Annotated in this window: 47 protein-coding genes and 2 riboswitches (1 of these 49 cut by a window edge); of the genes, 29 read left to right on the top strand and 18 right to left on the bottom strand. The window is 74.3% G+C overall.

The window, feature by feature from the left end:
- The first annotated feature begins 11 nt into the window (after nucleotides 1–11).
- The 13 genes from L3X23_RS13275 (at nucleotide 12) to L3X23_RS13215 (ending at nucleotide 12,531) form a co-directional block, all read left to right on the top strand.
- Complete coding sequence (locus L3X23_RS13275; protein WP_237192514.1) at nucleotides 12–1,130, top strand: sugar ABC transporter substrate-binding protein; 1,119 nt, start codon at nucleotides 12–14, stop codon at nucleotides 1,128–1,130.
- A gap of 60 nt (nucleotides 1,131–1,190) precedes the next feature.
- Nucleotides 1,191–1,964, top strand: a complete 774-nt coding sequence (locus L3X23_RS13270; RefSeq protein ID WP_093088735.1) for an ATP-binding cassette domain-containing protein — start codon at nucleotides 1,191–1,193, stop codon at nucleotides 1,962–1,964.
- A 34-nt stretch (nucleotides 1,965–1,998) separates the two neighbouring features.
- Nucleotides 1,999–3,432 (top strand): sugar ABC transporter permease, encoded by a 1,434-nt coding sequence (locus tag L3X23_RS13265; RefSeq protein WP_237192513.1) that lies wholly within the window; start codon nucleotides 1,999–2,001, stop codon nucleotides 3,430–3,432.
- A gap of 2 nt (nucleotides 3,433–3,434) precedes the next feature.
- A complete protein-coding gene (locus L3X23_RS13260; protein WP_237198014.1) occupies nucleotides 3,435–4,592 on the top strand; it encodes an ROK family protein in 1,158 nt (385 codons plus the stop codon).
- 34 nt (nucleotides 4,593–4,626) lie between these two features.
- Nucleotides 4,627–5,616, top strand: coding sequence for an Ldh family oxidoreductase (locus tag L3X23_RS13255; protein ID WP_237192512.1), 990 nt, complete (start codon nucleotides 4,627–4,629; stop codon nucleotides 5,614–5,616).
- Nucleotides 5,617–5,747: 131 nt separating this feature from the next.
- Complete coding sequence (locus L3X23_RS13250) at nucleotides 5,748–6,791, top strand: GAF and ANTAR domain-containing protein (RefSeq protein WP_237192511.1); 1,044 nt, start codon at nucleotides 5,748–5,750, stop codon at nucleotides 6,789–6,791.
- Between the two features lie 53 nt (nucleotides 6,792–6,844).
- Nucleotides 6,845–6,936, top strand: a riboswitch (TPP riboswitch).
- Between the two features lie 35 nt (nucleotides 6,937–6,971).
- Nucleotides 6,972–7,955 (top strand): ABC transporter substrate-binding protein, encoded by a 984-nt coding sequence (locus L3X23_RS13245; RefSeq protein WP_237192510.1) that lies wholly within the window; start codon nucleotides 6,972–6,974, stop codon nucleotides 7,953–7,955.
- Entirely contained in the window at nucleotides 7,952–8,746 is a 795-nt protein-coding gene (locus L3X23_RS13240; protein WP_237192509.1) for an ABC transporter permease, read from the top strand. Before L3X23_RS13245 ends, L3X23_RS13240 begins: the two co-directional genes overlap by 4 nt.
- Complete coding sequence (locus L3X23_RS13235; RefSeq protein WP_237192508.1) at nucleotides 8,743–9,435, top strand: ABC transporter ATP-binding protein; 693 nt, start codon at nucleotides 8,743–8,745, stop codon at nucleotides 9,433–9,435. The genes L3X23_RS13240 and L3X23_RS13235 overlap by 4 nt, the downstream gene beginning before the upstream one ends.
- Nucleotides 9,432–9,665, top strand: coding sequence for a hypothetical protein (locus L3X23_RS13230; RefSeq protein WP_237192507.1), 234 nt, complete (start codon nucleotides 9,432–9,434; stop codon nucleotides 9,663–9,665). Before L3X23_RS13235 ends, L3X23_RS13230 begins: the two co-directional genes overlap by 4 nt.
- A 162-nt stretch (nucleotides 9,666–9,827) precedes the next feature.
- On the top strand, nucleotides 9,828–11,099 hold the full coding sequence (gene cbiE / locus L3X23_RS13225) for a precorrin-6y C5,15-methyltransferase (decarboxylating) subunit CbiE (protein WP_237192506.1): 1,272 nt from the start codon (nucleotides 9,828–9,830) through the stop codon (nucleotides 11,097–11,099).
- Entirely contained in the window at nucleotides 11,096–11,830 is a 735-nt protein-coding gene (gene cobM, locus L3X23_RS13220) for a precorrin-4 C(11)-methyltransferase (RefSeq protein WP_237192505.1), read from the top strand. Before cbiE ends, cobM begins: the two co-directional genes overlap by 4 nt.
- Complete coding sequence (locus tag L3X23_RS13215) at nucleotides 11,818–12,531, top strand: cobalt-precorrin-6A reductase (protein WP_237192504.1); 714 nt, start codon at nucleotides 11,818–11,820, stop codon at nucleotides 12,529–12,531. Before cobM ends, L3X23_RS13215 begins: the two co-directional genes overlap by 13 nt.
- A 45-nt stretch (nucleotides 12,532–12,576) precedes the next feature.
- On the opposite strand, the gene L3X23_RS13210 is transcribed toward L3X23_RS13215, so the two are convergent.
- From L3X23_RS13210 to L3X23_RS13200, 3 genes are read right to left on the bottom strand one after another with little or no spacing between them, the layout of a single operon-like run.
- The gene (locus L3X23_RS13210; RefSeq protein ID WP_237192503.1) at nucleotides 12,577–14,103 is read right to left on the bottom strand and encodes a precorrin-2 C(20)-methyltransferase; all 1,527 of its coding nucleotides are present in this window, start codon (nucleotides 14,101–14,103) and stop codon (nucleotides 12,577–12,579) included.
- A gap of 3 nt (nucleotides 14,104–14,106) precedes the next feature.
- Nucleotides 14,107–14,736 carry a precorrin-8X methylmutase gene (locus L3X23_RS13205; RefSeq protein ID WP_237192502.1) on the bottom strand — a complete coding sequence of 210 codons (630 nt, stop codon included), beginning with the start codon at nucleotides 14,734–14,736 and terminating at the stop codon, nucleotides 14,107–14,109.
- A complete protein-coding gene (locus L3X23_RS13200; RefSeq protein WP_237192501.1) occupies nucleotides 14,733–15,938 on the bottom strand; it encodes a nitrite/sulfite reductase in 1,206 nt (401 codons plus the stop codon). Before L3X23_RS13200 ends, L3X23_RS13205 begins: the two co-directional genes overlap by 4 nt.
- 85 nt (nucleotides 15,939–16,023) lie before the next feature.
- Nucleotides 16,024–16,146: riboswitch (cobalamin riboswitch) on the top strand.
- A 62-nt stretch (nucleotides 16,147–16,208) separates the two neighbouring features.
- Between L3X23_RS13200 and cobN the strand changes: the two genes are divergently transcribed.
- Nucleotides 16,209–19,886, top strand: a complete 3,678-nt coding sequence (gene cobN, locus L3X23_RS13195; protein ID WP_237192500.1) for a cobaltochelatase subunit CobN — start codon at nucleotides 16,209–16,211, stop codon at nucleotides 19,884–19,886.
- A 58-nt stretch (nucleotides 19,887–19,944) separates the two neighbouring features.
- On the top strand, nucleotides 19,945–20,535 hold the full coding sequence (locus L3X23_RS13190) for a DUF4232 domain-containing protein (protein ID WP_237192499.1): 591 nt from the start codon (nucleotides 19,945–19,947) through the stop codon (nucleotides 20,533–20,535).
- A gap of 30 nt (nucleotides 20,536–20,565) precedes the next feature.
- Here the strand turns inward: L3X23_RS13190 and L3X23_RS13185 are convergent, their stop codons facing one another.
- From L3X23_RS13185 to L3X23_RS13170, 4 genes are all read right to left on the bottom strand, one after another.
- Complete coding sequence (locus L3X23_RS13185) at nucleotides 20,566–21,468, bottom strand: DMT family transporter (protein WP_237192498.1); 903 nt, start codon at nucleotides 21,466–21,468, stop codon at nucleotides 20,566–20,568.
- A gap of 22 nt (nucleotides 21,469–21,490) precedes the next feature.
- The gene (locus L3X23_RS13180; RefSeq protein ID WP_237192497.1) at nucleotides 21,491–22,813 is read right to left on the bottom strand and encodes an MFS transporter; all 1,323 of its coding nucleotides are present in this window, start codon (nucleotides 22,811–22,813) and stop codon (nucleotides 21,491–21,493) included.
- A gap of 33 nt (nucleotides 22,814–22,846) precedes the next feature.
- Nucleotides 22,847–23,908, bottom strand: a complete 1,062-nt coding sequence (locus L3X23_RS13175) for a tartrate dehydrogenase (RefSeq protein ID WP_237192496.1) — start codon at nucleotides 23,906–23,908, stop codon at nucleotides 22,847–22,849.
- 81 nt (nucleotides 23,909–23,989) lie between these two features.
- Nucleotides 23,990–25,432 (bottom strand): ketol-acid reductoisomerase, encoded by a 1,443-nt coding sequence (locus L3X23_RS13170; protein ID WP_237192495.1) that lies wholly within the window; start codon nucleotides 25,430–25,432, stop codon nucleotides 23,990–23,992.
- A 58-nt stretch (nucleotides 25,433–25,490) separates the two neighbouring features.
- Between L3X23_RS13170 and L3X23_RS13165 the strand changes: the two genes are divergently transcribed.
- Nucleotides 25,491–26,312 carry a LysR substrate-binding domain-containing protein gene (locus L3X23_RS13165; RefSeq protein ID WP_237192494.1) on the top strand — a complete coding sequence of 274 codons (822 nt, stop codon included), beginning with the start codon at nucleotides 25,491–25,493 and terminating at the stop codon, nucleotides 26,310–26,312.
- Between the two features lie 26 nt (nucleotides 26,313–26,338).
- On the opposite strand, the gene L3X23_RS13160 is transcribed toward L3X23_RS13165, so the two are convergent.
- From L3X23_RS13160 to L3X23_RS13150, 3 genes are all read right to left on the bottom strand, one after another.
- Nucleotides 26,339–27,517, bottom strand: a complete 1,179-nt coding sequence (locus tag L3X23_RS13160; protein ID WP_237192493.1) for an MFS transporter — start codon at nucleotides 27,515–27,517, stop codon at nucleotides 26,339–26,341.
- A gap of 35 nt (nucleotides 27,518–27,552) precedes the next feature.
- A complete protein-coding gene (locus L3X23_RS13155) occupies nucleotides 27,553–31,086 on the bottom strand; it encodes an ABC transporter ATP-binding protein (RefSeq protein ID WP_237192492.1) in 3,534 nt (1,177 codons plus the stop codon).
- Between the two features lie 211 nt (nucleotides 31,087–31,297).
- Entirely contained in the window at nucleotides 31,298–32,677 is a 1,380-nt protein-coding gene (locus tag L3X23_RS13150) for an RNA polymerase sigma factor (protein WP_308116894.1), read from the bottom strand.
- A gap of 320 nt (nucleotides 32,678–32,997) precedes the next feature.
- Here L3X23_RS13150 and L3X23_RS13145 point away from each other — a divergent pair, with 320 nt between their 5' ends.
- On the top strand, nucleotides 32,998–33,861 hold the full coding sequence (locus tag L3X23_RS13145) for an inositol monophosphatase family protein (protein ID WP_305080928.1): 864 nt from the start codon (nucleotides 32,998–33,000) through the stop codon (nucleotides 33,859–33,861).
- Nucleotides 33,862–33,871: 10 nt separating this feature from the next.
- On the opposite strand, the gene cei is transcribed toward L3X23_RS13145, so the two are convergent.
- Nucleotides 33,872–34,510: an envelope integrity protein Cei gene (cei, locus tag L3X23_RS13140; RefSeq protein WP_255733944.1), complete on the bottom strand. Its 639-nt coding sequence runs from the start codon at nucleotides 34,508–34,510 to the stop codon at nucleotides 33,872–33,874.
- A gap of 272 nt (nucleotides 34,511–34,782) precedes the next feature.
- On the opposite strand from cei, the gene L3X23_RS13135 reads away from it, so the two are divergent.
- Nucleotides 34,783–35,085 carry a DUF4193 domain-containing protein gene (locus tag L3X23_RS13135; RefSeq protein WP_093088785.1) on the top strand — a complete coding sequence of 101 codons (303 nt, stop codon included), beginning with the start codon at nucleotides 34,783–34,785 and terminating at the stop codon, nucleotides 35,083–35,085.
- Nucleotides 35,086–35,169: 84 nt separating this feature from the next.
- On the opposite strand, the gene L3X23_RS13130 is transcribed toward L3X23_RS13135, so the two are convergent.
- Nucleotides 35,170–35,643: a DUF3093 domain-containing protein gene (locus L3X23_RS13130; RefSeq protein ID WP_237192490.1), complete on the bottom strand. Its 474-nt coding sequence runs from the start codon at nucleotides 35,641–35,643 to the stop codon at nucleotides 35,170–35,172.
- Between the two features lie 62 nt (nucleotides 35,644–35,705).
- Here L3X23_RS13130 and dut point away from each other — a divergent pair, with 62 nt between their 5' ends.
- The 4 genes from dut (at nucleotide 35,706) to L3X23_RS13110 (ending at nucleotide 41,291) form a co-directional block, all read left to right on the top strand.
- On the top strand, nucleotides 35,706–36,194 hold the full coding sequence (dut, locus tag L3X23_RS13125; protein WP_237198011.1) for a dUTP diphosphatase: 489 nt from the start codon (nucleotides 35,706–35,708) through the stop codon (nucleotides 36,192–36,194).
- Nucleotides 36,191–39,841, top strand: coding sequence for a DUF3710 domain-containing protein (locus tag L3X23_RS13120; protein ID WP_237192489.1), 3,651 nt, complete (start codon nucleotides 36,191–36,193; stop codon nucleotides 39,839–39,841). Before dut ends, L3X23_RS13120 begins: the two co-directional genes overlap by 4 nt.
- A 269-nt stretch (nucleotides 39,842–40,110) precedes the next feature.
- Nucleotides 40,111–40,491, top strand: coding sequence for an OB-fold nucleic acid binding domain-containing protein (locus L3X23_RS13115; protein ID WP_093088795.1), 381 nt, complete (start codon nucleotides 40,111–40,113; stop codon nucleotides 40,489–40,491).
- Nucleotides 40,488–41,291, top strand: coding sequence for a DUF3159 domain-containing protein (locus L3X23_RS13110; protein ID WP_237192488.1), 804 nt, complete (start codon nucleotides 40,488–40,490; stop codon nucleotides 41,289–41,291). The genes L3X23_RS13115 and L3X23_RS13110 overlap by 4 nt, the downstream gene beginning before the upstream one ends.
- A gap of 39 nt (nucleotides 41,292–41,330) precedes the next feature.
- Here the strand turns inward: L3X23_RS13110 and L3X23_RS13105 are convergent, their stop codons facing one another.
- Nucleotides 41,331–41,990, bottom strand: a complete 660-nt coding sequence (locus L3X23_RS13105; protein ID WP_093088800.1) for a TrkA family potassium uptake protein — start codon at nucleotides 41,988–41,990, stop codon at nucleotides 41,331–41,333.
- A gap of 1 nt (nucleotide 41,991) precedes the next feature.
- A complete protein-coding gene (locus L3X23_RS13100) occupies nucleotides 41,992–42,654 on the bottom strand; it encodes a TrkA family potassium uptake protein (RefSeq protein WP_093088802.1) in 663 nt (220 codons plus the stop codon).
- An 81-nt stretch (nucleotides 42,655–42,735) separates the two neighbouring features.
- Here L3X23_RS13100 and L3X23_RS13095 point away from each other — a divergent pair, with 81 nt between their 5' ends.
- Genes L3X23_RS13095 through L3X23_RS13085 form a run of 3 tightly spaced genes read left to right on the top strand, consistent with a single transcriptional unit; the run spans nucleotide 42,736 to nucleotide 46,807 of the window.
- Nucleotides 42,736–44,775 carry an APC family permease gene (locus L3X23_RS13095; RefSeq protein WP_093088805.1) on the top strand — a complete coding sequence of 680 codons (2,040 nt, stop codon included), beginning with the start codon at nucleotides 42,736–42,738 and terminating at the stop codon, nucleotides 44,773–44,775.
- Nucleotides 44,772–45,935 carry a class I SAM-dependent RNA methyltransferase gene (locus L3X23_RS13090; protein WP_237192487.1) on the top strand — a complete coding sequence of 388 codons (1,164 nt, stop codon included), beginning with the start codon at nucleotides 44,772–44,774 and terminating at the stop codon, nucleotides 45,933–45,935. The genes L3X23_RS13095 and L3X23_RS13090 overlap by 4 nt, the downstream gene beginning before the upstream one ends.
- Before the next feature lie 56 nt (nucleotides 45,936–45,991).
- Nucleotides 45,992–46,807 (top strand): MaoC family dehydratase N-terminal domain-containing protein, encoded by an 816-nt coding sequence (locus tag L3X23_RS13085; RefSeq protein WP_237192486.1) that lies wholly within the window; start codon nucleotides 45,992–45,994, stop codon nucleotides 46,805–46,807.
- Between the two features lie 265 nt (nucleotides 46,808–47,072).
- Here L3X23_RS13085 and L3X23_RS13080 read toward each other — a convergent pair whose 3' ends face one another.
- Together L3X23_RS13080 and L3X23_RS13075 are read right to left on the bottom strand one after the other, a co-directional pair.
- Complete coding sequence (locus tag L3X23_RS13080; RefSeq protein ID WP_237192485.1) at nucleotides 47,073–48,992, bottom strand: primary-amine oxidase; 1,920 nt, start codon at nucleotides 48,990–48,992, stop codon at nucleotides 47,073–47,075.
- On the bottom strand, nucleotides 48,989–50,500 hold the full coding sequence (locus L3X23_RS13075) for an APC family permease (RefSeq protein ID WP_237192484.1): 1,512 nt from the start codon (nucleotides 50,498–50,500) through the stop codon (nucleotides 48,989–48,991). Before L3X23_RS13075 ends, L3X23_RS13080 begins: the two co-directional genes overlap by 4 nt.
- A 144-nt stretch (nucleotides 50,501–50,644) precedes the next feature.
- Between L3X23_RS13075 and L3X23_RS13070 the strand changes: the two genes are divergently transcribed.
- Nucleotides 50,645–53,095 (top strand): Tex family protein, encoded by a 2,451-nt coding sequence (locus tag L3X23_RS13070; protein WP_237192483.1) that lies wholly within the window; start codon nucleotides 50,645–50,647, stop codon nucleotides 53,093–53,095.
- Between the two features lie 70 nt (nucleotides 53,096–53,165).
- Here the strand turns inward: L3X23_RS13070 and L3X23_RS13065 are convergent, their stop codons facing one another.
- Nucleotides 53,166–53,873 carry a tyrosine-protein phosphatase gene (locus L3X23_RS13065; protein ID WP_237192482.1) on the bottom strand — a complete coding sequence of 236 codons (708 nt, stop codon included), beginning with the start codon at nucleotides 53,871–53,873 and terminating at the stop codon, nucleotides 53,166–53,168.
- A 293-nt stretch (nucleotides 53,874–54,166) separates the two neighbouring features.
- Here L3X23_RS13065 and L3X23_RS13060 point away from each other — a divergent pair, with 293 nt between their 5' ends.
- Nucleotides 54,167–55,909 (top strand): DEAD/DEAH box helicase, encoded by a 1,743-nt coding sequence (locus L3X23_RS13060; RefSeq protein WP_255734836.1) that lies wholly within the window; start codon nucleotides 54,167–54,169, stop codon nucleotides 55,907–55,909.
- A gap of 116 nt (nucleotides 55,910–56,025) precedes the next feature.
- On the opposite strand, the gene L3X23_RS13055 is transcribed toward L3X23_RS13060, so the two are convergent.
- The gene (locus tag L3X23_RS13055; RefSeq protein WP_237192480.1) at nucleotides 56,026–56,397 is read right to left on the bottom strand and encodes a VOC family protein; all 372 of its coding nucleotides are present in this window, start codon (nucleotides 56,395–56,397) and stop codon (nucleotides 56,026–56,028) included.
- A 55-nt stretch (nucleotides 56,398–56,452) separates the two neighbouring features.
- On the opposite strand from L3X23_RS13055, the gene L3X23_RS13050 reads away from it, so the two are divergent.
- Nucleotides 56,453–57,196: an AraC family transcriptional regulator gene (locus tag L3X23_RS13050; RefSeq protein ID WP_237192479.1), complete on the top strand. Its 744-nt coding sequence runs from the start codon at nucleotides 56,453–56,455 to the stop codon at nucleotides 57,194–57,196.
- 103 nt (nucleotides 57,197–57,299) lie between these two features.
- On the top strand, nucleotides 57,300–57,671 hold the beginning of the coding sequence (ilvD, locus tag L3X23_RS13045; RefSeq protein WP_237192478.1) for a dihydroxy-acid dehydratase. The gene runs 1,302 nt beyond the window's last position; 372 of the gene's 1,674 nt are visible here — the first part of the coding sequence; it begins with the start codon at nucleotides 57,300–57,302; its stop codon lies beyond the right edge, outside the window.

The raw sequence follows: 57,671 nt of genomic DNA, 5'->3' as shown, positions 1-57,671 counted from the left end.
GGGAGTGCGGGATGCGTTTACGGAAGACAGCGGTCGCGCTGGGTCTGGGCCTCGCCCTGAGCCTCACCGCGTGTGGGGCGAACAGCGCGGGCGGCTCGGGCTCGGGCGGGGAGAGCGCCGCGCCCAGCAGCGGCGGGGTCAAGGTGGGGGTCATCCTCCCCGAGACCGACAGCTCGGCGCGCTGGGAGGGCTTCGACAAGCCCATGCTCGACAAGGCGATGCGCGCGGCCGGGCTCGACCCGGACATCCAGAACGCGCAGGGCGACGAGCAGAAGTTCTCCACCCTGGCCGACGGGATGATCTCGTCCGGGGTGAAGGTGCTGGTCATCGCGTCGATCAGCTCCGACGGCGGCTCGGCCGTCGCGGCGAAGGCGAAGGCCCAGGGCATCCCGGTCATCGACTACGACCGGCTCAACCTCGGCGGCACCAGCGACTACTACGTCAGCTTCGACAACGAGAAGGTCGGCGCGCTGCAGGGCCAGGGCCTGGCCCAGGCGCTGCAGGGCCAGCAGGGCGCGCAGGTCATCGAGATCGAGGGCGCCCCGACCGACAACAACGCCACGCTGTTCTACAACGGCCAGCAGACCGTGCTGAAGCCGATGTACGACTCGGGTGCGCTCAAGCTCGTGCGGAGCCAGCCGATCGACAAGTGGGACAACCAGGTGGGCGGCACCACCTTCGAGCAGATCCTGACCTCCAACGGCGGCCAGGTGAACGGCGTCGTCGCGGCGAACGACGGGCTCGCGGGCGCCGTCGTCACGGTGCTGACGAAGTACGGCCTCAACGGCAAGGTCGCGGTCACCGGCCAGGACGCCACGGCGGACGGCCTGCAGGCCATCCTGCGCGGCGACCAGTACATGACGGTGTTCAAGCCGATCCAGGAGGAGGCGGACGCCACGGCGAAGCTCGCCGCGGCGCTGGCCAAGGGCGACACCGCCACGGCGGACGCCACGGCGACCCAGACGGTGGCCGACCCGAAGGGCAACCGTGAGGTCAAGTCCGTGCTGCTCACCCCGCAGCTGATCACCAAGGACAACGTGAAGGTGGTCACGGACGCGGGCTACGTCAAGGCGAGCGAGATCTGCGTCGCCGAGACGCAGGCCGCCTGCACCGCCGCCGGCATCAAGTAACCAGACTCGGACGCACGGCCGGCGCTCTCCTGCGGCCGTGCGTCCGCCCGTGGAGGGCCCATGTCCGAACCCATCCTCCAGCTCCGCGGCGTGTCGAAGAGCTTCGGCGCGGTGCAGGTGCTGCACGACGTCGACCTCACCGTGCGCGCGGGTGAGGTCACCGCGCTCGTCGGCGACAACGGCGCGGGCAAGTCGACGCTGGTCAAGTGCGTCGCCGGTATCCACCCGATCGACGGCGGCGAGATCGTCTTCGACGGCACCCCCGCCACGCTCGGCTCGCCCGCGGACGCGTCGAAGCTCGGGATCGAGGTCGTCTACCAGGACCTCGCGCTGGCCGACAACCTCGACATCGTCCAGAACATGTTCCTCGGCCGGGAGCGCGGCAAGCCGTGGCTGCTCGACGAGGCGGACATGGAGCAGGCGGCCCGCCGCACGCTGGCCTCGCTCAGCGTCCGGACCGTCACGAGCGTCCGCACCCCGGTCGCCTCGCTGTCCGGCGGTCAGCGGCAGACCGTCGCGATCGCCAAGGCGGTGCTCTGGGACTCCCGGGTCGTCCTGCTCGACGAGCCCACCGCGGCCCTGGGCGTGGCGCAGACCCGGCAGGTGCTCGACCTCGTCCGCAGGCTCGCCGAGCAGGGCATCGGCGTGGTCCTGATCAGCCACAACATGGCGGACGTGTTCGAGGTCGCCGACCGCATCGCCACGCTCTACCTCGGCCGGATGGTGGCCGAGGTGCCGACCCGCGACGTCACGCACGGCCAGGTCGTCGAGCTCATCACCGCGGGCCGGTCCGGCGACCTCGGGCTCGCGCGTCCGGAGAAGGTGGTCCAGTGACCGCCGAGGCACTCCCCACCGCGGAGGCGGCATCATGACAGCACCGGAGAAGTCCGCCGCCGAGAGGGCGAACCCGGGCAACCGGTCCGCCGACTTCGGCATCGACACCACGGCCCGGACCACGTCCGAGGCGCTGCGCGGCTACGTGCAGGGGCTGCGCAGCGGCGAGCTCGGCGTGCTGCCCGCGCTGCTGGGACTGGCGGCGCTGTTCGTCCTGTTCACCGCCCTGGACCAGGGCGGGACGTTCCCGAGCCTGCTCAACCTGGCGAACCTGCTCCAGCAGGGTGCCGGGCGGACCATCATCGCGATGGGCCTGGTGTTCGTGCTGCTCACCGGCGAGATCGACCTCGCCGCGGGCACGGCGTCCGGCCTCGCGGCCGCGCTGATGGCGCTGCAGATGGTCAGCCAGGGCAACCTGCTCGGCGCCATGGGCGGGTTCGTCTTCGTGATCTTCATCGTGGGCCTGCTGATCTGTGCGGCGCTGGCCGCCTGGGTCCGGGTCTGGCCGGGGGCGGCGGGCGCCGCGCTGGGCGCGGTGCTGCTGTTGGTCGGGGCGCCACCCAACCCCTGGGTGGCCATGCTGCTGGCGGTGACCACCGGCGTCGCCGTCGGCTGCCTCACCGGGTTCCTCGTGGCCCGCACCGGGATGCCGAGCTTCGTGGTCACCCTCGCCCTGTTCATCGCCTGGCAGGGCGTGATCCTGCAGCTCATCGGGGACGGCGGCACGCTCGGCCTGCGCGACCCGGTGATCAACGCCGTGGCGAACGGCAACCTCTCCACGCTCGGCTCGTGGGTGCTCTTCGTGGTCGCCGCGGGCGGGTACGCGCTCGTCGCGCTCGCCCAGCAGCGCAACCGGCTCAGCAAGGGCCTCGTCGCCCAGCCGACCGGCCTCGTGCTGATGAAGGTGGGGGCCGTCGTCGTGCTCGGGGCGCTCGCGACCTTCCTGCTCACCCGGGACCGCTCGCCGGGCGTGATCGCCATCTCCGGTATCCCTTATGTCGTGCCGATCGTGCTCGTCCTCATGGTGCTGGGGACCTACGTCCTCGACCGGACGCGGTTCGGCAGGCACGTCTACGCGGTCGGCGGCAACCGGGAGGCGGCCCGCCGGGCGGGCATCGACGTCGTCAAGATCCGGTCCGCGGTGTTCGTGATCAGCTCCGCCTTCGCGGCGATCGGCGCGATCGTCTACTCGTCCAAGGTGGGGTCCGTCTCGCCCGCGGCCGGTGGCGGCAACACGCTGCTGTTCGCCGTCGGCGCGGCGGTGATCGGCGGGACGTCCCTGTTCGGCGGCCGCGGCCGGGTGTCCAACGCCGTGATCGGCGGCGCCGTGCTCGCGACCGTCGAGAACGGGCTGGGGCTGCTCAAGCAGCCCGCCGCGGTGGTCTTCGTGATCACCGGTCTGGTGCTGCTGCTCGCCGCGGGTGTCGACGTGCTGTCGAGGCGGAAGTCGGCGGCCGCGGGCAGGTGACGATCGCAGGACCGAACTCGGGGACCCGGCCCGACGACGCGCGGCGCCACAACCGCACGGCGCTGCTGCGTCGTCTGCACGTCGACGGGCCCTGCACGCGGGCGACCCTGGCGAGCGAGCTGGGGCTCAACCGCAGCACGATCAAGGCGGTCGTCGACGGGCTGGCCGAGGCGGGGGTGGTGACCGAGGCCGTCCCCGCCCAGCGGTCCGGGGCGGGACGGCCGTCGCTGCTGGTCCTGCCCGAGGCGTCCGCGGCCGTGGTCCTCGCCGTCGACGTCCGGGTGGACCAGGTCTCCATGGCGATGGTCGGCATCGGCGGGCAGATCCTGGGCAGGCACAGCTGGAACCTGCACCGCACCACCCGGCTGCCGGGCGAGGTGATCACCCACGTCGCCGAGTCCGCACAGCTCCTGCGGGACGAGCTGGGCGTGCGGGAGCAGTCCGTCGGCGTGTCCGTGCCCGGGGTGGTCCGACGCGCGGACGGGCTCGTGTTCGAGGCCCCCAACCTGGGCTGGCGGGAGGTCGGGCTGGGCACGCGCCTGGAGGCGGTGCTCGGGTCGCCGACCGCCGTGGGCAACGACGGCGACCTCGGCGCGCTGGCCGAGCACCTGCGCGGCGCGGCCCGCGAGGTGGCGGACCTGCTCTACCTGTCCGCGGACGTCGGGGTGGGCGGCGGCGTGATCGTCGGCGGGGTGCCGTTCCGGGGGAGCAGCGGCTATCTCGGCGAGATCGGGCACATGATCGTCAAACCCGGTGGTCGGGCCTGCTTCTGCGGTGAGCAGGGCTGCTGGGAGACCGAGGTCGGCGAGCCCGCCCTCTGCCGCGCCCTCGGGCTGCCGGAGGACACCCCGCGCGGGGTGCTGGTCGCGGAGCTGCGCGGGCTGACCCGCGTCGACCTGCTCGACGAGGTGCGGGACTGGCTGGTCACCGGCCTGGTCACCGCCGTGAACCTGCTCGCGCCGGAGATGGTGGTGCTCGGCGACCTGTTCGCCGCCCTGCCCGCGGCGCTCGTCGAGCGGGTCCGCCAGGAGGTCCACGTCCGCAGCCTGGTCAGTCGGGCGGGCGGCGGCACGCGCATCGAGGTGAGCCCCCTGGGGCGGGACGGCAAGCTCGTCGGGGCGGCGGAGCTGGCGTTCGAGCCGGTGCTCGGCACGGTGTGACCGCGCGCCCGTGACCGTGGGTAGGGTCCGCGGAATGCTCCGGGTGCCCGCCGACGATCACCTCGCCGTCACCGTCCGCGTGCTCACCGCGCTCGGCGCACCGGAGGCCGCCGCGCGGGAACAGGGCGAGCTGCTGCTCGAGGGGGACCTGCGCGGACACGCGTCCCACGGCATCCGACGCCTGCCGGTGCTGGCCGGGCGGATCCGCGCCGGGCTCTGCGCCCCCGCGGCCGTTCCGCAGCTGGACTGGTCGACCCCCGCGGTCCTGCGAGTCGACGGTCGCACCGGGCTCGGCCCGCCCGTCGCCCACCGGGCGGTCGAGGCGCTCGTCGAGCACGGCACGGGGGTCGCCGTGGCGGCCATCCGGCGGGCCGGGCACCTCGGCATGCTCGCGCCCTACGTCGAGCGGCTGGCCGGGGCCGGCCTGATCGGCCTGGCCGTGACCACCAGCGAGGCGCTCGTCCACCCGTGGGGCGCCGCGCCGGCGATGCTGGGCACCAACCCGCTCGCGGTGGCGGTGCCGACCGACGGCGAACCCGTCGTCCTGGACATGGCGACCGGGCAGATCTCGCGCGGCAAGGTCCTCGACCACGCCCACCGCGGCGAGCCGCTGCCCGCGGGCGCCGCCGTCGACGCGTCCGGCGCCCCCACGACCGATCCCACCGCCGCCCTCGACGGCGCGATCTCGCCGTTCGGCGGGCCGAAGGGCTACGCGTTGTCCCTGGTCCTGGAGCTGATGGTCGCCTCGCTGACCGGCACCGCCCTCGGCCGCGAGGTCCGCGGCACCCTCGACACCACCGACCCGGTGACCAAGGGCGACGTGCTCATCGCGCTCGACCCCGCGGCGTTCGGCGGGGGCGTGGCCCTCGGTCCGTTCCTCGACGAGCTCCGCGCCCTCGACCCCGCCCCCGGCCACGCCGGCGTCCAGATCCCCGGCGACCGCGCCCGCGCCACCCGCGCGGCGAACCTGGCGGCGGGCGTGCCGGTCGACCCCGGCACCTGGGCCGAGGTCACGGCACTCTGATCGGGCCGCTGCGCCGTTCGGCCCACCCGATGATCGTCCGTGCGAGCGGGCGGGGCCGCGGTGGTTGACTACCCGCCGCACGACGGCACGGCGGGGAGGGGTTCACGGTGCATCCTGACGATCCCGGGATCATGGGTCTGACGCTGGAGATCGGCCGCACGGCTGTGGCCGCCGCCGACCTCGGGCCGCTCTTGCAGCGGATCTGCGCCACCCTGCCCGGCACCCTGGGCGTGCCCGCCGCGGCGATCGTGCTGGTCGAGCCGCCGGACACCCGGCTGGCGGGCGTCACGGCCTCGGGGCCGGACCCCGCGCGGCTCGGTGAGATGGAGCTGCGCGCGGGCACCGGCCCGGTCCAGGGCGCGGTCCGGTCCGGCCGTCCGATGGTCACGCCCGACCTCACCCGCATCGGGCCGCCCGAGCTCGCGGCCGCCGCGGCGGACACGGGTCTGACCTGCTCCGTCGTCGTCCCGCTGCGGGTGGACGGGGAGCCCGCGGGCGGGCTGCAGCTGTTCGGCCACCCCGGCCGACCGGTCGGCGACGGGCACGTCGATGCCCTCGCCGGGCTGGCGGACGTCCTGTCGGCCCGCCTGTCGGACGTCTGCGCGGTGCGCAGGCTGACCGGCACCGTGGCGCGGCTGACCGCCGAGCACGAGGCGGCGCTGCCCGTGGCCCACGCGGCCGGGATGCTCGCCGAGCGCTACCGCACCGACCCGGAGGAGGCGGGCCGCTTCCTCGACAGCCTGGCCCGCAAGACGGGCACGGGCCTCGCGGACGCGGCGCGCGCGGTGCTGAGCCGCACCGACGGCCTGGACGCCCCGACGACGGCGATCGCCCGGGTCCCGGCCCCGCGCGCGGGCCACGAGCAGCCCCCGGGTCCCGGCCCGCGCCGCCCGGTCGAGCCCCGCCCGGTCGAGCCCCGCCCGGTCGAGCCCCGCCCGTGGAACGGCCGCACCGCGGGCGCGACTCCGCCGCGGCACCAGGCCCCCGAGCCGCGGGGCACGCACCCGTCGGGCGACCGGCTCGCCCCCGGCCGCCCGGGCCCGGCGCGTCCCGTCGCCGACACACCGGCCCCGCCGCCCACCGGCGGGCGCCGCCACCTGCGCGAACCCGCCCCGGAGACCCCGGCTCCGCCGCCCGGCGGGCGGGCCCGGCACCGCCGCGCCGACATCGGGTGACGCATCCGGCGTTGGTGGGACACCCGCGCGACACGTAGGGTCTGCTCCCGTACCCGCGGGAGCCCCCACGTTCCGAGGCTGAGAGGGCGGCAGGACCGGCCGTCGACCGTTCGCACCTGACCCGGTTAGCACCGGCGTAGGGAGGTCGCCTTGCGCGCGCTCGTGTCTGTACTCCTCGGCGTGATCCTGCTCCTGACCGGCTGTTCCGCCGGCACCGGCGGCCCCGAGGCCGGCCAGAAGATCCGGGTCGCCCTGGACTGGACCCCGAACACCAACCACTCCGGGCTGTTCGTCGCCCAGCAGGAGGGGTGGTTCGCGCAGGCGGGGCTCGACGTCGAGTTCCTGCCGTACAACAGCACCAGCCCGGACACGCTCGTCGGCTCGGGGGCCGCCGAGTTCGGGATCTCCTTCCAGGACTCCTTCACCTACTCGAAGGGGGCGGGCGCCGACATCACCAGCGTGATGGCGATCCTGCAGCACTGGGCCACCGAGATCGCGGTGAAGGCGGACCGCGCCGACATCCAGAGCCCGAAGGACCTCGACGGCAAGACCTACGGCGGCTTCGGCGCGCCGTACGAGGTGCCGAAGATGCAGCAGGTGATCAAGGACGCGGGCGGCACCGGCGACTTCACCAGCGTCACGCTCGGGACCAGCGCCTACGAGGCGCTGTACGCGGGCCAGGTCGACTTCACCGAGCCGTTCGTGGCGTGGGAGGGCATCGAGGCGCAGCTGCGCGGGGAGCCGCTGAAGTCCTTCCGCTACACCGACTTCGGCTTCCCCGACGCCTACAACGTGCTGCTCATCGGCCACTCGCCCTGGCTCGCCGCGCACCCCGACGCGGCCCGGGCCTTCGTCCAGGCCGCCCAGCGCGGCTACCAGCTCGCCGCGGACGATCCGGCCCGCGCCGCGCAGGACCTGCAGGACGCCAACCCGGGCGCCTTCACCGAGCCCGAGCTCGTCACCCGCAGCCAGGAGATGCTGGCGAAGGACTATCTGAAGGACGCGCAGGGCCGCGTCGGCCCGCAGGCCCTCGACCGGTGGCAGGGCTTCTCCGGCTTCCTCGTCGACTCGGGCACCGTGGTGGACGCGAACGGGCAGCCGCTGCGGGCCCGCCCGGACTTCTCCACCTGGTTCACCAACGACTACCTCGGACAGCCCGCGTGACCGCGACCCTGGAGCGCCCGCCCGCGGCGGCCCGGCCGGTGCCGCGCAGGCCCGCGCGCTGGGCCCCGCCGGTCGTCGTGGTCGCGCTGCTGCTGGCGGGCTGGCAGCTCGGTGTGACGCTGTCCGGGGTCGCCCCGCAGGTGCTGCCCTCGCCGCTGCGGGTCGTCGAGCAGGGCTGGGCCAACCGCGCCGCGCTCTGGACCAACACCCTGCCCACCCTGCAGGTCACGGCCGTCGGGTTCGCGCTGTCGCTCGCCGTCGGCTGGGTGCTGGCGACCGCCGTGGACTTCTCGCCGTGGCTGCGCCGCGCCCTGCTCCCGCTGATGATCGCCTCGCAGACCCTGCCGATCATCGCGATCGCCCCGCTGATGATCCTCTGGTTCGGCTTCGGGCTGCTGCCGAAGGTGCTGGTCATCGCGCTGGTCACGTTCTTCCCGATCGTCGTCGGGCTCGTCGAGGGGTTCGCCCGGACCGACCGCGAGGCCTCGAACCTGTTGCGCAGCATGGGCGCGAGCCGCTGGACGGAGTTCCGCTACGTCCGGCTGCCGGGTGCGCTGCCGTCGTTCTTCACGGCGCTGCGCATCGGGATCACCTACGCCGTGACGGGCGCGATCTTCGCCGAGTACGTCGGCGCGCAGGCCGGGCTGGGCATCTTCATGAACCAGCAGAAGAACTCGTTCCGCACCGACCTCGTGCTCGCGGCGGTGGGGGTGTCGGCGGTGATCACGTTGGCGCTCTTCGCCCTCACCTTCCTGGTGCAGCGCCTCGTCGCCCCGTGGATCCGCAGGTGAAGATCAGCGTCCGGGACCTGGAGGTCTCCTTCGGCGACCTGCGGGTGCTCGACGGCGTGTCGTTCGACGTCGCGCCCGGGGAGTTCGTCTCGATCCTCGGACCCAGCGGCTCCGGCAAGTCCACCCTGTTCCAGGTGCTCGCCGGTCTGCTGGAACCCGACGCCGGCCGGGTCGAGGCGGCCAGCTCGGCCTACATGCCCCAGAAGGACCTCCTCTTCCCCTGGCGCACGGTGCTGGACAACACGACCCTGGGGCTCGAGGTGGCGGGCATGCCCCGGCGGGCGGCGCGCGCGAAGGCCGGGGCGCTGTTCGAGCCGTTCGGGCTCAGCGGGTTCGAGCACTCCCGCCCCGACGAGCTGTCCGGGGGGATGCGGCAGCGGGCGGCGCTGCTGCGGACCGTCGTGCAGGACCGGGACGTGCTGCTGCTCGACGAGCCGTTCGGCGCCCTGGACTCGTTGACCCGCACCGCCATGCAGGAGTGGCTCGACGAGATGCGGGCCCGGTTCGGCTGGACGGTGCTGCTCATCACCCACGACGTCCGCGAGGCGGTCTACCTCTCCGACCGGGTCCTCGTGCTCTCCCCGCGGCCCGCCCGCGTCGTCCACGAACGCCCGATCGACCTGCCGCACCCGCGCGAGGTGACGGCCGCCGCGGCCGTGGAGGTCGAACTCCGGGGGGCGCTGCGGTGAACATCAGCAGCGGGGCGCTCAAGCACGGGATCACCGAGGAGGAGATCCACACCGTGCTGGCGGCCCCGCTGCGCACCGTGGCGCAGGGGGAGCGGACGCTGCTGATCGGCGTCGGGACCGGCCGCGACCTGCTGGAGGTCGTCCACGACGGCGAGCGGGTGCTGCACGCCATGCGGCTGCGGCCGAAGAACTACCCCCACCTGACGGACGGCCTCCCCGGGCCTGGCTAGCATCGTCGCGTCCGGTATGACCCGTTCGGTCGGCCGACTCACCCCCGCGGCTGACGGACGACCACGTAGGGTCGTGCTCGACGGAGACGGAGCCTGCGGAGTCGACCATCGGGGTCGGCGGAGCCCGCGGAGTCGACCAGCCGGTCGTCGAGAGGTGGAGACGTGAGCGGTGGGATGACGCCGGAGACCGAGGGCGCGGAGCCGGCCGTGTCGTTCGCCGAGACCGGCCCGGCCGTCGTCGTGGTCGGGATCGGGGCGGACGGCTGGTCGGGCCTCGCGGGCACCGCGCAGGAGACCCTGGCCGCGGCCGAGGTGATCCTCGGCGGGCCGCGCCAGCTCGACCTGGTCGCGGGCAAGGTGACCGCCGACCTGGTGGCCTGGCCGTCCCCGCTGGTCCCGGCGCTGCCGGGGCTGCTCGCGCGGTACGCGGGCAGGCGGCTGTGCGCGCTCGCCTCGGGCGATCCCATGTTCTTCGGCCTGGGCGCCACCCTCGCGCGGACCGTCGGCGCGCGGCGCATGCACGTGATCGCCCACCCGTCGTCGACCACCCTCGCGTGCGCGCGGCTGGGCTGGCCGACGGAGGACGTCGAGGTGGTCAGCATCGTCGGGCGGCCGGTGGAGCGGCTGCGGCGCACCGTCTCCCCGGGCCGTCGGGTGCTCGTGCTGTCCGCGGGCGCCGAGTCGCCCGCCCAGATCGCCGCCCAGCTCACCGACGACGGCTACGGGCCCAGCAGGCTCACCGTGCTCGAGCAGCTCGGCGGGCCGGGGGAGCGGATGTACTCCGGGGTGGCGCGGGACTGGCTGCACCCGGAGGGGGACGCGCTGAACGTCGTCGCCGTCGAGTGCGCCGCCGAGCCCGGCGCCCGGGTCCTCGGTGAGGTCCCCGGCCTGCCGGACGACGCCTACGCCAACGACGGCCAGCTGACCAAGCGGGAGATCCGGGCCGTCACGCTGGCCCACCTGGCGCCGCGCCCGGGGGAGACCCTGTGGGACGTCGGCGCGGGCTCGGGCAGCATCGGCATCGAGTGGATGCGGGCGCACCGTTCCTGCTGGGCGATCGGGGTCGAGGCGGACGCCGTGCGCGCGGAGCGGGTGCGGGACAACGCGGACGCGCTCGGCGTGCCCACCCTGCGGGTGGTCACCGGCATCGCGCCGGAGGTGCTCAGCGACCTCCCCGTGCCGGACGCGATCTTCATCGGCGGCGGGCTGACCCGCGAGGGCGTGCTCGACACCTGCTGGGCGGCCCTGCCTCCGGGCGGTCGGCTGGTCGCGAACGGGGTCACGGTGGAGTCCGAGTCGGCGCTCGCCGTGGCGCAGCGGCGGTTCGGCGGGTCGCTGGTGCGCATGTCCATCGCCCGGGCCGAGCCGGTCGGCGGCTTCCTCGGCTGGCGGCCGGGCATGTCCGTGACGATCTGGAGCACGGTCAAGCAGTGACCGTCCACTTCATCGGGGCGGGTCCCGGCGCCGTCGACCTGCTCACGATCCGAGCGCGGGACCTGCTCGCGGCGTCGCCGGTCTGCCTCTACGCGGGCTCGCTGGTGCCGCCGGAGATGCTGGAGCTCTGCCCGCCGGGCGCGCGGACCGTCGACACGGCGCTGATGACGCTCGCCGAGATCGTCGAGGAGATGGTCCGGGCCCACGAGCACGGGCTGGACGTGGCCCGGCTGGCCAGCGGCGACCCGTCGGTGTTCTCGGCGATGGCCGAGCAGATGCGCAGGCTGGACGCGGCGGGCGTGCCCTACGACGTCACGCCCGGGGTGCCCGCCTACGCGGCGGCCGCGGCGGCGCTGCAGCGCGAGCTGACCGTGCCCACGGTCGCCCAGACCGTCACGCTGACCCGGATCGCGGCGCGGGCCACGCCGATGCCGGAGTCCGAGTCGTTGGCGACGGCGCAGGGCACGATCGTGCTGCACCTGGCCGTGCACCGGATCGACGAGGTCGTGAAGGAGCTCGCGCCGATCCACGGGTCGGACTGCCCGGCCGCCGTGGTCGCCCACGCCTCGCGCGAGCACGAGATCGTGCTGCGCGGGCGGCTGGACGACATCGCCCACGCCGTGCACGAGGCGGGCATCCAGCGCACGGCCGTGGTGATCGTCGGGCGGGCGCTCGCCGCCGAGCAGTTCCCGGACAGCCACCTGTACTCGGACGCCCGTTGCCGGTCCTGATCCTCGGGGGCACCTCCGACGCCCGACGGGTGGCGGAGCTCCTCCCCGGATCGATCTCCTCCCTCGCCGGGCGGGTGCGGCAGCCGATGCTGCCCGCCGGCGAGGTGCGGATCGGCGGCTTCGGCGGTGTCGCCGGGCTGGCGGCCTACCTGCGGTCGGCCGGGATCACCGCGGTCGTGGACGCCACGCACCCCTTCGCGGCGCAGATGACCGCGCATGCGGCGCAGGCGTGCGCGCTCACCGGGGTCCCCCTGGTGGTCCTGAGGCGTCCGGGCTGGAGCGGGGCGTTCACCCGGGTGCCGTCCTTTGCCGTGGCAGCGGATGTGCTGCCTTCCCTCGGATCCCGCGTGTTCCTGACGACGGGCCGCCAGGACCTCGCCGTGTTCGCCGGGTCGGACCTGTGGTTCCTGGTCCGCTCCGTCGACCCGCCCGCCCCGCCGACGCCGCGCCGGATGGTCTCGGTGCTAGACCGCGGCCCCTTCACCGTCGAGGGCGAGACGGCGCTGATGCGCGCCCACGCGATCGACGTCCTGGTCACGAAGGACTCCGGCGGCCCGACGGGCGCGAAACTGCAGGCGGCGCAGTCCCTCGGCATCCCGGTCCTGATGATCGACCGCCCGCCCCTACCACCGGGCGTCGAGGCGGTGGACACCCCGGCGGCTGCGGCAGACTGGACCGCCCATCGCACTATGGAACCTTGAGGCGATTGTGAAGCGCTTACCTGTGCATCAAGGTTCCATAGTGCGTCAGTAGTGGCGGGGGGTGAAGACGGTGGTTCGTCCGCCCCTTGTCACCGTGCGGGTTCGGCTGGAGCCGACGATCACCAGGGTGCGCATGTCCACCAGCTCCGGGTCGAGCTCGCCCAGCGTCGTGACCGTGATCCGCTCGCCCGCCCCGCCGACGTCGCGGCCCAGCACCACCGGCGTCTCGGGGGCGCGGTGGGCCAGCAGCGCGTCCCGGGCCGCCCCGACCTGCCACGGGCGGGCCTTGGAGCGCGGGTTGTAGATCGCGATCGCCAGGTCCGCCTGCGCCGCGTGCACGAGCCGGTCCACGACGGTCTCCCACGGCTTGAGCCGGTCCGACAGCGAGATCATCGCGTAGTCGTGCCCCAGCGGCGCCCCCACGGCCGCGGCCACCGCCTGCGCCGCGGTCAGCCCGGGCAGCACCCGCACCGGGACGTCGAGGTACTTGGGTTCCGACGCCACCTCCAGCACGGCCGTCGCCATCGCGAACACCCCGGGGTCCCCGGCGCTGACCACGACCACCGACCGGCCGCTGGCCGCCAGGTCGAGGGCGTGCGCGGCCCGCTCCGCCTCCACCCGGTTGTCGCTGGCGTGCCGGGTCTGGCGCGGGTTGGGCGGCACCCGGTCCAGGTAGGGCCCGTACCCGACGAGATCGTCCGCCTCGGCGAGCGCGGCCGCGGTCTGCGGGGTGAGCCAGTCCCGCCCCGCGGGCCCCGTCCCGACCACCGTCACCCCACCCCGTGAGTGGCGATAGTCGCTCTGGCGACTATCGCCACTCACGGGGTCGGTGGGCTCCTCGGGGACGCTCGCCGCGACCTCGCCGGGCAGGATCGCGATCGAGAAGTAGGGGACCGAGGCGGGGTCGACGTCCGCGAGCGCGCCGGTGCGCTGGCCCGCCATCGTGGCCCGCTCCACGAACCGGGCGCGGTCGAGCTTGCCCGCGTCCTCGAACGCCGCGCGCACGGTCCCGAAGGTCCGCCCCAGCTTCATGACGGCGGCGGAGTCGGTGACCCGCAACCGCTCCGCGAGCTCCTCGCGCGGCAGCGTCCCGGGCAGGACGGTGAGCACCTCGTCCCGCTCGACCAGGGGCTGACCGAGCGCGGCGGCGGCGCCGGCCACCGACGTCACGCCCGGGACGACCTCGGCGCGGAACCGGCCCGCGAGCCGCTTGTGCATGTGCATGTAGGACCCGTAGAACAGCGGGTCGCCCTCGGCCAGCAGTACCACGTCCCGGCCCGCCTCCAGGTGGGCGGCCAGCCGGGCGGCGGCCTCGGCGTAGAAGGCGTCGATCGCGCCCTGGTAGTCCGTGACGGTCTCCGTCGTGACCGGGTAGACCAGCTGCTCCTCGACCTGGTCGCCGCGCAGGTACGGCTCGGCGATGCCGCGCGCGATGGAGCGGCCGTGGCGCGCCGAGTGGTAGGCGACGACGTCCGCGGCCCCGATCAGCCGGGCCGCCTTGATCGTGACGAGCTCCGGGTCGCCGGGGCCGAGCCCCACGCCGTAGAGGGTGCCGTAGAGAGTGCCTGGCATGTCCTAGATCTCCTGCTCGCTGGCCAGCGCGTTGAGGGCCGCCGCCGTGATCGCCGACCCGCCCCGGCGGCCGTGCACCACGAGGAAGTCCAGGTCGGGGCGGGCCGCCAGGGCCTCCTTGGACTCGGCGGCACCGATGAAGCCCACCGGGATGCCGAGGATCGCGGCCGGGCGCGCGGCCCCGGCGTCGATCATGTCGAGGAGGTGGAACAGGGCGGTCGGGGCGTTGCCGATCGCGACGACCGCGCCGTCGAGCCGGTCTCGCCACAGCTCCAGGGCGGCGGCGGACCGGGTGGTGCCCAGGCGTTCCGCGAGCGCCGGGACCTCGGGCTCGCGCAGCGTGCAGACGACCTCGTTGTCCTTCGGCAGCCGCGCCCGGGTCACGCCGGAGGCGACCATCATGGCGTCGCACAGGATCGGGGCGCCGTCCCGCAGGGCCGCGCGCGCCGCCGTCACGACGCCGGGGGAGTACGCGATGTCGCCGGTGAGGTCGACCTGTCCGCAGGCGTGGATCATCCGGACGGCCACGTACCCGACGTCCGGCGGGAACCCGGACAGGTCCGCCTCCGCCCGGATCGTGGCGAAGCTCCGCCGGTAGATCTCCGCGCCGTCGCGGATGTAGTCGCTGGTCATGTCCTGTCCAATGCGGAGAGATCGGGAACGCGGAGATCGTCGATGCGGTAGGTGCCGTCCGGCTGCGCGACGACGTCGAGGTGCGGCCCGTGCGGTGCCCCGCACCGCCGCTCGCACCCGACGACGTGGGCGCGCGGCAGGTCGGTCGCGGCGGCCAGCAGGTCGCGGACGTCCCCCCGCACGTCCGCGTGGGACTTCGCGCACCCCGGCCGCCCGGCGCAGGCGCTGATCCGGAGCGCGGGATCGTCCGGGGTGCGCAGGCCGGCGGCGTGGAGTCGTTCCGCCGCACCGGGTCCGGGGTCCGCCAGCACGACGGTCCGCCAGGGCGTGACGATCACCTCGGTCGCGGACGCGGCGAGCGCCCGCAGCTGCGCCGCCGACACCTCCCCGAGCACCGGCGCCACCACGAGCGCGGGCCCATGATCCACGGTCGAGGAGGGAAGCGGTCGGTTTCCGACCGTCCCGCTCCCGAGGTGTGGATCATCCCCGTCGCCGTCCGCGCGCGGATCCGCGGCCGCCGGACCGCCCGCGGGTCCGGCCAGCGCCCGGGCGATGCGCGCCGGCGCGTCGGGGATCTCGCTCGCCCGCCAGGCACCGCACCCCGGCTCCTGCGTGCGGAGGGTGAGAAAGACCTCAGCGGCGGCGACCAGTAGGGCAGGCGCCTCGGCGACCGGGCACCCGACCGTCGTGGGCTCCCCGGCCACCAGGAGAACGCCCTGGTCGGGACCGGTCGCGCGCCAGCACAGATCGGGACGCTCGGCCGCGACGTCACCTCGCCCGTCGTCGAGGGCGAACAGGAACCGGCCGGGGAGGCCCGCCAACGCCGGGACGGCGCACAGCCGCGCGTCCAGCTCGCGGGCGAGGCCCCGGACGTCCGCCAGGCCACCGTCCACACCGGACAGCGGCGAGGCGAGCACGTTGCGCACCCGCTCGTGGGTCGACGAGGGCAGCAGACCCGCCGACCGCAGCCGCTGCTCGAACCGCGGATCCTCCCGGGAGAGCCCTCTGAGCTGCAGGTTCCCCCGCGAGGTCAGGTGGACCGCCCCGTCCCCGAGCTCCTCGGCGCTCCCGGCGAGCACCCGCAGCTGCGCCGCCGTGACGACCCCGCCCGGCAGCCGCACGCGGGCCAGCGCGCCGTCCGCGGCGTCGTGCGGGGCGAGGACGCCGGGGCACGCGTCGGCGCGGGTGCGGGGGGAGGACACGGCGACACTGTAAGCACGGCGGCTTGACTCGGGGTGAGCGTGTTGCGGAGAGTGGGGTCACCACAACCGAAGAGGCGTGCGGAGCCAGGAAGCCGGTGCGAGTCCGGCGCGGTCCCGCCACTGTCACCGGGGAGCAGACCCCGCACCGACGGCCACGGGGAGACCCGGAAGGCCCGGGGCGAGCGACGATCCGGGAGCCAGGACACTGCCCGCCACGCCACCCACGCACACTGACCCGGGACGAGGATCCCGAGGAAGGGACTCGCCGCGATGCCCCGTGTCCTGCTGTTGTCGACGTCGGACACGGACCTGTTGTCCGCCCGCGCCTCCGGGGCGGACTTCCGCCTGGCCAACCCCAACCGCGTGCTGCTCGACGAGCTGCCCGGGATGGTCGCCGAGGCGGACGTCGTGGTGGTCCGGGTGCTCGGCGGCTACCGGTACTGGGAGGACGGGCTCGACCTCCTGCGCGCGGGCGACACCCCGCTCGTCGCACTCGGCGGGGAGATGGCGCCGGACGCGGAGATGATGGAGCTCTCCAGCGTGCCCGCGGGTGTCGCCGCGGAGGCGCACACGTACTTCGCGCAGGGCGGCGCGGAGAACCTCGGCCAGCTCCACGCGTTCCTCAGCGACACCGTGCTGCTCACCGGCGAGGGCTTCGCGCCGCCGGTGGAGCTGGCCGAGTGGGGGGTGCTCGAGCGCGCCGCCGCCCGCCCCGCCGCCGGCCCTGACGCTGGGGACGCCCAAGCACCGCTCAGTGACGCTCGGGACGCCCAAGCGTCAGGCCCCGCGCCGGCCGGCCCCACGGTCGCCGTGCTCTACTACCGCGCCCAGCAGATCGCCGGGAACACCGCCTACGTCGAGGCGCTGTGCCAGGCGATCGAGGCGCGCGGCGCCACGGCCCTGCCGATCTTCTGCGCCTCCCTGCGGCAGGCCCCCGCCGCGCTGCTGGAGACGCTGAGGCGGGCCGACGCCCTGATCGTCACCGTGCTGGCCGCGGGCGGCACCAAGCCCGCCTCCGCGCAGGCGGGCGGCGAGGACGAGGAGTGGGACGTCGCCGAGCTCGCCGCGCTCGACGTGCCGATCCTGCAGGGCCTCTGCCTCACCTCCAGCCGCGCCACCTGGGAGGAGAACGACGACGGGCTCTCGCCCCTGGACGTCGCCACCCAGGTCGCCGTCCCCGAGTTCGACGGCAGGCTGATCACCGTCCCATTCTCCTTCAAGGAGGTCGACGCGGACGGGCTGTCGGTCTACGTCCCGGACCACGAGCGGGCGGCGCGGGTCGCCGGCATCGCCGTGCGGCACGCGGAGCTGCGCCGGATCCCCAACGCGGACAAGAAGATCGTGCTCATGCTGAGCGCGTACCCCACCAAGCACGCGCGGATCGGCAACGCGGTCGGGCTGGACACCCCGGCGTCGACGGTCGCGCTGCTGCACGCGATGCGGGAGGCGGGCTACGACATCGGGGACTTCCCGGGTGTCGACGCGCAGGACGGCGACGCGCTGATCCACGCCCTCATCGAGGCGGGCGGCCAGGACCCGGACTGGCTCACCGAGGAGAAGCTGGCGGGCAACCCGATCCGCATCTCCGCGCAGACCTACCAGCGGTGGTTCGACACCCTCCCCGAGGACCTGCGCGCGGGCGTGACCGAGCACTGGGGCCCGCCGCCCGGCGAGCACTACGTGCAGGACGGCGACATCGTCGTCGCGGCGCTGCGCAGCGGGAACGTCACGCTGATCGTGCAGCCGCCCAGGGGGTTCGGCGAGAACCCGGTCGCGATCTACCACGACCCGGACCTGCCGCCCTCGCACCACTACCTGGCCGCCTACCGCTGGTTGGCCGAGGAGTTCGGGGCGCACGCGGTCGTCCACATCGGCAAGCACGGGAACCTGGAGTGGCTGCCGGGCAAGACCCTGGGCATGTCCGCGAGCTGCGGCACGGACGCCGCGCTGGGCGACCTCCCGCTGATCTACCCGTTCCTGGTCAACGACCCGGGGGAGGGCACGCAGGCCAAGCGCCGCGCGCACGCCACGCTCGTCGACCACCTGATCCCGCCGATGGCCCGCGCCGAGACCTACGGCGACATCTCCCGCCTCGAGCAGCTGCTCGACGAGCACGCCAACGTCTCCGCCCTCGACCCCGCCAAGCTCCCCGCGATCCGCCAGCAGATCTGGACGCTGATGACCGCGGCGAAGATGGACCACGATCTCGGGCTGGACTCCCGGCCGCACGAGGCCGAATTCGACGACATGCTCCTGCACGTCGACGGCTGGCTGTGCGAGATCAAGGACGTCCAGATCCGGGACGGGCTGCACGTCCTGGCCGCGGCCCCCGAGGGGTCCGTCCGGGTCGACCTGGTCCTCGCCATGCTGCGCGCGCGCCAGATGTGGGGCGGCGAGCAGAACGTCCCCGGCCTGCGCGAGGCCCTCGGCCTGGCCGAGGACGGCACGGAGGCCCGCGGCGAGGTCGACCGCGTCGAGGCGCTGGCTCACGGCCTGGTCGCCGACATGGAGGCCGCCTGCTGGAACCCCGACGCCGCCGCGGAGATCGTCCGCTCCCGCCTGTCCGACACGCGAGTCGGACACGCCGAGCCGCAGGCCGAGATCGTCGAGCGGATCCTGCGGTTCGCCGCGACCGAGGTGGTGCCGCGGCTGGCGGAGACCGCGCACGAGATCGACCGGATCCTGCACGCGCTGGACGGCGGGTTCATCCCCGCGGGCCCGTCCGGCTCCCCGCTGCGCGGACTGATCAACGTGCTGCCCACCGGCCGGAACTTCTACTCCGTGGACCCCAAGGCCGTCCCGTCCCGGCTCGCCTGGGAGACCGGGCAGGCGATGGCGGAGTCGCTCGTCGAGCGCTACCGGCGCGACCACGGCGGCGAGTACCCGCGATCGGTCGGCCTGTCCGTCTGGGGCACGAGTGCCATGCGGACCAGCGGGGACGACGTCGCGGAGGTCTTCGCGCTGCTGGGCGTGCGCCCCGTCTGGGATGAGATGTCCCGGCGCGTCACCCGGCTCGAGGTGATCGACCTCGAGGAGCTCGGCAGGCCGCGCATCGACGTCACGGTGCGCATCTCCGGCTTCTTCCGGGACGCGTTCCCGCACGTCCTGGCCCTGCTCGACGACGCGGTCCAGCTCGTCTCCGACCTCGACGAGCCCGCCGAGCAGAACTTCGTGAAGGCCCACGTGCTGCAGGACGAGCAGCGCACCGGGGACCGGCGCCGCGCCACCACGCGGATCTTCGGGTCCAAGCCCGGCACCTACGGCGCCGGTCTGCTCCAGCTCGTCGACTCCCGCAACTGGCGAGACGACGCCGACCTCGCCGAGGTCTACACGACCTGGGGCGGCTACGCCTACGGCCGCGGCCTCGACGGTGCACCCGCCCGCGACGACATGGAGACGGCCTACCGGCGGATCGCGGTGGCGGCCAAGAACACCGACACCCGCGAACACGACATCGCCGACTCCGACGACTACTACCAGTACCACGGCGGGATGGTCGCGACCGTCCGCGCGCTGACCGGCACCGCGCCCGAGGCGTACATCGGCGACTCGACCCGGCCCGAGTCCGTCCGCACCCGGACCCTGCACGAGGAGACCGCCCGGGTCTTCCGCGCCCGCGTGGTCAACCCGCGCTGGATCGAGGCCATGCGTCGGCACGGCTACAAGGGCGCCTTCGAGATGGCGGCCACGGTCGACTACCTGTTCGGCTGGGACGCGACGACCGGCGTCGTCGCGGACTGGCAGTACGAGAAGCTCACCGAGACCTACGTGCTGGACCCGGACAACCGGAAGTTCCTGTCCGAGTCGAACCCGTGGGCGTTGCACGGCATGGCCGAGCGGCTGCTCGAGGCCGTGGAGCGCAAGCTCTGGGAGGCCCCCGAGCAGGCCACGCTCGACGCCCTGCGGCAGGCCTACCTGGAGACCGAGGGCGACCTGGAGGCCGAGTAGCACCACGATCGGGCGATCCGTGCTGCGCGGCGGCCCGCGCCGGGCCACCCTGTCGGACATGATCGTTCGTTCGGTGCGCGCCGTCACGTTGATCGCCGGGACGTTGCTCCTGGCCGCCTGCGGGTCGAGCGCCGCCCCACCGCCGGGCGTCGCGTCGGTGAGCGCGACGCCGGCGCCCACCAGCGCCGCGACCACGTCGGCGGCGAACGCCGGCGGCGGCGCCACGGTCAAGTGCAGCCTCGACCAGCTCGAGGCGTCGGTCGGCCGGACCACCGGCGAGGCGGGCCAGCGGCACACCACGATCGTCTGGACCAACACGTCGTCGAAGCCGTGCGGGATCACCGGGTTCGGCGGGGTCGACCTCAAGGGCCCCGACGACCCGACGTTCGGGCCGACCTACTCGCTGCCGCGCGACAGCTCCACGCCGCGGCCGCTGGTCCTGGAGGCGGGACAGGCCGCGCACACCGTCATCACCTGGCTGCCGCCGCAGGACGGCGGCGGCTGGACCCCGACCGGCATGCTGGTCACCCCGCCCGACGAGACCCGCTCGGCCCAGCTGCCCTGGCCCGGCGGCGCGGTCCAGCGCCAGGACGGCGCCACCCACCCCGGCACCTACATCGGCCCGGTCCTCCCGGGCGCCGAGGCCTGAGCGGCGGGGTCTGAGCGGCGGGGTCCGCGGTCACCGGCCCGGTGACGGGGGAGTCGTCGGCACGCTGAGGGGCACGGCCGGGACGGGCGTCGGCCGGTGCTCGGGGCGGGCCGCCAGCAGCGCGACGCCGACGGACGTCACCACCGCGCCGGCCACGCCGAGCAGCAGGGCGACCGGGTCGGCGCCGAACGGCTCGCCCATCACCAGGACGCCCAACGCACCCGCGGCGAGCGGGTCGACGAGGGTGACGACGGCCAGCGGCGCCCCCAGCCCGCCGTCCCGGTAGGCGTGCTGGGCGAGCACGACGCCCATCAGCATCGCGGCCCCGACCAGGGCGAACCGGGCGGGCTCCGCGCCCTCGACCATGATCACCTTGACGGTGCCGGAGGCCAGCCCGAAGCTCAGTGCGGCGCCGATCGCGTGGCACACCGCGGCCGCCCGCGGCCTGCTGTGGCCGAAGACCGCGGCCGCCGCCACGGCCGCCGCGACGAGCAGGGCCAGGATGCCCGCAGCGGGCCAGAGACCGATCGCCGCCTCCGGGTGGGCGCCGTGCGGGCCGTGCGGCACGGCGGCGAGCACCAGCGGCAGCCCGACGACCACGCACGCGACCCCCGCCCACGAGCGCCCGCTGATCGGCTCGCCGTTCACCCGCCTGCCGATGAGCAGCGCGAACGCGACCGCGGACACCCCGACCGGCTGGACCACGACCAGGGGGCCCGCATGCAGGGCCAACAGGTGCAGCCCCGCGGCCGTCAGGCTCGCCAGGATCGCCGCCCACCAGCCGCGGCGGCGCGCCAACCGGCCGACGAGGGCGAGGCCGCTCGCCCCGTCCACCCCCGCGAAGCGGCACGCCTCCCGCTGCTGGAGCACCGCGGAGAGCCCATAGAACACCGCGGAGGCCACGGCGAGGAGCGCCGCCACACCGATCTGCACACCACCAGACTAGGGGGAACTCCTAGGCGGCCGTGCGGGGCGCGATCACCACCCCGACCACGGCGAGTCCCACCAGCACCACGAGCAGCACCGACAGCGCCACCGCGGGCCCCGCGAGCAGGGCGAGCAGGGTGCCGCCGAGTCCGACGAAGGTGGCCTGGGCGAGCTGGTCGGTGAGCTGGGCGGCGGCGGAGTCGTAGCCGACCTCGGTCGAGGCGGCCAGCAGCAGGAACGACAGCGACGAGAAGCCCAGACCCATGCCCAGGCCCGCGACCAGCCAGAACGGCAGCGCGAGCCACGCGAGACCCCAGCTCGGCGCGACCAGCAGCAGCCCGGCGGCGCCGACCGCGATGCCGCACATCCCGATCCGCAGCAGCATCGGGCGGGGGAGGTCGGGGTGGCGGCCCTGCCAGGCCGAGGCCGCGGACCAGCCCAGCGAGCCTGCGATCAGCGGCAGCCCGGCGGCGGTCAGGGACCAACCGTGGACGGCGGTGAGCAGCAGGGGGAGGAACGCCGTCGTCGTGAAGAAGGCGCCCGCGATCAGGCCGCGCCCGGCGACCACGGCGGCGATCCCGCGGCGGGCCCGGAACGTGCCCGGCGGGACGAGCCTGCGCAGCGCCGGGACCAGGACGGCGACGGCGGCGAGGGCGACCAGCCCGCCCCGGACGTCGGGATGGCTGCCGGCCCAGCTCAGCGCCGCGACCCCGACGGCGGCGGCGAACGCGGCGGGGACCACGCCGCGGCGCGGGACGGTGGGCTCGGGCGGGCTCAGGTTCCGGACGGCGGGCAGCACCAGCAGGGCCGCCACCGCCACCAGCGGCAGCAGCCCGAGGAAGACCCAGTGCCAGGACAGGTGTTCGGTGACGACCCCCGCGACGGGCGGCCCGACCAGCGAGGGCAGCACCCAGGCCGAGGAGATCAGCGCGAACACGGCGGGCCGGGAGCGCGGGGCGTACACCTGCGCGACGAGCACGTACACGGCGACCGCCTGCGCACCCGCGCCGAGGCCCTGCAGCATCCGACCGGCCAGGAGCTGGGCGAACGTGCCCGCGGTGCCCGCCACCAGCAGCCCCAGACCGAACACCGCCGGAGCGGCCAGCAGAGCGGGCCGGGGACCGCGGGCGTCGCTCACCCGGCCGCCGAGGACGGTGCCCACCACCATCGTCACGATGAACGCGACGAACGGCCAGGCGTAGTCCTCCACCCGCGCGAGCTCCGCGACGACGGCGGGCATCGCCGTGCCCACGCCCATCTGCTCGAACGCGATGAGACTGATGAGCAACACGATCCCGACGGTCACCGACCGCCGCGACCGCCCGAACAGATCCTCCCGCACCACACTCACGGTGTCACGGTGCACCCTGAAGTCCGGTTCAGGTCAAGGCTCCACACTGCGCCGGGGCCAGAGCCGGGCGAGGAACTGCGCGGTGAACTCGGTCGTCCCGACGTCCCCGGCGAGGTCCCTCGTGCGGCTGCCCTCGGCCAGCTGGGCGCGCATGGCGGCGGTGACCTCCTCCGCGGCCTCGGCGTGACCGAGGTGCTCGAGCAGCATCGCGGCGGACCAGATGGCGCCCAACGGGTTCGCCAGGTCCCTGCCCGCGATGTCCGGGGCCGAGCCGTGGACGGGCTCGAACATCGACGGGAACTCGCGCTCGGGGTTGAGGTTGCCGCTGGGCGCGATGCCGATCGAGCCCGCGACGGCCGCGGCGAGGTCGGACAGGATGTCCCCGAACAGGTTCGACGCCACGATCACGTCGATGCTCCGCGGGTCCAGCACGAGCTTCGCGGCGAGCGCGTCGATGTGCTCGCTGCGCCACGCGACGTCCGGGTGCCGCGCCGCCCGCTCGGCGACGATCTCGTCCCAGAACGGCATCGAGTGGATGATCCCGTTGGACTTGGTCGCCGACACGACGTGCTTGCGGCGCCGCTCGGCGAGCGCGAACGCGTAGTCCGCGATGCGGGAGACGCCGGTGCGCGTGAACACCGCCTCCTGCAGCGCCAGGTCCGTCCCGACCCGCCCGCCGACCTCGGAGTACTCGCCCTCCGAGTTCTCCCGGACCACCACGAAGTCCACCCCGGAGGCGTCGGCGAGCGGTGAGCGGACGCCGTCGAACACGGCGATGGGGCGCAGGTTGACGTACTGGGCGAAGCGGCGCCGGATCGGGATGAGCAGGCCCCACAGCGAGACGTGGTCCGGCACGCCCGGCCACCCGACGGCGCCGAGCAGGATCGCGTCGTGGCCGGCGATCCGGTCGAGGCCGTCCGCGGGCATCATCGCGCCCTCGTGGGCGTAGCGCTCGCAGGACCAGTCGAGGGTGTCGTAGGTGAAGGCGATCCCGTGCCGCCTGCCGACGGCGTCGAGCACCGCGGTGGCGGGCGGGATCACCTCCTGCCCGATGCCGTCTCCGGGGATCAGGGCCAGGCGGTGGGTCGTGCTCATGATCCCGCAGCCTACGGCCGCTCGTGAGCGGTAAGTGGTGCTCTGGCACCACTTACCGCGCACGGGCGCCGCAGGCGCGGATCAGACGGAGATGTCGACGCTCGGGCGGAGCTCGGCGGCCGCGGCCAGGGCCTCGTGGACGGGGTTGGCCAGGAAGCCCGCGACGAGCTTGTCGTCCGCCTGCGCGCCGACCGTCGGGAGGGCGATCTGCTCGTAGGCGGCCTGGAAGCGCGGACCCCAGCGGCGGGTGCCGAGGCGGGCGGTGCGGGAGCAGTTGTCGACCATGTAGGCCACGTCGCGGGCGTGCATGTACGGCAGCAGCGAGTCGACGGCCTCGATGATCGACTCGTTGACGATCTCCGACCAGGCGTGCCCGCGGTCGGCGAACTCGTCGACCTGGGCGACCATCGTCGCGACGAACATGCCCGCGGTGAGCGGGTCGATCGGGGTCTCGTGCGTGGCGCGGCGGGCGCGGACCTCGTCCCCGTGGGCCCACATCGGCGAGCCGCCGATCCGCGACATCGGGCGGACGGCGAGGCGGGCGTCGGCGAGGACGACGCTGCGGAGCTCGGTGCCGTCGGCGACCTCGTCGTAGATCTCGGCGACGATCTCGCGGGCGGCCGCGTAGGTCGCGCTGTAGGCGCGGTCGAACAGCTCCGCGTCGGTGCCCTCCCGCACGGCCCGCAGACCGGCCCGCGAGATGGTGCGCGCGATCGGGCCGGTGACGGTCTCGCAGGCCCGCTCGTAGGCGGTGACCGGGTCCGCCCCGTCGAGCAGGAACCAGCGGTAGAGCGCCTCGACGAGGCCGTGGACGGCGCCGAGCAGGATCCCGCGCTCGCCGACGATGTCGCTGCGGTACTCCGACTCGAGGGTCGTCTCGAAGGTGTACGGCGAGCCCAGGCCGACCGACCAGGCCAGTGCACGGTCGGTCGCGTGGCCGTCCGGGTCGGCGTGGACGGCGATGGAGGCGTTGATGCCGGCCCCGTTCACTGTCGCGCCCTGCTCGTACAGGCGGCGGACCGAGTCGCCCATCCCCTTGGGGCACACGGCGATCACGGCGTGCCCGGCGGGGAGGTCGCCGCCGGTCGCGCGCAGGTGGCCGAGCAGGAAGCCGTGCGAGAGGCCGATGGTGGCGCCGGGCTTGAGCGCGGCGAAGATCTCCTGGTGCTGCGCGGCCAGGGCGGCGTCGGCGATCAGCAGGACGACGAGGTCGGACTCGGCGACGACGGCGAGGACGTCGCCCAGGGTGCCGGACTCCTCGGTGAAGCCGTGGGCGCGGGCGTCGGCGCGCGACGGCGAGTCGGGCCGCAGCCCGACCGAGACCGTGATCTCGGTGCCGGACAGCGAGTCCCGCAGGTTCTTCGCCTGCGCGCGGCCCTGCGGCCCCCAGCCGATCACGCCGATCCGCCGCACGCCGTGGAAGGCCTGCGGGAGCAGCGGGAAGAGGTGGCGCCCGCCGCGCAGCACCGTCTCGGTGCCGCCGGGGACGGTGAGGGTCTCGGTCTCGAAGACGTCCGAACGCATGGATCCTGTGTACGGTGACCGGCGGTCTTCCGACAAGCGCAGGTACTGGAGCGGAGCGTTGCAGGAATCGCAAGAGCTGGAGCTGTTCCTCCACGTGAGCCGCACGCTGAACTTCGGGCGGACCAGCCTCGAGTGCCACGTCAGCCCGGCCACCCTGACCCGCACGATCCAACGCCTGGAGACGCGGGCGGGGTCGCGGCTGCTCGACCGCGGACCGCGGGGGGTCGCCCTGACCGCGGACGGGCAACGGTTCGTCCGGTACGCCGAGCGGGCGCTGGCGCTGTGGTCGGACTGGCGCACCGACAGCGCCGACCTGGCCGGTGACCTGCGGATCTTCGCCACGGTCACGGCATGTCAGGCGCTGCTGCCGACCGTGCTGGCCCCGTTCCGCGCCGCCCATCCGCAGGTCCGGCTCGACCTGCGGACCGGGGACGCGGGGGCCGCGCTGGCCCGCCTGGACGAGGGCGACGTGGACGCCGCCGTCGCCGGCCTGCCGGAACGGCTGCCGCAGAGCCTGGTCGGGCGGACCCTGGCGGTGACCGACCTGGTGCTGGTGGGCGGGTCGAGGGCGGGCCCGTTCGTCGTCCCGAACCGCGGGCTGGTGCGCGAGGCCGCCGAGCGGTGGTTCCGCGCGCGGGGGATCACTCCCACGCTCGCGGCCGAGCCGGACTCGCACGAGGGTCTGCTGGCGCTCGTCGCGCTGGGGGTGGGGACGGGGATCGTGCCGCGGCTGGTCCTGGAGACGAGTGCGGTGCAGGTCGAGATCGTCGAGGAGGGCCTGGCGGCGTTCCCGATCGGGCTGTGCGTGCGGCGTGCGGACCTGCGACGGCCGATCGTCGCCACGCTGTGGGGGTCCGTCCCGGGGGACTCGCGTGGCTGAACCGGGGGACTCGCGGGACTCGCGGGTCAGCGGACGCGGGTGGGGAGCGCGCGGGCGCCGACCAGCACCACCAGCCCGGCGAGCGGGACGATCAGCAGGCCCACCCGCAGGCTCGTGGCGTCCGCGACCAGCCCGACGACCGGCGGCGAGCACAGGAACCCGATGCGCAGCAGCCAGCTCACGACCGTCAGGCCTGCGCCGGGCGGGAGGCCCGGCAGCTCGTCCGCGGCGTGCATGGCCGCCGGGATCAGGGTCGCGACGCCGAAGCCCGCCAGGCCGAACCCCACGATCGTCAGCGGCACGGACGGGACGGCGAGCGCCGATCCCATCCCCAGCACGACGACCACGGCACCGGCCCGGGCCGTCGCCCGTTGGCCGAACCGGTCGACCACCCGGTCCCCGATGAGCCTGCCCAGGAACTCCAGGGCCTGCAGCGCCACGAACCCGAGCCCCGCGACGCCCGCCGCGGCACCGAGACCGGTCAGGTACACCGCGCCCCAGGACGCCCCGGAGTCCTCGATCAGCGCCCCCGCGGAGGCGATCACCCCGAGGACCACCAGGACCAGCGCGGCCTTCCCGCCCGCGCGGGAGCGGATGCGGGTCGGGGTCTCGACGGGCTCGCGCTCGGCGTCCTCCGGGCCGGGTAGCAGGAAGCGGAACGCCGCGAGCGCGACCGCGATGAACAGCGCCGCGGACACGCCGAGGTGGATCGGCAGCGGCAACGCCAGCGCGGCCGCCGCCGAGCCCATGAGCCCGCCCAGCACCGCGCCCGCGCTCCAGGTCGCGTGGAACGAGTTGAGGATCGAGCGCCCGTACCGGCGCTGCACGCGCAGGGCGTGGGCGTTCTGCGCGACGTCGACCACGGCGTCACACGCCCCGGCCAGGAACAACGCGCCGGCGAGCAGCACGGCGTTCGGGGCGAGCCCGGCCAGGGCGATCCCGACGGCCACGGCGACCATCCCGAAGCTCGCCACCCGGGACGACCGGAAGCGCCGGACCAGCGCCGACGCCGCCAGCCCCGCGAGCAGGGCACCGAGCGGGAACGCCGCCACCGCCGTGCCCAGCTCGGCGTTGCTCAACCCGAGGGTGTCCTTGAGCTCCGGGTAGCGGGGGAGGAGGTTCGCGAAGACGGCGCCGTTGGTGAGGAAGACCGCCGCCACCGCGGCCCGCGCCCGCCGGTCCGTCGCCCCCGCCGTGCTCACCACCCTTTCACCACCGGCCCCAGGCTACGGAGCCGCGGTCAGCCCGCGAGATGCGCCCAGCGATCACCGATCACCGACCACGGGCCCGTGTCCGCGACCCGGCCCGCCTCCAGCACGACCACCCGGTCGGCCCGCTCGAGCGCCACGCGGGTGGTGCTCGCCCCGAGCACGGTGGTACCGCGGGCCCGCAGGGCGGTCCACAGCTCGAGCTCGGTGCGGGCGTCGAGGGCGGAGGACACGTCGTCGGCCAGGACCAGCGACGACCCGGTCGCCAGCGCCCTGGCTATCGCCAACCGCTGGACCTGCCCGCCGGACAGGCGGATGCCGCGGTGGCCCACCGCCGTGTCCGGCCCGCCCGCGACGGCGAGGTCGTGGGTCAGCCGGGCGGCGTCCACCACCTCGGCGAGGTCGGGCAGCGGGCGACCGAGCGCGATGTTGTCCGCGAACGTGCCCGACAGCATCCGCGGCACCTGCGCCACGTACGCCACCCGGCCCGGCCGCAGGTCGGTCTCGGTGAGCTCGGTGCCGTCCCACCGGATCACGCCCTCGGTGGAGACGATCCCGGCCAGCGCGCCCAGCAGGCTGGACTTGCCGGACCCCACCTCGCCGGTGAGCAGCACGAGCTCGCCCGCCCGGATCTCCAGGTCGACGCCCTCGACGCCGACGGTGCCGTCGTCGTGCACCGCGGTGAGCCGCTCGCAGGTCAGGACCCCGAGCGGGACCGCGGGCGTCGGCTCCGGGGCGGGCGCGGTGCCCGCCACGAGGTCGACGCCCGGGGGCAGCCGGGTCGGGTCGGCGGGTGCCGCGAGCGCCCCCACGTCGGCGAGCCACCGCCGGGTCGCGGGCGCCTCGGTGACGATCTGCGCACCCACCTGCCCGAAGTAGCCCGAGCCCGCCAGCACCGTGCTGACCAGCAGCGCCGTCGCGAGGTCCCAGACCCCGGCCAGGTGCAGCGACCAGGTCAGCACGATCCCGAGCTGCACCAGGATCCCGGGCAGGCCCTCGAACAGGGTCTGCAGCCGCTGCTCGCGGATGATCGCCCGGACGCGGGTGCGGTCGACCGCCGCCAGGTGGGCCCGGACGGCGTCGGTCGCGGCGGCCAGCTTCACCGTGCGCACGGCCTCCAGCGCGGACCCGAGCTCGGCGCCGAACCGGGCCCGGGCGTCCGCGGCGGCCCGCCCGGCCCGCCCGACGAACGGCGCCCCGACCGTCGCGGCGCCGGTGCAGAGGGCGAGCATCCCGGCGATGACGAGCGCGGCCACCGGGTCGCCCGCGGCGAGCCCGGCCAGCGTGACCATCAGCGCCGCCATCGTCACGTCCACCCAGTTGTCCAGGTAGATGATCATCCGCTCGGAGTCCAGCGCCCGGGCCACGACCTCGCCCGCGGGGGTCCGGGCGGGGCGGCGGGAGGTCGTCTGGCCCCGCAGCACGCCGAGCCGGAGCCGCAGGGCGATCGCGTTCCACCACATCGTGTAGGTGCGGTACGCCAGGGCGATCCACACCGGGAACGACAGCAGCACCACGGTCAGCGCCACCGCCGCGGCCCACGGCGACGTGCCCGCCTGCAGTGCCGCCGCGACCTCGCCCCACAGCCAGCCGGTCGCCACACCGGTCGCGCCGCAGGCCACGGCGAAGGCGAACAGCAGCGCGCCGCTCAGCCCCCACCGCGGGTGCGCGGTGATGAGCCGCGGGACGGCCCGGCGCAGGGGCGGGGTGTGGTTCTCCGCGGTCCGCCGCGGTGGGGTCGCACGCCGGTGCGCGCGGCGCAGCGTGGGGACGGACTCCTCCGTCCGCGGCACCTCGGCGAGCGCGACGGCCGCGGCCGTGCCCACCGCGGACGACTCGCGAACCGGGAGCGGCCGTCTCGCGGGCCCGGGCAGCGCGGCGGGGGACTGGCGGGTGGTCGCCAGCAGGTCGGCGAAGTGCCCGGGCGCGCGCTCGACGTCCGCCCGCAGGCCGGACTGGATCACCGCACCGTCCTGCAGGACGGCGACGGAGTCCGCGTGCCGGATCGTCGACAACCGGTGCGCGATCACCACGCCCGTGCGCCCGGCCAGCAACGACCGGGTGGCGCGGGTGACCCGCTCCTCGGTGCGCGGGTCCATCCGCGCGGTCGCCTCGTCCAGCACGACCAGCCCGACGTCACGCACCAGCAGCCGGGCGAACGCCACCAGCTGCTGCTCGCCCGCGGACAGCGTGGTGCCGCCGGTGCCGAGCCGGGTGTCGAGACCGTCCGGCAGCGCGGCGACCCAGTCGTCCAGCCCGAGGGCGGTGAACGCCGCCGCGATCCGGTCGCGGGGGACCGGCTGGTGCAGCGCGACGTTCTCGGCGAGGGTCGCCGAGAGCAGCTCCGTCCGCTGCGTGACGACGCCGACCGCCCGCCGCAGCCCGCTGAGCTGCAGGTTCGTGGCGTCCCGGTCGCCGATCCACACCTGTCCGGGCGGGGGTTCCACGGCGCGGGACAAGACCTTCGCCACGGTGGACTTGCCGGAACCGGTGCGACCGACGAGCGCGCACGTCGTCCCCGCGGGGACGACGAGATCGACGCCGGACAGCCGGAACGCGCCCCGGTCCCGCTCGTCCGGGTACCCGGCGGTGAGGCCGCGCAGCTCGACGGCGAGGGGGCCCGACGGCACCGGGTCGCCGCCGGTCGGCTCCCGCTCCGCGCCCAGCAGCGCGCGGACGCGGGTCAGCGCGCCCAGCCCGACCTGGATCTCCGGGAGCTGGTTCGCGACCTCGTCGACCTGGGCCACGAACGCGGACGCCAACAGCCACAGCGACACCAGCCCGGCGACGCCGCCGGGATCCCCGGCGACCACCCACACCCCGCCGAGCACGACCGCGCCCAGCAACGCGTGCGTGACCAGCCCGGTCGCGAGACCCACCTTGGTGGTCGCCCGGCGCGTGGCCCTGGTCCGGGCCATCACGACGGCGGCGCGGGCCGCGTAGCCGCGCAGCACGTGCGCCCGACCCGCCGAGGTGCGGATGTCGTCCTGCCCGGCGACGGCCTCCTCCAGCTGCGCCGCGTGCTCCGACCAGGCCTCCTCCTCGGCCACCGTGCAGCGGGCGATCCGGGCGGTGAACGGCCGCGCCACGGCGACCGTCAGCGCCGCGACCAGCGGGAACGCGATCCACGCCGGCCAGAACAGCAGCCCGGCCACCACCCAGGCCGCGACCGAGCGCAGCAGCGCCGCGCCGGTCTCCCAGCCGATCCGGCGGAAGAGGGTGCCGATCTCGCGGGCGTCGTCGTCCACGCGGTCGAGCAGCTCGCCGACGGCCTGGTCCTCCAGCGCCGCGACGGGCTGGGCGAGCGCGGCGTCCACCAGATCGGCGCGCAGCTCACCCTCCGCGCGACCCACCACGCCCGAGAACACGACCCGGCCCACGGTGTCCAGCACGGCGGCCCCCAGCAGCAGCGCCGCAAGGACCGCGACCAGCGCCAGGGTCGGGCCGCCCGCGACCCGCCCCACGACGGTCGCCGCCACGGCCTCCGCCCCGGCGGCCACCACCGCCGCCCCGACGGCCAGGCCCGTCACCGGCCCACGCAGCCGTCGCACACTCAACGGCCGCACGCCGTCCACCCCCCAGATGTCGGCGACGACGCTAGCCGGGCGCGCCCGCGTCCCGCCTCCGGTTTTCCGCCATGATCCACACCTGGCAAGCGGACCGGTCGAATTCCGACCGCCCCGCTTCCGGCGAGTGGATCATGCCGCGGGCCCGGACCGGGGCCACGCACGACGGCGGCCCCGGACCGTGAGGTCCGGGGCCGCCGTGGGTGAACCGTCAGTCCAGGTAGTCCCGCAGGACCTGCGAGCGCGACGGGTGGCGCAGCTTGCTCATCGTCTTCGACTCGATCTGCCGGATCCGCTCACGGGTGACCCCGTAGACCTGGCCGATCTCGTCCAGCGTGCGGGGCTGGCCGTCGGTGAGGCCGAACCGCAGCCGCACGACGCCCGCCTCGCGCTCCGACAGGGTGGCCAGCACCGACTGGAGCTGGTCCTGCAGCAGCGTGAAGGACACGGCGTCGACCGCCACCACGGCTTCGCTGTCCTCGATGAAGTCACCGAGCTGGCTGTCGCCCTCGTCGCCGATGGTCTGGTCCAGCGAGATGGGCTCCCGGGCGTACTGCTGGATCTCCAGCACCTTCTCCGGGGTGATGTCCATCTCCTTGGCCAGCTCCTCCGGGGTGGGCTCACGGCCCAGGTCCTGGAGCAGCTCGCGCTGGATGCGACCCAGCTTGTTGATGACCTCGACCATGTGCACCGGGATGCGGATGGTGCGGGCCTGGTCGGCCATCGCGCGGGTGATGGCCTGCCGGATCCACCACGTGGCGTACGTGGAGAACTTGTAGCCCTTGGTGTAGTCGAACTTCTCGACGGCGCGGATCAGACCGAGGTTGCCCTCCTGGATCAGGTCCAGGAACGCCATGCCGCGGCCGGTGTAGCGCTTGGCCAGGCTCACCACGAGGCGCAGGTTCGCCTCGAGCAGGTGGTTCTTGGCGCGCTCACCGTCCCGGACGATCCAGCGCAGGTCGCGACGCAGCTGCGGAGACAGCTTCTCGTTCGACTCGACGGCCCGGCGCAGGCGCTCGGCGGCGTAGAGACCCGCCTCGATGCGCTTGGCGAGCTCGACCTCCTCCTCCGCGTTGAGCAGCGCGACCTTGCCGATCTGCTTGAGGTACGCGCGGACCGAGTCGGCGGAGGCGGTGAGCTCGGCGTCCTTGCGCGCCTGGCGCAGGGCCTCCGACTCCTCCTCGTCCCAGACGAACTCGTTCGACTTCTGCTGCGACGACCGGGTGGTCGGGGCCCGCCGGTTCGCACCGGTGTTGGTGGGCTCCTCCTCCTCCTCGTCGTCCTCGTCGTCGGAGTCGTCCGCGGAGGCGTCCTCGACGGCGTCCTCCTCGACGTCTTCGATCTCGACCTCTTCGAGGTCGCCGTCGCCCGGGGCGAGGTCACCCTCGTCGAGGTCGACGGCGTCGTCGTCGCCCTCGCCCTTCTTCTTCGGTGCGGCTTTCGCCGTCTTGGCACCCGGCTTGGCGGGCGCCTTGGCGCGTCGGGCCGGCCTCGCCTTCGTGGCGGTGCCCGCGCCGCGCCCACGCGCGGGTGCGGTCACCGTGTCGTCCACGGTCGAGTCGGTACGGGTTGCGGAGTCTGCGGCTGCCACCTAGGCCCTCTCGCTGCGTGCGCTTGCGGTAGGTCGGCGTCACGCACCAGGATGCGGCTGCGCAGGACGTCCGACGGCTTCGAGTGGACCTCGCCTCGCCGGTCGCCGTCGTTTCTCGTGGGGTCGGCGCGCGTCCCGGGGGCGGGGTTCCCGAACCATTGTAACGACCTGGGCGGGGGATGCTCGCCGGTCCGGCCTGTTCGCGGCACCCGCATCGGTTCAGAAGGGCTCGGCGGGCGCCCCACTGCGCCGGACGGCGCAGCGCGTGACCCCGCCCACCCCCGGCCCCGACCTGTGCGGTCTGTGGTCGGATGGCCGCCATGGCACCCCGCACGACCGGCGTCCCCGGCGTCGACCAGGCCCGACTGCCCGCCCCGGACGAGATCGCCGAGCTCCGGCGTGTCGCGGAGCGCGTCGCCGGCGAGGCGGCCGCCCACCTGCGCACCCTGCCCGCCCCGCGCGAGACCGGTGCGGTGAGCACGAAGAGCACGCCCACCGACGTCGTGACGGAGTCGGACCGGGCGATCGAGACGCTCGTCCGCGCCCGGCTGGCGGAGCTGCGGCCGGGCGAGGCGGTGTTCGGCGAGGAGGCCGCCGGGGACGCCGCCGCGGCGCGCTGGGTCGTCGACCCCATCGACGGCACCGTGAACTACCTGTACGGCCTGCCCTGGTACGCCGTGTCGGTCGCCGCCGTGGTCGACGGGGTGTCGGTGGCGGGCGCGGTCGTCGAGCCGGTGAGCGGGCGGGTGTGGAGCGCGGGCGCCGGACTGGGGGCGACGTGCGACGGCGCCCCGCTGGCCGTGACGGGCGAGACGGATCTCTCGCTCGCGCTCGTCGGGACCGGGTTCGCCTACTCGGCGCAGCGGCGGGCCCGGCAGGCCGCGATGGTCGCCACGCTGCTGCCCCGGATCCGGGACCTGCGGCGCAACGGGTCCGCCGCTCTGGAGCTGTGCGGCGTCGCGGCCGGGCGGGCGGACGCCTTCGTCGAGCACGGGCTGGGCTGGTGGGACTGGGCCGCCGCCGCGCTGATCGCCGCGGAGGCCGGGGCGCGGGTGGTCGCGGTGTCGGGGCGGGCGGGCGCGGCGGCGGACCGGCTGGGCTCGGAGATCACGGTGATCGCCACCCCGGGCGTGGCCGACGCGCTGGTCGAGGTGCTGCACGAGGCGGGCGCGGCCGACGTGTGAGCGGTCGGGCTCAGCAGCGGGCGGACTCGCGGGCGTCGGCGAGGACCTGCGGGTCCAGCCGCGGCCCGGTGGCCTGCGCGCCCTCGCCGTTCTCGCCCGACCCCGGCGCGCCGAGCTGTTCGAGGGCGTCCTGGACGTTGCGGCCCGGGTCGACCTGGGTGAAGGCCGTGCCGATCGCGACGTCGACGGTGTCGTCCCCGCGCTCGTCGCGCACCAGCTCCAGGCACGGCAGCACCAGCTGCAGCGTGCCCGCCGCGGCCTCGCCGGGCTGCCCGAACCGCAGCTGGCCGTGGCACTCGAGGTTCCCGTCGGGGTACAGCGAGTCGTTGTCCGGGCTGGCGGCCTCGCCGAAGCCGAGGTCGGCGAGCTGGGCGGCGACGAGGTTGGCCTGCCCGCGCTGGCCGCCCGCGTTGAGCACCGTCGTCCGCACCGACGCGGGCGGGACGGGGGCGACGGAGTCCAGGGCGCCGGCGTCGAGCACCGTGCCGACCGAGCCGGACGCCGGCGCGGGGCACGCGGCGAGCCCGGAGTCCGCCGCCGAACGGATCAGCACGGTGGTCCAGGTGCCCGCGGCGAGCAGGGCGAGGACCGCCACGGTGACCACCATCGGGAGCATCCGTCGCCGCTGGTACGGACGCAGACCCGCCATCACACCGCCCCCTGAGCCGACACGGCGACGACCCTAACCCGCCGGCGCCGTCGGCCGGCGCAGGACACCGGGACGGGCGTCACCCCGGGGTAGGGGCGCAGGCGAACAGGCGTTCATCTATCCTCTGCGCGCCGACGGGGGGCGGTCGGTGAACGTGGGCCGGACGAGTGAGACCGGCGTCACTCGGCCTGCGGGCACAAACCCCGACGGCCCGGACGTTGTGCAGCGGCACGACCTCTGGCGACGAGATGCAGTGAACGAGGGTGGGATAGATGGCGACCGACTACGACGCGCCGCGGCGCAACGAAACCGACGACATGGCGGAAGACTCGCTCGACGAGCTCAAGGCCCGTCGGAACGAGGCTCAGTCCTCCGCGGTCGACGTCGACGAGTCGGACACGGCGGAGAGCTTCGAGCTCCCGGGAGCGGACCTCTCGGGCGAGGAGCTCACGGTGAAGGTCCTGCCGAAGCAGGCGGACGAGTTCACCTGCGGCAGCTGTTTCCTGGTGCACCACCGGAGCAGGCTGGCCGAGACCAGGGGGAACCTGTTCATCTGCCGGGACTGCGCCGCTTAGTGCCGCTGGTCTCCGACTCGTCCGAGGCGAGAAGGGCGCCCCGTCGGGGCGCCCTTTCTGCTGTCCGGAGCAGGCGCCGCGGCGCTATCGGCCGAGCGCGCGGGTGAGCTCCTCGGGGCGCCGGGTGGACACGACCCAGTAGGGGAACGGTCCGTCCGTGGTCTCGATGCGCAGGATCGTGGGCACCCAGCTGCGGTGCAGCACGTACGCGGCCGGGTCGAGCTGGGGGCCGAGTGCCTCCTGCTTCTGCTTGCGGCCGACGGTCTGGACGCGCCCGACGTGCTCCAGCGCGATCCGTTCCTCCCCGGCCACGAGCTGCCCGTCCTCGACCTTGACCCGCACGCTGCCCAGACGCCAGACGGCGAGCAGGGCGAGCGGGATCAGCACCGCGTAGCCGATCCAGGAGCGCACGCCCGGGTATCCCATGTGGATCTCGGCCCCGAGCAGCGCGGCGACGCCGGCGGCGAAGACGAACCACCAGAGGGGGGTCGTCAACCGCTCGTCGAACCCAGGAGGGCCGGACGTCGCAGGACCGGCGGTCGACGGATGCTCGCTCACGAGTCCCCACTGTAACGTCGCCCGTTGTGCCCGGCCCGATCGATGCTCCCCCGCACGAGCCGATGGTCACGCCGCCCTCCCGACCCAGGCTGGACGTGCTGTTGACCCGCCTCGACCCCGACGTACCGCTGCCCGCCTACGCCCGCCCGGGCGATGCGGGAGCGGACCTCGTCACCACCTCCGACGTCCTGCTCGGCCCCGGCGAGCGCGCGCTCGTCGGCACCGGCGTGGCGATCGCGCTGCCGGACGGCTACGTCGGGTTGGTGCACCCCCGTTCGGGGCTCGCCCACCGGACGGGCCTCTCGATCGTCAACACCCCGGGCACCATCGACGCGGGCTACCGCGGGGAGATCAAGGTCAGCGTGATCAACCACGATCCGCGTGAGCAGGTTTTTCTCCGGAAGGGTGACCGAATAGCCCAGTTGGTCGTTCAACAGGTGGAGTACGCACGCTTCGTCGAAGTGGCCGAGCTCCCTGCGTCCGAACGGGGTAGCGGGGGGCACGGCTCGACCGGCGGGCACGACCAGCTGGCGGGAGGTGACGGGCGATGAGTGTCCGATACGGCGAGGAGCTGGAGTTCGACGTCGACTCCGAGTACGACGACGAGGAGTACGACGCCGAGTACGACGGGCCCGACCACGGCCCGTTCGACGTCGCCATGCTCGACCCGGAGATGACCGACGCCCTGGCCCGGATGGACTTCGGCGCCGTGCAGGTGCCGATCCCGCCCCGGGGTGAGATCGCGGTCGAACCGACGAACGAGGGGCGGCTGCAGGCCGTCCACGTCACGATGCCCGGCGGGCGACTGTCGCTGTCCGCGCTGGCCGCGCCGCGCACGACGGGCCTGTGGAAGGACCTCTGCGCCGAGATCGAGGCCTCGCTCAAGGAGGCGGGTGCGGACGTCCGCACCACCACGGGTGTGTGGGGCCGCGAGCTCTACGCCACGACCAAGCAGGCCAGCTCGGTCTTCGTCGGCATCGACGGCGAGCGGTGGATGGTCTACGGCGTGGCGTCGGGGCCGTCGGCGGAACAGCCGCGGCTGGACGCCGAGCTGCGCCGGATGCTGCGCGGGACGATCGTCGTGCGGGGCAAGTCCCCGTACCCGCCGCGCACCGTGCTCCCGCTGACCCTGCCCTCCGCGCTGGTGGACGCGGATGCGGCGGCCGCTGAGGCCGCCGCGCCGCCGAAGGCCACGCTGACCCTGCGCACCCGCGTGCCGGCGAAGGCCGACGAGGGCGCTGAGACCGCTGGGGCCGCTGGGGGCGCTGGGGCTGCTGGGGCCGAGGAGACCCGGGCCGTTCCGGCCGCGGGTGGCGCCGCCGCGCAGACGCGTGTGGTGCCGGCCGCGTCCGCCGGTGGTGGCGCCGCCGCGCACGGTGCGGGTGGACGGCCCGGTGCCGAGGGCGGTTCCGGTCGGTTCGCCACCGGACAGGGCGCGCCGGTCCCGGCTGCGTCCGGTCAGGGTGCTGTCGGTCAGGGTGCGTCGGGTCAGATCACGCCGGGTCAGGGTGCGTCCGGTCAGGGTGCGGCCGTGCCGGGTGGGCCCGGTCGGTTCGCTCCCGGTGTGGGCGCGCCTGTTCAGGGTGGGCCCGGTCAGAGTGGGCCCGGTCAGGTGGGGCCTGCTCAGAGCGGCCCCGGTCACGGTGGTCCGGGTCAGGTCGGTCCGGGTCAGGGCGCGGGCGACCACGGTGCCCCCGGTCGGTTCGGACCTGCGGCCGGCACGTCGTTCGGTCCGGGGCAGGCGGGGCAGGGTGGCGCGGCGCAGGCCGCTGCCGGGCCCGTCGGCGGCCAGGCGCCCGGTGTCGGCGGCCCCGGTGTCGGCGGCCACGCGACCGCAGGCGGCTGGGGCGCTCCCGGGCCGGAGGACGGCCGCGGACGCCCGGATCCGGCGGAGACCCGCGCGATGCCGGTTCTCGGCGACCCCCGCCGGGCGGCCGCGGATCGACCGCAGCCGGGCGAACAGGCCGAGACGGCGCTGTTCCCGCAGGTCGAGGACCGCAGCGGCTGGTCCGCGACGGGTGCCCGCCCGCAGGCAGGCGACCCCTCCGCGCCGAACCCGATCTCCGGCGGCCACCCGGTGCCGCAGGGGCCGCACAGCCCCCGTGGCCCGGTCTCGGGCGCGCATCCGGTTCCGTCGCCGCCCCAGGGGACGGCGGGATCCGCCTACGACCCGAACCAGGGGCTCGGCCAGGCGGTCAACGACCGGCCCGCGGGCGCTCACGCGGCCGAGGGCTATGCGGCCAACGGTCACTCGGCCGACGGCTACGGGGCCAACGGGTACGGGGCCAACGGGTACGGGGCCAACGGGTACGCGGCAGGCGGTCAGGCGGCCCACGGTGGCGTGGCTGACGGCTACGGAGCCAACGGTCACGCGGTCGACGGCTACGCGGCCTACGGGTATGCGGCAGGCGGTCACGCGGCTGACGGCTACGCGGCCAACGGGTACGCAGCCGACGGTCAGGCGGTCGACGGGTACTCGGCCCACGGCGACGGGGTCGGTGGCCACTCGGTCGACCGCCCGCTCGACGGGCGCGCGCCTACCGGCCCGACGGGCACCGGCTCTCACGGGCACCGCGGGCACGACGCCCCGGTGAACGGCTACGGCTCCCACGGCTTCGCGGCGAACCCGACCCAGGGGGCGGTGCCGTCCGGCGAGCAGCCCACGGACCCGGGCCGGACTCCGGACCCCGTCGGCGGGCCCGGTGCGCCGACCTACGGCGGCCGCGGCGACTCCGGCGGCCACCCGATCCCCGGCAGGCCCGCGTACGGCGACCCGGCCACCCGGGCTGCGAACGGCGTGCCCGGACCGGACGGGATCGGGTCCGCCCACGGCCAGGCGCCGAACGGGGCGGCCCGCAGCCAGGAACAGAACGGCGCCCCGCACGGCCGGACCGCGAACGGTTTCGGCGCCCACGGGGCGACTCCGAACGGCGCGGCGTCGAGCAGCGGCCTGCACGGGGCCCAGAACGGCGGCCAGAACGGTGCGGTCGCGAACGGCCTCGGCGCCTACGGGCCGGCCTCGAACGGTGTGGCCTCGAACGGTGTGGCCTCGAACGGTGTGGCCTCGAACGGTGTGGCGCCGAACGGTGTGGCGCCGAGCAGCGGCCTGAACGGGGCCCCGCACGGCGGGGCCGCGAACGGCCTCGGCGCCTACGGGCCGGCCTCGAACGGTGTGGCGCCGAACGGCATGGCGTCCAACGGCGCCCAGAACGGCGCCGCGCACGGCGGGCTCGCGAACGGCTTCGCCGGCGACGGTTCGACGCCGAACGGTGTGGCGCCGAACGGGACCGACCACTCCGTCGACGACGGTTGGGGTGCGTGGGGCGCGGCTCGGCCCGCGCACTCCGCGGAGCAGAACGGGACGACCGCGAGCGGGCGGTCCTGGACCTACGACCCGGCGTCGGGGTGGACGCCGGCCGAGGCTCCCGCCTCGGCCGACCCGTGGGCGGGTGCCGACCCGTGGATCTCCGGGCCCGGGCTCGACGCCCCCCAGCCCGGGTACGAGGCAGTGGACCGCGAGGCCGGGCGACGCCCGGACACCAGCGGCTACTCCGCCTACGCGGGCTACACCGGCGAGCCCTGGGCCGCCGCCCCGCAGACCCCGCAGACAGCGCAGACCGCACCGGATGCCCGCGCCGCGCGCACCGGAACCCCGGGCGACCAGGCCCCGAACGGCCGGGGCGCGCACGACCGGAGCCCGCAGCCGCCCGCCGAGCCCAGCCGGTTCGACGCCCTCCTCGCCGCCAGCGAGGAACGCGCCCGCCGCGAGGAGCAGGCCCGGGCGGAGCAGGCCCGCCTCGAGCGGCAGCGCGAGTACGAGGCGTGGCTCGCCGAAGCGCGCGCCGAGGAGGCCGCCCGCGCCGAGCAGGAGCGCGGGCAGGCCCGGGAGGCGGCCCGCCGTCAGGCCCGGCAGGAGCGGGTCGAGCGCTCCGGACCGGGCGCCGCCCCGTCCGGCCGCACCGGGAACGACGACCCGGCGGCCGCCCCGCTGACCCGTCGCGAGCGCCGCGAGCAGGAGCGCGCGGCGGCCGAGCGGGCGGAGCAGGCCGCACGGCAGGGTGCGGAACAGGAGTCGGACCAGGACTCCCGCCACGCCGGCGGCCCCGGCACCCGGCCCGCGCTGGCGTTCCTCGGCGTCGACCCGATGACCCTCTTCGCCCCGGCCGAGCAGGGCAGGCATCGCAGGCCCGGGGAATGAACCCGTTGCGAGTAGCGTCACGTCCGCCCGGCGCAACGCCGGGCGGTCGGACGTCGCTCCGGAACCGGACGAACCGGCTCGTCGGGCCGCTCGTCATGCGGATGGAGCAGCCGGCGGCGACCCACTCACCGAACCGTGCGACCGACGTCACTCGATGCGGGCTCCCCGGCACGGTGAAGGGCACACTTCCGGTTTCCAGCGCGTTACCCTTGTGCGGGCGACGTCCGGATCAACGGAGACGGACCGTGCCCGAGCAGCCGAGGAGAGAGATGGGCAGCACGGACAGCGGGGCGTTTCGCCGCATGCTTCGCAAGCTCACCAGCGACGTGGACGTGCTGGATGCGGACGATCTGTCGGAGGACTCCGAGAAGGCCGGGGCGCAGCGCGCGAGCGACTGTGCCTGCGGCCAGGAGGTCACGATGCAGGGCCGCCTCCGCAGCGTCGAGTTCTGCCCCGAGGACGCGCACGCCGCGCAGCTCCAGGCGGAGCTCTACGACGGCACCGAGGGAGTGACGCTGGTCTGGATGGGTCGACGTCGGATCCCGGGGATCGAGCCCGGCCGCACCATGCGGGTCCGCGGCCGGATCTCGGTCAAGGACGGGCAGAAGGTCCTGTACAACCCGTACTACGAGATCTGTCAGGCCCAGTGACCGCAGGCCCCGACGGGGATCCCCGGCCGGACACGGACGCCACGACCCGCATCCCGCGGGTCGGCGCCGTCGACGAGGACGCCCCGACGGGGCCGATCCCGGGCGTCCCGGCGGCGCCGCGGCCGTCGGACGCCGGCAGCACGGGCCCGACCCGACGCATCGACCCCGTCGAGGACGAGCAGCCCGAGCGTGGCGAGCGGTCCTCGCCCACCCTCATGGAGCAGATGGGCGGCGTCCAGGGGATCGTCGCGTCGACGGTGCCGGTCGCGGTCTTCGTGATCGTCAACCTGCTGTTCTCGCTCCAGCCGGCCCTCATCGCGGCGATCGCGGCGGGGGTGGTGGTGGCGATCGTCCGGGTGGCGCGCAAACAGGCGCTGCAGCCGGCGGTCTCCGGGCTGGTCGGGGTCGGGGTGTGCGCCTTCATCGCCTACCGCACCGGTGAGGCCCGCGGCTTCTACCTGCCCGGCCTGCTCTACAGCGCGGGCCTCGGCCTGGCGTTCCTCGTGTCGATCATCGTGCGGTGGCCGCTCGCCGGCGTCATCTGGCACGGCATCAACGGCCACGGCCAGGGCTGGCGCAAGAACCCCCGCATGCTCGCGGCCTACAGCTGGGCCAGTGCCCTCTGGGTCTTCGTCTTCGCCGCCCGCCTGGTCGTGCAGGGCTGGCTGTACAACGCCGACGAGGAGACCTGGCTCGGCATCGCCCGCCTCGCCATGGGCTACCCCCTCGTCGGGGTCGCGATCGTCGGCACGGTGCTCCTGGTCCGCCGGGCGGAGAGCTCGGCCGAAGCCACCTCGTGAGTGGCGATGGTCGCCCTGGCGACCATCGCCACTCACGGGTCAGCTTCCCACCACCGCGGCCCGGATCTCCTCCTCCACCGCCACGGTGGCCACGAACAGCAGCTCGTCCCCCGGCTCCAGGGCGTCGTCCGCTTGCGGGACGATCACCCGGCCGCCGCGCAGGATCGTGACGAGGGCGGAGTCGGCGGGCAGCGTGAGGTCGCGGACCGGGCGTCCGGCCAGGGGAGTGGTCTCCGGGAGGGTGACCTCGACCAGGTTGGCCTGGCCCTGCCGCAGGGTCATCAGGCGGACGAGGTCGCCGACCGCGACCGCCTCCTCGACCAGCGCCGCCAGCAGCCGCGGCGTGGACACCGAGACGTCCACGCCCCAGTTCTCCCCGAACAGCCACTCGTTGCGGGGGTCGTTGACCCGCGCCACCACCCGTCGGACGCCGAACTCCGTCTTCGCCAGCAGCGACACGACCAGGTTGACCTTGTCGTCCCCGGTCGCGGCGATCATGACGTCGCAGCTCTCGATGCCCGCGTCCTCCAGCGACTGGAGCTCGCAGGCGTCCGCGTGCACCCACTCCGCCTCGTCCACGGCGGTGGGGTCGATGTGGGTGAGGTCCCGCTCGATGAGCATGACCTGATGGCGGTTCTCCACCAGCTCGCGGGCGATGGAGCGGCCGACGGCCCCGGCCCCGGCGATCGCGACCCTCATCTCATGCCTCCTGCGGCGGCGCGGCGGCCGCGGCCGTGACGTCCGAGACCGTGCCGGACACCGCCGCGACGTAGATGGTGTCCTCGTCCTGGACGGCCGTCTCGCGGGTCGGCAGCACGCCGGTGCCGAACCGCACGATGAACGCCACCCGGCAGCCCGCCGTCTCCTCGAGCTCCTTGATCGGGTGCCCGACCCAGCCCTCGTGCAGCGGCAGCGGCAGGATCGCGACGGTGCCGGCGGGCTCTCGCCAGGCCGTGGCGACGCCGTCGGGCAGCACCATCCGCATGAACCGGTCCGTGGTCCACGGGACGGTCGCGACGGTCGGGATGCCGAGCCGCTCGTAGACGGCGGCCCGCTTGGCGTCGTAGATCCGGGCGACGACCCGCTCCACGCCGAAGGTCTCGCGCGCGACCCGCGCCGAGAGGATGTTGGAGTTGTCCCCGGAGGAGACCGCGGCGAACGCGTCCGCCTTCTCGATGCCCGCCTCGATCAGCACCTCGCGGTGGAACCCGAAGCCGACGACCTGGCGCCCCCGGAAGTCGGTGCCCAGCCTGCGGAACGCCTGGACGTCCTGGTCGATCACGGCCACCTCGTGGCCGAGGCGCTCGAGCCCCGCGGAGAGGGACGCGCCGACCCGGCCGCATCCCATGATCACGACGTACATCGGGTGGGCCCTCCGGGGTCCTGGTCGCTGGTGCGGGCACGCTATCGCGTCCGTTGCACGGAGGGAGCATAGGCTGCGCGCGTGCCCAAGCTCGGGACCGCGCTCAAGCGGATCGTGGTCGGCCGACCCCAACGCAGCGACAAGCTGTCGAACACCCTCCTCCGCAAGCGGATCGCCCTGCCGGTGTTCGCCTCCGACGCCATGTCGTCGGTCGCCTACGCCCCGGAGGAGATCTTCCTGACGCTGTCCGTGGCGGGCCTGGCGTCCTACGCCCTGTCCCCGTGGATCGGGCTGGCGGTCGTGGTCGTGCTGCTCACCGTGGTGACCAGCTACCGCCAGAACGTGCACGCCTACCCGTCCGGGGGCGGGGACTACGAGGTCGCCACCGTCAACCTCGGCAAGCGCGCCGGGCTGACCGTGGCGAGCGCCCTGCTGGTCGACTACACGCTGACGGTCGCGGTGTCGGTCAGTGCGGCGGCGGCGAACATCGGCGCCCTGATCCCGTTCGTGGGCGAGCACAAGGTGTGGTTCGCCGTGGTGGCGATCGCGGTGCTCAGCGCGATCAACCTGCGGGGGATCCGGGAGGCGGGCGTCGCCTTCGCGATCCCGGTCTACCTGTTCATGATCGGCGTCGCGACCATGATCATCTGGGGGCTCACCCGGATCCTGATCCTCGGTCAGGACGTCGAGACGGCCAGCACGAACCTGCACCTCGTCGCCGAGGGGGACACCTTCACGGGCCTGGCCCTGGTGCTGCTGGTCCTGCGCTCGTTCACCCAGGGCGCCGCGGCGCTGACCGGCGTCGAGGCCATCTCGAACGGCGTCCCCGCCTTCCGTAAGCCGAAGTCCCGCAACGCCGCGACCACGCTGCTCCTGCTGGGCCTGATCTCGGTGAGCATGTTCATGGGCCTGATCGCGCTGGGCAGGCTCACCGGCGTCCAGATCGCCGAGGACCCGGCCCGCCAGTTCCCCGACGCGCCGCCGGGCTACCAGCAGCAGACGATGGTCGCCCAGCTCGCGGACGCCGTGTTCTCCGGATTCCGGCCCGGCTTCTTCTTCGTCGTGATCATGACGGCGTTGATCCTGGTGCTGGCCGCGAACACGGCGTTCAACGGGTTCCCGGTCCTGGGCTCGATCCTCTCGCAGGACCGCTACCTGCCCCGCCAGCTGCACACCCGCGGCGACCGGCTGGCCTTCTCCAACGGCATCCTGATCCTCGCGGCGTTCGCGATCGTGCTGGTCATCGGCTTCCAGGCCGAGGTCACCCGGCTGATCCCGCTCTACACGGTGGGCGTGTTCGTGTCGTTCACGCTCAGCCAGGCGGGCATGGTCCGGCACTGGAACCGCGAGCTCCTCGACGTCTCCGACCAGCGCGAACGTCGCCGGATGCGCCGCTCACAGGCCATCAACGGGTTCGGCGCGATCATGACCGGGCTCGTCCTGATCACCGTGCTGATCACGAAGTTCACCCTCGGCGCGTGGATCACGATCGTCGCGATGGCCGGCTTCTTCGTGCTCATGCTCGCCATCCAGCGGCACTACGACCGGGTCTCCGCCGAGCTGGTGGCGGACGACGGGGACACCGTGCTGCCGAGCCGCAACCACGCCGTCGTGCTGGTGTCGACGCTGCACAAACCGACCCTGCGCGCCTTGTCCTACGCTCGCGCCACCCGGCCGGACGTCCTGGAGGCGCTGACCGTCAACGTCGACGACGCGGACACCAAGCGCCTCATGACGGACTGGCAGAAGCGCAAGATCCCGGTGCGGCTGAAGGTGGTCGAGTCCCCGTACCGCGAGATCACCCGGCCCGTGCTGGAGTACGTCCGGCGGATCCGGTCGGACAACCCGCGAGACGTCGTGACCGTCTACATCCCCGAGTACGTCGTGGGACACTGGTGGGAGCAGATCCTGCACAACCAGTCCGCGCTGCGCCTGAAGTCCCGGCTGCTGTTCCAGCCGGGCGTCATGGTGACGAGCGTGCCCTGGCAGCTGGACTCCTCGGCGTCGGCCAAGGCGCTGTCGCCGCACCAGGCTCCGGGGGCCTCCCGCCGCGGCTACCCGTCGCTGGAGCAGCTGCCCGGCGACCGCGCGAACCCGAAGACCCCGGAGAGACAGCAGTGACCCCCGCGACCCCCGTGACGCTCGACTGGACCGACCGTGTGCTCGACGTCGAGGTGGGGCCCGTCGCGCACGGCGGGCACTGCGTCGCCCGGCACGAGGGGCGGGTGCTGTTCGTGCGCCACAGCCTGCCCGGGGAGCGGGTGCGGGCGGTGGTCACCGACGACCAGGGCGGCTCGTTCGCCCTCGCCGACGCGATCTCGGTCCTGGAGCCCTCGCCGGACCGGGTCGCCGCCCCGTGCACCTGGGCCCGCGCGGGCGGGTGCGGCGGGTGCGACTTCCAGCACGTGGAGCCCGCCGCGCAGCGGGACCTCAAGACGACCGTGCTGCGCGAGCAGCTCTCCCGGCTCGGCGGCGTCGAGTCGGACGTCGTCGTCGAGGAGCTCCCCGGCGGCCCGCTCGGCTGGCGGCAGCGCCTGCGGCTGGCGGTGGACGACGCGGGCCGCGCCGGCCTGCGGGCCCACCACAGCCACGAGGTGGTCCCGATCGCGGACTGCCTGCTCGCGCCGTCGGGCATGCTGCCGGACCTGTTGGAACAGCGCTGGCCCCCGAACGGGCACCTCGAGGTCGCGGTGGACGCGACGGGGGAGCGCCGGTTGGGCTCGGCGTCCGTCCAGCACGCGGCGGGCCGGGAGTGGGAGCTGTCGCCGGGCGCGTTCTGGCAGGTCCACCCCGAGCTGGCGGACACCCTCGCGGACGTCGTGCGGGAGTGGGCGGCGGCCCCGCGCGGCGGCGTGGCCTGGGACCTCTACGGCGGGGTCGGGCTGTTCGCGGCGGTGCTGGCCGCGCAGGTGGGGCCCGAGGGTTCGGTCACGGTCGTCGAGGCCTCCACGCAGGCGGTGGCCGACGGCCGTCGGGCCCTCGCCGACCTGCGGCAGGTGGACTTCCGGGCGGGCCGGGTCGAACGCGTGATCGCGGACCTGCCCGACCCGGCGGTCGTCGTGGCGGACCCGCCGCGCAAGGGCCTGCAGAAGCGGATGGTCACCGAGATCACCGAGCGGGCTCCGGAGCGGGTGGTCTACGTGGCCTGCGACCCGGCCGCCCTGGGCCGCGACGTGCGGTTGTTCCGCGAGCGCGGCTACGGCCTGAGCCGGATCCGCAGCTTCGACGCCTTCCCCATGACGCACCACATGGAGTCGGTGGCGCTCTTCGAGACCCTGTGAGCGGCGATCGTCGCCATGGCGACGATCGCCGCTCACGAGGGATCTAGGGTGGGGCCGTGGCCATCGCCGATCATGTGCAGGAGTGGGAGCCGGGGCCGGTCGAGGTCACCGAGACGATCTCCGCGACCCCCTCGACCGCCTTCGCGGGACTGCTCGACCAGACCCCTCCGGACACCGAGCTGCCCCCGTTGTGGACGGTGTTCCACTTCCTGGAGCTCACGCCGACCGCCGAGCTGGGGGAGGACGGGCACCCCCGCGAGGGGCACTTCCTGCCGCCGATCCCGCACCGGCGCCGGATGTTCGCGGGCGGGCGGCTGACCGTCCACGCGCCGATCAGGTTCGGCGACACCATCACCCGGCGCAGCGCGCTGACCTCGATCACCCCGAAGTCGGGGCGCTCCGGCGACATGCTGTTCGTGACCCTGCGGCACGAGTACGTGCGCGACGGCGCCGTGGTGCAGACCGAGGAGCAGGACGTCGTCTACCGGCAGCAGGAGCCCGGGGCCCCGCGCGCCGCGGCCCCGACGGTCCCGGAACCCGGCCCGGCGCCGGCGGAACCGCACGTGGCGCTGACCCCGGACGAGGTGCTGCTCTTCCGCTTCAGCGCGCTGACCTACAACGCCCACCGCATCCACCACGACCTGCCCTACACCACCGCGGTCGAGGGCTACCCCGGCCTGGTGGTGCACGGCCCGCTCCTGGCCCTGCTGGTGCTCGAGGTCCCGCGGCGCGCCGGGCAGGGCGTCGCCGCCGTGGACTACCGGCTGCGCCGGCCCGCCTTCGCCCACAGCCCGCTCGTCGGGACCGCGACGGCCGCGGGTGTGCGGGGTGCGGAGCCGAGCGTGACGGCGTCGCTCACACTGGCGCCGTGACGCTGACGCTTGGGGCGCCCAAGCGTCGCTGAGTGACGCTTGGGACGCCCAAGCATCAGGCACGGGCAGGCGCGCGGTGACGCTTGGGACGCCCAAGCGTCGCTGAGTGACGCTTGGGACGCCCAAGTGGCGGTGTGCCTGGCGCGGCTGGTGACGCTTGGGGCGCCCAAGCACCGCTCAGCGATGCTTGGGCGTCCCGAGCGTCAGCGGTGCCCGAGCGTCAGCGGCGCCCACACCGCCGCGCACCCCCACCCGCCCGCACTCGTCAGTGGCAGGCCTCCGGTGCGCTCGGCGGGTAGTCCAGTGCGGGGTTGCCGTCGAAGAACCCGCTGGGCTTGAGCATGAACCCGACCGTGCTCACCGGCATCACCGGCCAGTCCCCCGGGCGCACGATGTGGTGCGCGCCCATCGAGTACCAGAGCACCAGGTCGGTGTCCTCCAGCGGCCGGTCGGCCGCGACGTAGGCGGGCAGCCCGTCCCCGCCGGGGTTCTGCAGCGGGTAGTCGCCCGCCGCGAACCGCTGCGAGCGGTCCTGCGCGGTCACCCACACCTGGTGCCGGGTGAACCCGGCTCGCGGGGCGAACAGCGCCGTCGTCGGGTAGATGGGCGGCGCGGACGTCCCCGGCATCAGCACGTACCCGGTGGGGGTGCCGAGCGCGGAGTGCACCGACGGGTTCTCGATCCGCCAGTGCCGCGCCACCGAGGCGTCGGTGTCCCGGGCCCCGACCGCCTCCGAGACGACCGGGGTCCGCCGCACCTCCCACGCGTTGCCGTGGGGGTTGTCCGGGCCCGGGGGAGAGGGCACTGAGTCCAGCTCGACGACCGTGTTCCCCGGCCCGTCGACCGCCATCTCCATGCGCACGCAGAAGAAGTGCTGGTGGTGGGGGCCGTACAGGCCGGGCGCGACGAGCGTGCCGTGGGCGGGCGTGACCCCGGGGGCGACGGCGCCCGTCGAGATCACGCCGGTCATCTTGACCTCGTACTCGATCGTCCCGTCGGTGTAGAGATACCAGAAGTAGCCGTACTCGTAGTTCCCCACGGTGACGATCGTCGACAGGACGAGCCGACGCCGGCGCCGCACCTCGACGCGGCCGGTGCGGAAGTCGGTGTGCTTCCACCCGATCCCCACGTCCTCCTCGTGCATGCAGACCGCGTTCGGGATGACGACGGCGGCCCCGTCCTGGTCGTTGACCACGCCGTCGAAGTACTGGATGTGCCCCACGCAGTCGCAGCCGAGCTGCAGCGGGTTCGCCAGCCAGCCGACGCCGTACTCGCCCTGGTCGAAGACGTTCTTGATCCGGTGTGTGGGGGCCGGGTCGCCGTAGGGGACGTACATCTCGGCGAGCCCGGCGCGGTGCACGATCGGCCGCCCGGCGTAGGCGATCTGGTGCAGCACCAGGCCCTCGCGCGGGGTGAACCCGATCCGCAGCGTCCACTTCTGCCAGCCGACGGCGTGCCCGTCGACGGTGAACGACGGCCCGTCCGGCTGCACGACGTCCCAGGCCTTGACCTCGCGCACCGACTCGACCCGGGGCACGTTGTCCGGCGCGTGGATCCACTCGGCCTCGTAGTTCCCCGGCTGCGGGGGGAACGGCACGATCCCGTGGTCGGCCACGTCGACGACCTCGCCCGCGTCGAGGTCCACGGTCACGATCAGGCCCTCGACGGGCCGGGCGTACCCGTGTTCGCCGGGCGCCGCGCGCACCCACGTGAGCGGCCGCACGATCCGGCGCACGGCCGGGTCGTCCTCCGGGCCCGTCCAGCTCGACGCCCACGGGTCGATCATGGCGAGCGAGAAGTCGGTGACCCCGCGCGCCCGCATGGCCTCCTGCCAGCGCGGATCGGCCCGCACGATGTCCTCGGTGGAGGTGAACTCCTCGGCGGTGATCGGCGGCTGCACCCCGGGCCGGTCCCGCCAGGAGACCAGCTCGCGGCGGGTCAGCGAGACGACCGCCTCCGAGGTCGTCCGGGTGCCGCGGTCGTAGAGGACGATCTCGGCGCAGCGGTCCACCGGGTCGCCCGGGGCCCAGGCGAGCAGCGCGGCCTTCGAGGGCTCGTGCAGCGAGACGAACACGAACCGGGCGGTCGGGGTGAGGCCGCGCAGCTCGGTCAGCAGCGCCGAGGCGGCGGCGACCTCGTCGGCGGTGAGCGGTTCGAGGGGGTGGGTCTGCAGGACGGCGGTCATGACTCCTCCAGCTCCAGGGTGAAATGTCCGAGTCCTGCGTACACCGCGGGTCGTTTCGCGCGGAAGTACCAGGCGGTCACCATCCCGAGAACGAAGACGACGAGGACCACCCACGGGATCGCCGTGACGAACGGCGCGTCCTCGGCCGCGGCGAGGGTGTCCCGGTTGGCGATCAGCAGGTAGCAGGCACCCACCATGGCCAGCCCGCCGATCACCGGCGCGACGAGCGTCCCGAACCAGTGGAAGCCGTCTCGGGCCTTGACCAGGAAGAACCGGATGATCGCCACGCACACCAGGCCCTGCACCGCGAGGATCCCGAGGACCCCGAGCAGCGGCGACCACGTGCCGAGCTTGAGCAGCGCGCCCTCGGTGGAGGGGTCGGCGAGGACGAAGGCGAGCCCGTAGAGGAAGACGAAGGCGGTCACCGTCATCGCCGCGATCCCGGGCGAGTGGTGGCGCGAGGTGTCGGCCAGCCTGCGCGGCAGCACGCCCTCGCGGCCGAGCGCGAACAGGTAGCGGGCACCGGTGTTGAAGAAGGCCATCGCGCAGGCGAACGAGCTGGTCACGGCCAACAGCTCCAGCACGGCGGTGAGCCAGCCGCCCACGAACCGGTCGGCGAGGGGGTAGAAGGCCGAGGCGTAGGTGCCCGCGAACTGGTCCGACACGGCCTGGACCGAGCCGGTCAGGCCCCAGCCGGACACGAAGGCGTAGGACACGACCATGTAGAACACGCCGAGCCCGATCACCGACGTGTAGGTGGCGACCGTGGCGATCCGGCGCGGGTCGCGGGACTCCTCGGCGTAGTTCGGGGCCATCTCGAAGCCCACCCAGGACCAGAACGCGGCGAACAGCGCGACGCCGGCCGCGGCGCCGCCGAACACCTGGATCGCGCCCGGGTTGTCGAAGATCGCGACGGGGTTGAAGGGCTGCGCCGACAGCCCCTCCGCACCGCCCTGCCCGAGCACCGCGACGCTCAGCACCACCAGCGCGAGCACCTCGGCGATCAGCATCACCCCGAGCACCTTGGCGGTGAGCTCGATGTGGAACCACGCGAGCAACGCCATCACCGCCAGCGCCACGACCATGTAGACCCAGGCGGGCAGCACCACCCCCGTCCACGTCTCGACGGTGGTCGCGGCGAAGTAGCCGAGCACGCCGATCACGGCCGCGGTGAAGATCATGTAGCAGAGCGCGATGAGCACCCCGGCGCCCGTGCCGACGATCCGGCCGAGCCCGCGGCTGACGAAGGTGTAGAACCCGCCCGCGCTCGTCACCCGACGGCTCATCGCGATGTAGCCGACCGAGAAGATCGTGAGCGCGAGCGTGGCCAGCAGGAACGCCGCGGGCGCCGCCCAGCCGCCGCCGTCGACCGCCACCGGGACGTTGAACAGCATGGCGGTCAGCGGGGCGGCACCGGTGACGATGCAGAACAGCACGGACGGCAGCCCGAGGGCGCCGCCCGCGAGCCTGCCGCTCCGGGCGGGGGTTTCCAGGGTCAGGTCGGCCATGACGACTCCACGGGGTCGGGCTTCCCAGCGTGCGAGGCCCGTGTGACGGCCGTGAGCGTTGCATGTTGCATCTATTGCACAGCGCACCGGATTTCGGGGCCCCCGGGCGTTCCGCCGCGGGGAGGCTCCGGGGAGGATGGGGCGGTGACAGGTTCGGTCCTCACCCCCCAGCCCTCGGTGGAGCAGCGGATCGCCGACGAGCTCGGCGTGCGACAGCACCAGGTGGCCGCCGCGGTCGGCCTCCTCGACGACGGGTCCACGGTCCCCTTCGTCGCCCGGTACCGGAAGGAGGCCACCGGCGGCCTCGACGACGCGCAGCTGCGCACCCTGGAGGAGCGCCTGCGCTACCTCCGCGAGCTGGAGGAGCGGCGCACCGCGGTCCTCGACGAGATCCGCAAGCAGGGCAAGCTCACCCCCGAGCTGGAGGCCCGCATCCACGCGGCGGAGTCCAAGGCCCGCCTCGAGGACGTCTACCTGCCCTACAAGCCCAAGCGCCGCACCAAGGCGATGATCGCCCGCGAGCAGGGCCTCGAGCCGCTCGCCGACGCGCTGCTGGCCGATCCGACCCTGGACCCGACCGAGACCGCGCAGGGCTACGTGACCGACGAGGTCGCGGACGCCGCGGCCGCGCTCGAGGGCGCCCGCTCCATCCTCGTCGAGCGCTTCTCCGAGGAGCCCGACCTGATCGGCGGCCTGCGCGAGCGCATGTGGTCGCGCGGCGTGCTCGTGTCGAAGGTGCGGGCGGGCAAGGAGACCGAGGGCGCGAAGTTCGCGGACTACTTCGACTTCTCCGAGCCCTTCACCACGCTCCCCTCGCACCGGATCCTCGCGGTGTTCCGCGGGGAGAAGGAGGAGGTCCTCGACGTCACGCTGGAGCCGGACGCGGACCCGGAGAACGCGGGCGACTGGGAGACCCTGATCGCGGCGCACGTCGGGGTGTCGCAGCAGGGTCGGGCCGCGGACGAGTGGCTGGCCGGCGTGGTCCGCTGGACCTGGCGCACGCGGATCCTGCTGCACCTGGGCATCGACATCCGGGTCCGGCTGCGCACCGCCGCGGAGGAGGGGGCGATCGCCGTGTTCGCCTCCAACCTGCGAGACCTGCTGCTCGCGGCACCCGCAGGCACCCGCGCGACGATGGGGCTGGACCCGGGCCTGCGCACGGGCGTCAAGGTCGCCGTGGTCGACGCGACCGGCAAGGTCGTCGCGAAGGACACGATCTACCCGCACGAGCCGCGCAAGGACTGGAACGGCGCGCTGGTCACGCTGACGAAGCTCGCCACGGCGCACGACGTCGAGCTGATCGCGATCGGCAACGGCACCGCGTCCCGGGAGACGGACGCGCTGGCGGGCGAGCTGGTCGCGATGAACCCCGGGCTGAAGATGACCAAGGTCATGGTCAGCGAGGCGGGGGCGTCGGTGTACTCGGCGTCGGCGTACGCGTCGGCGGAGCTGCCCGACCTGGACGTCTCGATCCGGGGCGCGGTGTCCATCGCGCGCAGGCTGCAGGACCCGCTCGCCGAGCTGGTGAAGATCGACCCGAAGTCCATCGGCGTCGGGCAATACCAGCACGACCTGCCGGAGTCCTCGCTGTCCCGCTCGCTCGACGCGGTGGTCGAGGACTGTGTGAACGCCGTCGGGGTCGACCTGAACTCGGCGTCGGCGCCGCTGCTGCGCCGGGTGTCCGGGATCAGCGAGTCCCTGGCCGCGGCGATCGTCTCGCACCGGGACGCGAACGGGCCGTTCCGGACCCGGACCGCGCTGTCCGACGTCCCGCGGCTGGGCCCGAAGGCCTTCGAGCAGTGCGCGGGCTTCCTGCGCATCCGGGGCGGCGACGAGCCGCTGGACATCTCCGGCGTGCACCCCGAGGCCTACCCCGTGGCGCGGCGGATCGTGGAGGCCTCGAAGCTCTCGATCGACGAGCTGATCGGCAACACCACCAAGATCAAGTCGCTGCAGCCGCAGCGGTTCGTCGACACCCGGTTCGGGCTGCCGACCGTCACCGACATCCTCGCCGAGCTGGAGAAGCCGGGCCGCGACCCGCGGCCCGCGTTCCGCACGGCGACCTTCGCCGAGGGCGTCCACAAGATCGCGGACCTGCGGCCGGGCATGGTGCTCGAGGGCGTGGTGACGAACGTCGCGGCCTTCGGCGCCTTCGTCGACGTGGGCGTGCACCAGGACGGCCTCGTGCACGTCTCCGCCATGTCCAGCCAGTTCGTGTCCGACCCGCGCGAGGTCGTGAAGTCCGGGGACGTCGTCAAGGTCAAGGTGCTCGACGTCGACGAGGCCCGCAAGCGGATCTCGCTGACCCTGCGCCTGGACGACGAGCCGGGCAAGGCGGCCCAGCGCGGCGGCGGACAGGGCGGCGGTCAGGGCGGCGACCGCAACCGCGGCGGCAAACCGGGCGGGCAGGGTCGCGACGGACAGGGCCGCGACGGGCAGAACCGCGGCAAGGGCGGGGGTCAGAACCGGCAGAACCGCGGCGGCCAGGGCGGCGGCAAGGGCGGTCAGGGTGGCGGCCAGCGCCGCCAGGACCAGAAGCCCGCCCCGCTGAACAACGCCATGGCCGACGCTCTCAAGCGGGCCGGTTTCAAATAGCGCCTTCGGCGCCCGTGCGTGGTAAGTGGTGCCAGAGCACCACTTACCACGCACGAGCGGGCTCGGCCGCCTAACCGAGCAGGCGGGCGGTGATCGCGTCGAGGTGGGCGGGGTCGGCGCCGTTCGCCACGAGGTAGCCGCGCAGGCCGCCGGGGTGGGACTCCAGGTCGTCGAGCACCGCCTCCAGGGCCGCCGGGTCGACGCCGAGGAGGGCCTCCGCGTCGTCGTCCACCCCGGGCAGGTGCGCGCCGGAGGCCCGCAGCCGCGCGAACAGCGGCTCGAGGTTCGCGTTGGTGGCGGCGTAGTCCGCGAGCACCTGCGCGCGGGGCACACCGACCAGCCGCAGCACCGTGGCGATCACGATCCCGGTGCGGTCCTTGCCCGCCGCGCAGTGCACGAGCATGGGCGCCGGGGCGGTCGCGACGATCTCCACGATCCGCGCGATCTCGGCGGCGGCGTCCGCCACCAGCAGCCGGTAGGCCCAGCCCAGGTCGCGCTCGGCGGCGGGGGTGGCGGCGATCACGTCGGGCGCCAGGGACGCGCCCAGCGCCACCACGTGGATCTCGGCCCGACCGGTGAGCGGGTGGGCCCTGCCCTCGGTCTCGCGCGGCGAGCGCAGGTCGATGACCGACCCGGGGGTGACGGGGGAGACGTCGCCGGGCTGGGGGGCGTCGCTGCGGAGCAGGACGCCGCGGCGCAGCGTGCGGCCGTCGGCGGTGGTGAGGCCGCCGACGTCGCGCAGGTTGGCGGGCACGGTGAGATCCAGCGAGGCGGTCACCCCTCCGAGGGTGCGGGTGGAGCGTGAACGGCGGGTGGAATCGTGAGCGGAGGCACGTCCGGAACAACCCGCGGGGGGAGGTCGTTGTCGATGATGATCCCCCCGTGGAGATCCCCCGCGACCCGTCGTGCGACACTGGGAGCGTCGGCTGTCAGCGATGACGTCAGCCGAGTAGCCCCATGGTCCTTCTCCGGCGCAGCACGAGTGCGCCGCTCCGGGCCCGCGGGCTTCCCCGCGGGTGTGCCGAACCTTCTCGGCCACCCGGCTATGCGACGAGGACATGAGTGAGCACTCTGCTTGACCTGCCCGAGCACGACAACGACAACGACGAGATCACCGAAGCCGCGTTCCTCGCCCTGGGGCTGGACCCCGCTCTGGTCGAGGTGCTCGACGAGCTGGGCTACGAGACGCCCAGCCCCATCCAGGCCGAGTCCATCCCCTCGCTGATCGCGGGCCGGGACGTGCTGGGCCAGGCCGCCACCGGCACCGGCAAGACGGCCGCGTTCGGCCTGCCCATGCTGCAGCGGCTCGCCGAGAGCGGCCGCCGTGACGAGCGCCGCCCGTTCGGCCTCGTGCTGGCGCCCACCCGCGAGCTGGCCATGCAGGTGAACGACGCGATCACCAAGTACGGCTCGAAGATCGGTGCCCGGGTGCTCGCCGTCTACGGCGGCGCCCCGATCGGCCCGCAGCTCGGTCAGCTCAAGCGCGGTGTGGACGTCGTGGTGGCCACGCCCGGCCGCGCGATCGACCTGATGAACCGCGGCGCCCTGGCGCTCGACGCCCTCGAGGTCGTCGTGCTCGACGAGGCGGACGAGATGCTCGACATGGGCTTCGCCGAGGACATCGAGACCATCCTGCAGGCCACCCCGGCCGACCGGCAGGCGGTGCTCTTCTCGGCCACCATGCCGCGCCGGATCGAGCTGCTGGCCCGCGAGTACATGCGCGAGCCGGTCATGGTCCGGATCGCCCGCGAGGAGGTCCCGGAGGGCGAGGCGCCGCGCGTGCGCCAGACCGCCTACATGGTGCCGCGCACCCACACCACCACCGCGCTCGGCCGGATCCTCGAGCTGGAGCGGCCCACCGCGGCCATCGTGTTCTGCCGCACCCGCGCGGACGTCGACGCGGTCACCGAGACCCTCACCGGTCGCGGCCTGCGCGCCGAGGCCCTGCACGGCGGCATGGACCAGGAGCACCGCACCCGGGTCGTCGAGCGGCTGCGCAACGGCCGCACGGACCTGCTGGTCGCGACGGACGTCGCCGCCCGCGGGCTGGACATCGAGCAGCTCTCGCACGTGGTCAACCACGACGTGCCGAAGTCGCCCGAGGCCTACGTGCACCGCATCGGTCGCGTCGGCCGCGCGGGGCGCGAGGGCGTCGCGATCACGCTGGTCCCGTCCGGCGCGATCCGCCACCTGCGCAACATCGAGCGGCTGATCGGCAAGTCCGTGCCGGTCGCCCCGGTGCCCACGGTCGACGACCTCAAGGCGGCCCGGCTGGAGCGCACCCGCGTGCAGCTGCGGGAGCAGATCGTCACCGACCTGCGCCAGGACGCGGACGCGGACGTCGACGGCGTCGGCGCCATGGTCGAGTCCCTGATGGGCGAGTTCGACCCGGCGGACGTGGCGGCCGCGGCCGTGCGCCTCGCGCGGACCGGCTCGACCTCCCCGGACGACGACGTGGAGATCCCCACGTTCAACGCCCCCCGTGGCGGCGCCGACCGCGGTGCCTCGCGCGGCGGTCGTCCGGACCGTCTCGGTGGCCGCGGCCAGGGCCCCCGCCCGCCCCGCGAGGGTGCCACCCGCCTGTTCGTCTCGGCGGGTCGCGCCGCCGGTGTCCGCCCGCAGGACATCGTGGGCGCGCTGGCGAACGAGTCCCGCCTGTCCGGCCGGGACATCGGCGCCATCCAGATCCACGAGCGCCACTCGCTCGTCGAGATCCCGGAGCACGCGGCGGACGACGTCCTGCGCTCCATGCGGGGCGTGACGACCCTCAAGGGTCGCCGCGCCAACATCCGCCGGGACCGCGCCGCGAACTGACGCACACGGAAAGGCCCGCCACCCCGGTCGAGGGGCGGCGGGCCTTTCCGCATTGTGGAGCCACAACTGCCGTTTCGCGGCGTCAGACGACAGTTGTGGCTCCACAATGCCTCAGGTCAGTCGGCCAGCGGGTCGTACTGCATCGCGCCTACGGGGTTCCCCGCCGGATCCTCGAAGAAGATCAGGTGGCCCACGCCGGCGATGGTGAAGCGCTCCATCAGGATCGCGCCGCCCGCCGCGCGGACGGCCTCGGCGGTGGCGTCGACGTCGTCGACCGCGAAGGTGGCCTCGACGCCGCGGGTCGGCTCGGGGAGCAGGCTCCGACGCTGCTGCAGGGCGCCCTGGATCCCGTCCGGGCCGGTCGCGACCCGATAGAAGCCGGGCGGGCCCCAGGCGTGGAACGTCCAGCCGAACACCTTCTCGTAGAAGGCCTTCGAGGCGGGGACGTCGTCGGCGTTGATCGCGAAGTGACTCAGGTCGGCTGCCATGGCGACGATCGTGGCGCGCGGTGGCGCTGTCGCGCGACCTAGACTCCGCCGCATCATGTCGAATCCCCGCCACGAACCGACGGTGCGGGGCTACGCCGTGACCCATCCCGCGGGCTCGGCGACCCTGCCGCTCGAACCCGGGTGGCACCAGTTCGTCTACGCCGCCGCGGGCACCATGACGGTGTCGACCGCGCGGGGCGCCTGGACGCTGCCGCCGCACCGCGGGCTGTGGATCGGCGAGCACGAGCCGGTCACCGTGACCAACCCGGCGTCGGTCGCGATGCGGGTCCTCTACCTCGACGCCGCCCTACGCGCCCTCGACGGTGCCGCCCGGGCGGTCAACGTCCCCCGGTTCGCCCGCGAGCTGGTGCTGCACGCGGTCCGGGTCGCTCCACTCCGGACGTCGGACCCGGTGCAGTCCGCGCTGGTCACCCTGCTGGTCGACCAGCTCGCCGCGCTGCAGGCCGCGCCCCTGTGGCTGCCGCTCCCGACCGACCCCCGCGCCAGGGACCTCGCCGACGCGGTGCGCGCCCGACCCGACGCCGACCTCGACGCCCTCGCGAGGCGGGTGAGCACCGGCCGTCGCACCCTCGAACGGCTCTTCCCCGCCGAGACCGGGCTCACGCTCGGCGCCTGGCGCCGCCGCGCCCGGATCCTGCGCTCGGTGGAGCTCCTGGGGGCCGGGGCCCCGGTCACCCGGGCGGCGGTGGAGGTCGGCTACACCACGCCGTCGGCGTTCGTGGTGGCCTTTCGCGCCGAACTGGGGGAGACGCCGGGCCGCTACCTCGGGGGTGTCTAGGAGCCCGCTGCCGACGCCACGTCCTGGCTGCTGACCGGAGGGTGCCACCCGTCGTCGGCACCGCGATGGTAGGCAGGGACTCCACCACGTGAGGGAGTTCCCGATGACGCACGATCTCAAGCCCCGCTCCCGCCAGGTCACCGACGGGATCGAGCGGACCGCGGCACGCGGGATGCTGCGCGCCGTCGGGTTCCGGGACGACGACTTCGCCAAGCCCCAGATCGGCGTCGCGTCGAGCTGGAACGAGATCACCCCCTGCAACCTCTCGCTGCAGCGCCTCGCGCAGGCGGCGAAGGAGGGGGTGCACCGCGCGGGCGGCTACCCGATGGAGTTCGGCACGATCTCGGTGTCCGACGGGATCTCGATGGGCCACGTCGGGATGCACTTCTCGCTGGTCAGCCGCGAGATCATCGCGGACTCGGTCGAGACCGTCGTCGAGGCCGAGCGGCTGGACGGCACCGTGCTGCTGGCCGGC

The sequence above is a fragment of the Pseudonocardia sp. WMMC193 genome (genome assembly GCF_021728735.1).
Classification (GTDB): Bacteria; Actinomycetota; Actinomycetes; order Mycobacteriales; family Pseudonocardiaceae; genus Pseudonocardia; species Pseudonocardia oroxyli.
This window is presented reverse-complemented; position numbering and strand designations above follow the sequence as displayed.

Excerpts from the sequence above, each read along its gene's own strand:
- L3X23_RS13100 (WP_093088802.1), bottom strand. The coding sequence starts at position 42,654 with ATGTACGTCGTGATCATGGGATGCGGCCGGGTCGGCGCGTCCCTCTCC.
- L3X23_RS13080 (WP_237192485.1), bottom strand. The coding sequence starts at position 48,992 with ATGACCGCCGTCCTGCAGACCCACCCCCTCGAACCGCTCACCGCCGAC.
- L3X23_RS13210 (WP_237192503.1), bottom strand. The coding sequence starts at position 14,103 with ATGCCAGGCACTCTCTACGGCACCCTCTACGGCGTGGGGCTCGGCCCC.
- L3X23_RS13055 (WP_237192480.1), bottom strand. The coding sequence starts at position 56,397 with ATGGCAGCCGACCTGAGTCACTTCGCGATCAACGCCGACGACGTCCCC.
- L3X23_RS13170 (WP_237192495.1), bottom strand. The coding sequence starts at position 25,432 with ATGCGTTCGGACGTCTTCGAGACCGAGACCCTCACCGTCCCCGGCGGC.
- L3X23_RS13115 (WP_093088795.1), top strand. The coding sequence starts at position 40,111 with ATGGGCAGCACGGACAGCGGGGCGTTTCGCCGCATGCTTCGCAAGCTC.
- L3X23_RS13265 (WP_237192513.1), top strand. The coding sequence starts at position 1,999 with ATGACAGCACCGGAGAAGTCCGCCGCCGAGAGGGCGAACCCGGGCAAC.
- L3X23_RS13145 (WP_305080928.1), top strand. The coding sequence starts at position 32,998 with ATGGCACCCCGCACGACCGGCGTCCCCGGCGTCGACCAGGCCCGACTG.
- L3X23_RS13175 (WP_237192496.1), bottom strand. The coding sequence starts at position 23,908 with ATGAGCACGACCCACCGCCTGGCCCTGATCCCCGGAGACGGCATCGGG.
- cobN (WP_237192500.1), top strand. The coding sequence starts at position 16,209 with ATGCCCCGTGTCCTGCTGTTGTCGACGTCGGACACGGACCTGTTGTCC.
- L3X23_RS13075 (WP_237192484.1), bottom strand. The coding sequence starts at position 50,500 with ATGGCCGACCTGACCCTGGAAACCCCCGCCCGGAGCGGCAGGCTCGCG.
- L3X23_RS13050 (WP_237192479.1), top strand. The coding sequence starts at position 56,453 with ATGTCGAATCCCCGCCACGAACCGACGGTGCGGGGCTACGCCGTGACC.
- L3X23_RS13135 (WP_093088785.1), top strand. The coding sequence starts at position 34,783 with ATGGCGACCGACTACGACGCGCCGCGGCGCAACGAAACCGACGACATG.
- L3X23_RS13190 (WP_237192499.1), top strand. The coding sequence starts at position 19,945 with ATGATCGTTCGTTCGGTGCGCGCCGTCACGTTGATCGCCGGGACGTTG.
- L3X23_RS13275 (WP_237192514.1), top strand. The coding sequence starts at position 12 with ATGCGTTTACGGAAGACAGCGGTCGCGCTGGGTCTGGGCCTCGCCCTG.
- L3X23_RS13250 (WP_237192511.1), top strand. The coding sequence starts at position 5,748 with ATGGGTCTGACGCTGGAGATCGGCCGCACGGCTGTGGCCGCCGCCGAC.
- L3X23_RS13205 (WP_237192502.1), bottom strand. The coding sequence starts at position 14,736 with ATGACCAGCGACTACATCCGCGACGGCGCGGAGATCTACCGGCGGAGC.
- L3X23_RS13255 (WP_237192512.1), top strand. The coding sequence starts at position 4,627 with ATGCTCCGGGTGCCCGCCGACGATCACCTCGCCGTCACCGTCCGCGTG.
- dut (WP_237198011.1), top strand. The coding sequence starts at position 35,706 with ATGGTCACGCCGCCCTCCCGACCCAGGCTGGACGTGCTGTTGACCCGC.
- cei (WP_255733944.1), bottom strand. The coding sequence starts at position 34,510 with ATGGCGGGTCTGCGTCCGTACCAGCGGCGACGGATGCTCCCGATGGTG.
- L3X23_RS13120 (WP_237192489.1), top strand. The coding sequence starts at position 36,191 with ATGAGTGTCCGATACGGCGAGGAGCTGGAGTTCGACGTCGACTCCGAG.
- L3X23_RS13270 (WP_093088735.1), top strand. The coding sequence starts at position 1,191 with ATGTCCGAACCCATCCTCCAGCTCCGCGGCGTGTCGAAGAGCTTCGGC.
- L3X23_RS13105 (WP_093088800.1), bottom strand. The coding sequence starts at position 41,990 with ATGAGGGTCGCGATCGCCGGGGCCGGGGCCGTCGGCCGCTCCATCGCC.